At 50.7% G+C, this 57,671-nt stretch carries 53 protein-coding genes (2 of these 53 cut by a window edge); 18 read left to right on the plus strand and 35 right to left on the minus strand.

From position 1 onward, the window contains the following. A protein-coding gene (locus JTN23_RS12870; protein ID WP_247235244.1) for a lectin-like domain-containing protein crosses the window boundary here: on the plus strand, positions 1-1,347 show its 3' portion. It extends 258 nt beyond the left edge of the window; the window shows 1,347 of its 1,605 coding nt (coding positions 259-1,605); its start codon lies off the left edge, out of view; the stop codon is at positions 1,345-1,347. A gap of 8 nt (positions 1,348-1,355) precedes the next feature. On the opposite strand, the gene JTN23_RS12875 is transcribed toward JTN23_RS12870, so the two are convergent. Then, positions 1,356-2,438: an endonuclease/exonuclease/phosphatase family protein gene (locus JTN23_RS12875; RefSeq protein ID WP_247235245.1), complete on the minus strand. Its 1,083-nt coding sequence runs from the start codon at positions 2,436-2,438 to the stop codon at positions 1,356-1,358. Between the two features lie 166 nt (positions 2,439-2,604). Here JTN23_RS12875 and JTN23_RS12880 point away from each other — a divergent pair, with 166 nt between their 5' ends. Both JTN23_RS12880 and JTN23_RS12885 read left to right on the plus strand, forming a co-directional pair. Beyond that, entirely contained in the window at positions 2,605-3,834 is a 1,230-nt protein-coding gene (locus JTN23_RS12880; RefSeq protein ID WP_247235246.1) for a metallophosphoesterase family protein, read from the plus strand. Positions 3,835-4,397: 563 nt separating this feature from the next. Then, the gene (locus JTN23_RS12885) at positions 4,398-5,876 is read left to right on the plus strand and encodes a gluconokinase (protein WP_247235247.1); all 1,479 of its coding nucleotides are present in this window, start codon (positions 4,398-4,400) and stop codon (positions 5,874-5,876) included. A 77-nt stretch (positions 5,877-5,953) separates the two neighbouring features. Here the strand turns inward: JTN23_RS12885 and JTN23_RS12890 are convergent, their stop codons facing one another. Beyond that, the gene (locus JTN23_RS12890) at positions 5,954-6,370 is read right to left on the minus strand and encodes a c-type cytochrome (RefSeq protein ID WP_247235248.1); all 417 of its coding nucleotides are present in this window, start codon (positions 6,368-6,370) and stop codon (positions 5,954-5,956) included. Positions 6,371-6,488: 118 nt separating this feature from the next. Next, positions 6,489-8,780: a GH92 family glycosyl hydrolase gene (locus tag JTN23_RS12895; RefSeq protein WP_247235249.1), complete on the minus strand. Its 2,292-nt coding sequence runs from the start codon at positions 8,778-8,780 to the stop codon at positions 6,489-6,491. 234 nt (positions 8,781-9,014) lie between these two features. Between JTN23_RS12895 and JTN23_RS12900 the strand changes: the two genes are divergently transcribed. Next, entirely contained in the window at positions 9,015-9,482 is a 468-nt protein-coding gene (locus JTN23_RS12900) for a CHRD domain-containing protein (protein ID WP_247235250.1), read from the plus strand. Between the two features lie 85 nt (positions 9,483-9,567). Here the strand turns inward: JTN23_RS12900 and JTN23_RS12905 are convergent, their stop codons facing one another. Beyond that, a complete protein-coding gene (locus JTN23_RS12905; RefSeq protein ID WP_247235251.1) occupies positions 9,568-10,542 on the minus strand; it encodes a DUF4382 domain-containing protein in 975 nt (324 codons plus the stop codon). Between the two features lie 709 nt (positions 10,543-11,251). Here JTN23_RS12905 and JTN23_RS12910 point away from each other — a divergent pair. Next, positions 11,252-12,958 carry a GAF domain-containing hybrid sensor histidine kinase/response regulator gene (locus JTN23_RS12910; RefSeq protein ID WP_247235252.1) on the plus strand — a complete coding sequence of 569 codons (1,707 nt, stop codon included), beginning with the start codon at positions 11,252-11,254 and terminating at the stop codon, positions 12,956-12,958. Positions 12,959-13,020: 62 nt separating this feature from the next. On the opposite strand, the gene JTN23_RS12915 is transcribed toward JTN23_RS12910, so the two are convergent. The 3 genes from JTN23_RS12915 to JTN23_RS12925 all read right to left on the minus strand — a co-directional run bounded on the left by JTN23_RS12915 (position 13,021) and on the right by JTN23_RS12925 (position 14,808). Further along, positions 13,021-13,590, minus strand: a complete 570-nt coding sequence (locus tag JTN23_RS12915; RefSeq protein ID WP_262918520.1) for a type 1 glutamine amidotransferase domain-containing protein — start codon at positions 13,588-13,590, stop codon at positions 13,021-13,023. A 206-nt stretch (positions 13,591-13,796) separates the two neighbouring features. Continuing rightward, a complete protein-coding gene (locus tag JTN23_RS12920; protein ID WP_247235253.1) occupies positions 13,797-14,360 on the minus strand; it encodes a type 1 glutamine amidotransferase domain-containing protein in 564 nt (187 codons plus the stop codon). Positions 14,361-14,550: 190 nt separating this feature from the next. Beyond that, positions 14,551-14,808, minus strand: a complete 258-nt coding sequence (locus JTN23_RS12925) for a hypothetical protein (protein WP_247235254.1) — start codon at positions 14,806-14,808, stop codon at positions 14,551-14,553. A 202-nt stretch (positions 14,809-15,010) separates the two neighbouring features. Here JTN23_RS12925 and JTN23_RS12930 point away from each other — a divergent pair, with 202 nt between their 5' ends. Together JTN23_RS12930 and JTN23_RS12935 are read left to right on the plus strand one after the other, a co-directional pair. Next, positions 15,011-15,445: a CHRD domain-containing protein gene (locus JTN23_RS12930; protein ID WP_247235255.1), complete on the plus strand. Its 435-nt coding sequence runs from the start codon at positions 15,011-15,013 to the stop codon at positions 15,443-15,445. Positions 15,446-15,737: 292 nt separating this feature from the next. Next, the gene (locus tag JTN23_RS12935) at positions 15,738-16,436 is read left to right on the plus strand and encodes a hypothetical protein (RefSeq protein ID WP_247235256.1); all 699 of its coding nucleotides are present in this window, start codon (positions 15,738-15,740) and stop codon (positions 16,434-16,436) included. Between the two features lie 109 nt (positions 16,437-16,545). Here JTN23_RS12935 and clpB read toward each other — a convergent pair whose 3' ends face one another. Then, on the minus strand, positions 16,546-19,152 hold the full coding sequence (clpB, locus tag JTN23_RS12940) for an ATP-dependent chaperone ClpB (protein WP_247235257.1): 2,607 nt from the start codon (positions 19,150-19,152) through the stop codon (positions 16,546-16,548). 391 nt (positions 19,153-19,543) lie between these two features. Here clpB and JTN23_RS12945 point away from each other — a divergent pair, with 391 nt between their 5' ends. Beyond that, complete coding sequence (locus JTN23_RS12945) at positions 19,544-20,275, plus strand: esterase family protein (protein WP_247235258.1); 732 nt, start codon at positions 19,544-19,546, stop codon at positions 20,273-20,275. 268 nt (positions 20,276-20,543) lie between these two features. On the opposite strand, the gene pheS is transcribed toward JTN23_RS12945, so the two are convergent. Then, entirely contained in the window at positions 20,544-21,584 is a 1,041-nt protein-coding gene (pheS, locus tag JTN23_RS12950) for a phenylalanine--tRNA ligase subunit alpha (RefSeq protein ID WP_247235259.1), read from the minus strand. Positions 21,585-21,910: 326 nt separating this feature from the next. Between pheS and JTN23_RS12955 the strand changes: the two genes are divergently transcribed. Continuing rightward, positions 21,911-22,321, plus strand: coding sequence for a LytR/AlgR family response regulator transcription factor (locus JTN23_RS12955; RefSeq protein ID WP_247235260.1), 411 nt, complete (start codon positions 21,911-21,913; stop codon positions 22,319-22,321). Between the two features lie 220 nt (positions 22,322-22,541). On the opposite strand, the gene JTN23_RS12960 is transcribed toward JTN23_RS12955, so the two are convergent. After that, positions 22,542-23,264: a porin family protein gene (locus JTN23_RS12960; RefSeq protein ID WP_247235261.1), complete on the minus strand. Its 723-nt coding sequence runs from the start codon at positions 23,262-23,264 to the stop codon at positions 22,542-22,544. A 191-nt stretch (positions 23,265-23,455) separates the two neighbouring features. On the opposite strand from JTN23_RS12960, the gene radA reads away from it, so the two are divergent. Further along, positions 23,456-24,823, plus strand: a complete 1,368-nt coding sequence (gene radA, locus JTN23_RS12965) for a DNA repair protein RadA (RefSeq protein WP_247235262.1) — start codon at positions 23,456-23,458, stop codon at positions 24,821-24,823. A gap of 13 nt (positions 24,824-24,836) precedes the next feature. On the opposite strand, the gene JTN23_RS12970 is transcribed toward radA, so the two are convergent. Next, entirely contained in the window at positions 24,837-25,730 is an 894-nt protein-coding gene (locus tag JTN23_RS12970) for a sensor histidine kinase (protein ID WP_247235263.1), read from the minus strand. A 339-nt stretch (positions 25,731-26,069) separates the two neighbouring features. Between JTN23_RS12970 and JTN23_RS12975 the strand changes: the two genes are divergently transcribed. The 5 genes from JTN23_RS12975 to JTN23_RS12995 all read left to right on the plus strand — a co-directional run bounded on the left by JTN23_RS12975 (position 26,070) and on the right by JTN23_RS12995 (position 30,027). Beyond that, a complete protein-coding gene (locus tag JTN23_RS12975) occupies positions 26,070-26,624 on the plus strand; it encodes an RNA polymerase sigma factor (RefSeq protein ID WP_247235264.1) in 555 nt (184 codons plus the stop codon). Next, positions 26,602-27,327 (plus strand): hypothetical protein, encoded by a 726-nt coding sequence (locus JTN23_RS12980; protein WP_247235265.1) that lies wholly within the window; start codon positions 26,602-26,604, stop codon positions 27,325-27,327. The genes JTN23_RS12975 and JTN23_RS12980 overlap by 23 nt, the downstream gene beginning before the upstream one ends. 48 nt (positions 27,328-27,375) lie before the next feature. Then, positions 27,376-28,443 (plus strand): hypothetical protein, encoded by a 1,068-nt coding sequence (locus tag JTN23_RS12985; RefSeq protein WP_247235266.1) that lies wholly within the window; start codon positions 27,376-27,378, stop codon positions 28,441-28,443. Between the two features lie 80 nt (positions 28,444-28,523). Beyond that, the gene (locus JTN23_RS12990) at positions 28,524-29,054 is read left to right on the plus strand and encodes a hypothetical protein (protein WP_247235267.1); all 531 of its coding nucleotides are present in this window, start codon (positions 28,524-28,526) and stop codon (positions 29,052-29,054) included. 85 nt (positions 29,055-29,139) lie between these two features. After that, entirely contained in the window at positions 29,140-30,027 is an 888-nt protein-coding gene (locus tag JTN23_RS12995) for a Nif3-like dinuclear metal center hexameric protein (RefSeq protein WP_247235268.1), read from the plus strand. Positions 30,028-30,042: 15 nt separating this feature from the next. On the opposite strand, the gene JTN23_RS13000 is transcribed toward JTN23_RS12995, so the two are convergent. Then, the gene (locus tag JTN23_RS13000; protein WP_247235269.1) at positions 30,043-30,405 is read right to left on the minus strand and encodes a DUF4180 domain-containing protein; all 363 of its coding nucleotides are present in this window, start codon (positions 30,403-30,405) and stop codon (positions 30,043-30,045) included. A 324-nt stretch (positions 30,406-30,729) separates the two neighbouring features. Between JTN23_RS13000 and JTN23_RS13005 the strand changes: the two genes are divergently transcribed. Then, on the plus strand, positions 30,730-31,767 hold the full coding sequence (locus JTN23_RS13005) for a serine hydrolase domain-containing protein (protein ID WP_247235270.1): 1,038 nt from the start codon (positions 30,730-30,732) through the stop codon (positions 31,765-31,767). Positions 31,768-31,799: 32 nt separating this feature from the next. Here the strand turns inward: JTN23_RS13005 and JTN23_RS13010 are convergent, their stop codons facing one another. The 9 genes from JTN23_RS13010 to JTN23_RS13050 form a co-directional block, all read right to left on the minus strand. Beyond that, positions 31,800-32,372 carry a dihydrofolate reductase family protein gene (locus JTN23_RS13010; RefSeq protein ID WP_247235271.1) on the minus strand — a complete coding sequence of 191 codons (573 nt, stop codon included), beginning with the start codon at positions 32,370-32,372 and terminating at the stop codon, positions 31,800-31,802. 124 nt (positions 32,373-32,496) lie between these two features. Continuing rightward, complete coding sequence (locus JTN23_RS25920) at positions 32,497-33,189, minus strand: GNAT family N-acetyltransferase (protein WP_247235272.1); 693 nt, start codon at positions 33,187-33,189, stop codon at positions 32,497-32,499. 153 nt (positions 33,190-33,342) lie between these two features. Beyond that, entirely contained in the window at positions 33,343-34,437 is a 1,095-nt protein-coding gene (locus JTN23_RS13020; protein WP_247235273.1) for a hypothetical protein, read from the minus strand. A 6-nt stretch (positions 34,438-34,443) separates the two neighbouring features. Next, complete coding sequence (locus JTN23_RS13025; protein WP_247235274.1) at positions 34,444-36,648, minus strand: hypothetical protein; 2,205 nt, start codon at positions 36,646-36,648, stop codon at positions 34,444-34,446. Between the two features lie 429 nt (positions 36,649-37,077). Continuing rightward, on the minus strand, positions 37,078-38,283 hold the full coding sequence (gene tyrS, locus JTN23_RS13030) for a tyrosine--tRNA ligase (RefSeq protein ID WP_247235275.1): 1,206 nt from the start codon (positions 38,281-38,283) through the stop codon (positions 37,078-37,080). Between the two features lie 274 nt (positions 38,284-38,557). Beyond that, positions 38,558-39,076, minus strand: coding sequence for a VOC family protein (locus tag JTN23_RS13035; protein WP_310586719.1), 519 nt, complete (start codon positions 39,074-39,076; stop codon positions 38,558-38,560). A 76-nt stretch (positions 39,077-39,152) separates the two neighbouring features. Continuing rightward, a complete protein-coding gene (locus JTN23_RS13040; protein WP_247235276.1) occupies positions 39,153-39,530 on the minus strand; it encodes a nuclear transport factor 2 family protein in 378 nt (125 codons plus the stop codon). A gap of 366 nt (positions 39,531-39,896) precedes the next feature. Next, positions 39,897-41,069, minus strand: a complete 1,173-nt coding sequence (locus JTN23_RS13045) for an MFS transporter (RefSeq protein WP_247235277.1) — start codon at positions 41,067-41,069, stop codon at positions 39,897-39,899. 129 nt (positions 41,070-41,198) lie between these two features. Next, complete coding sequence (locus tag JTN23_RS13050; protein WP_247235278.1) at positions 41,199-41,789, minus strand: Crp/Fnr family transcriptional regulator; 591 nt, start codon at positions 41,787-41,789, stop codon at positions 41,199-41,201. 85 nt (positions 41,790-41,874) lie between these two features. On the opposite strand from JTN23_RS13050, the gene JTN23_RS13055 reads away from it, so the two are divergent. Continuing rightward, positions 41,875-42,114: a hypothetical protein gene (locus JTN23_RS13055; RefSeq protein WP_247235279.1), complete on the plus strand. Its 240-nt coding sequence runs from the start codon at positions 41,875-41,877 to the stop codon at positions 42,112-42,114. Here JTN23_RS13055 and JTN23_RS26015 read toward each other — a convergent pair. The 9 genes from JTN23_RS26015 to JTN23_RS13095 form a co-directional block, all read right to left on the minus strand. Continuing rightward, a complete protein-coding gene (locus tag JTN23_RS26015) occupies positions 42,041-42,295 on the minus strand; it encodes a transposase (RefSeq protein ID WP_409049450.1) in 255 nt (84 codons plus the stop codon). The genes JTN23_RS13055 and JTN23_RS26015 overlap by 74 nt on opposite strands. Positions 42,296-42,664: 369 nt before the next feature. Continuing rightward, positions 42,665-43,282, minus strand: a complete 618-nt coding sequence (locus JTN23_RS13060) for a cupin domain-containing protein (RefSeq protein ID WP_247235280.1) — start codon at positions 43,280-43,282, stop codon at positions 42,665-42,667. Between the two features lie 80 nt (positions 43,283-43,362). Further along, positions 43,363-44,202 (minus strand): helix-turn-helix domain-containing protein, encoded by an 840-nt coding sequence (locus tag JTN23_RS13065; RefSeq protein WP_247235281.1) that lies wholly within the window; start codon positions 44,200-44,202, stop codon positions 43,363-43,365. 483 nt (positions 44,203-44,685) lie between these two features. Further along, a complete protein-coding gene (locus tag JTN23_RS13070; protein WP_247235282.1) occupies positions 44,686-45,078 on the minus strand; it encodes a RidA family protein in 393 nt (130 codons plus the stop codon). An 89-nt stretch (positions 45,079-45,167) separates the two neighbouring features. Beyond that, complete coding sequence (locus tag JTN23_RS13075; protein WP_247235283.1) at positions 45,168-45,860, minus strand: helix-turn-helix transcriptional regulator; 693 nt, start codon at positions 45,858-45,860, stop codon at positions 45,168-45,170. Positions 45,861-46,037: 177 nt separating this feature from the next. Continuing rightward, on the minus strand, positions 46,038-47,039 hold the full coding sequence (locus JTN23_RS13080; protein WP_247235284.1) for a glycoside hydrolase family 43 protein: 1,002 nt from the start codon (positions 47,037-47,039) through the stop codon (positions 46,038-46,040). 125 nt (positions 47,040-47,164) lie between these two features. Then, positions 47,165-48,736 carry a sodium:solute symporter family transporter gene (locus JTN23_RS13085; protein WP_247235285.1) on the minus strand — a complete coding sequence of 524 codons (1,572 nt, stop codon included), beginning with the start codon at positions 48,734-48,736 and terminating at the stop codon, positions 47,165-47,167. A 39-nt stretch (positions 48,737-48,775) separates the two neighbouring features. After that, on the minus strand, positions 48,776-49,087 hold the full coding sequence (locus JTN23_RS13090) for a DUF485 domain-containing protein (RefSeq protein ID WP_247235286.1): 312 nt from the start codon (positions 49,085-49,087) through the stop codon (positions 48,776-48,778). Between the two features lie 218 nt (positions 49,088-49,305). Continuing rightward, positions 49,306-49,935, minus strand: a complete 630-nt coding sequence (locus JTN23_RS13095; RefSeq protein ID WP_247235287.1) for a nitroreductase family protein — start codon at positions 49,933-49,935, stop codon at positions 49,306-49,308. A gap of 106 nt (positions 49,936-50,041) precedes the next feature. On the opposite strand from JTN23_RS13095, the gene JTN23_RS13100 reads away from it, so the two are divergent. Next, on the plus strand, positions 50,042-50,392 hold the full coding sequence (locus JTN23_RS13100) for a winged helix-turn-helix transcriptional regulator (RefSeq protein ID WP_247235288.1): 351 nt from the start codon (positions 50,042-50,044) through the stop codon (positions 50,390-50,392). 47 nt (positions 50,393-50,439) lie between these two features. On the opposite strand, the gene JTN23_RS13105 is transcribed toward JTN23_RS13100, so the two are convergent. The 5 genes from JTN23_RS13105 to JTN23_RS13125 form a co-directional block, all read right to left on the minus strand. Next, entirely contained in the window at positions 50,440-51,195 is a 756-nt protein-coding gene (locus tag JTN23_RS13105; protein ID WP_247235289.1) for a class I SAM-dependent methyltransferase, read from the minus strand. Positions 51,196-51,269: 74 nt separating this feature from the next. Further along, on the minus strand, positions 51,270-51,767 hold the full coding sequence (locus JTN23_RS13110) for a GNAT family N-acetyltransferase (RefSeq protein ID WP_247235290.1): 498 nt from the start codon (positions 51,765-51,767) through the stop codon (positions 51,270-51,272). Positions 51,768-51,852: 85 nt separating this feature from the next. Beyond that, on the minus strand, positions 51,853-53,166 hold the full coding sequence (locus tag JTN23_RS13115) for an aminotransferase class V-fold PLP-dependent enzyme (protein WP_247235291.1): 1,314 nt from the start codon (positions 53,164-53,166) through the stop codon (positions 51,853-51,855). A 728-nt stretch (positions 53,167-53,894) separates the two neighbouring features. After that, positions 53,895-56,504 (minus strand): cation-translocating P-type ATPase, encoded by a 2,610-nt coding sequence (locus JTN23_RS13120; RefSeq protein WP_247235292.1) that lies wholly within the window; start codon positions 56,502-56,504, stop codon positions 53,895-53,897. A 120-nt stretch (positions 56,505-56,624) separates the two neighbouring features. Further along, positions 56,625-57,671: the 3' portion of a lactonase family protein gene (locus JTN23_RS13125; protein WP_247235293.1), read on the minus strand. The gene runs 3 nt beyond the window's last position; only the last 1,047 of its 1,050 coding nucleotides appear in the window; its start codon lies off the right edge, out of view; its stop codon occupies positions 56,625-56,627.

Here is a 57,671-nt window from a genome sequence, read left to right on the forward strand (position 1 = left end):
AGGGGGCACGGCCTTGGCTTCGAAGATTTCAAACCTTCCCTTGGGATCGAATTTGATACCCACGAAAACCGGAGAGAAAGTAACGATCCGGGCTATGATCATATAGCCGTACTACGCGACGGCAACATTAACCATAGTAGCCCTCATAACCTGGCGGGGCCCGTACGGGCTTCGCGAACCAGCCGCAACATCGAGGATGGAAAAGATCACCTGGTGAGGGTGGTATGGACGGCTTCACAACGGACGCTAGATGTGTACTTCGACTGCGAAAAGCGGCTGAGTGCCCAGGTGGATATGCAAAGCATATTTGGGAGGCAGAGTAGGGTATGGTGGGGGTTTACGGGAGGTACCGGGCAGCTGAGTAACAACCAGGTAGTATGTCTGAGCAGGGATATCGTGGTGAAAGACCAGTACAGGGGATGTAAGGGTGAGCCCGTCCAGCTCCTGGCGCGCAGCTCTTCCAATGGGGTGTACAAGTGGAGCCCGGCCGCACTACTGGATAACCCTACTTCCCAGAGCCCGGTGGCTCGCCCGACCAAAGATCAGGTATTTACGGTGGAGTACCTGGACCGCTGTAACCGACCCGTCCGGGAGACGGTGTTTGTAAAGGTGGCAGCTCCCTTCACGGTAGAGCTGGGTACTGATCGGGTACTATGTAACAGGGGAAGTACTACGCTGGCTCCCGTGGTGTCGGCTACCAGCCTGAGCCTTGACTACCGCTGGTCTACCGGTAGTACCCAGCCCAGCCTCACTACGGATACCAGCGGCCTGTATGTGCTGACGGTCAGTGCCGGTGCCTGTGAGGCGAAGGATTCGGTAGAAGTGGTGTTCCAGTCGGAAGCGGATGTAAGAGCACTCCCCATTATCCAAAACTACTGCTATACCGATCAGCCTTTATCACTGTCGGCTTCATCAGCGCGTGAAGTCAGCGAATACTACTGGTCCCACTCCGCCCAGACCGATCCCAGTGTCTGGGTAAATGATCCGGGTACGTATGAGCTCATTACTACTACTGAGTCGGGCTGTAAGTTCAGGGAGACCTTCATCGTAAAGGACGACTGCTACCTGTCGGTATGGGTGCCGAGTGCCTTTTCGCCCAATGCCGACGGGCAGAATGACGTACTCAGGATTGGCTCGAGCCGACCCCTGGAGCTGTGGTGGACCATTTACGACCGCTGGGGCAGCGTGATCTACCACAGCCAGGATATGGCAGCAGGTTGGGACGGGTACTACAAAGGCAGGCTTTGTCCTCCGGGGGCCTATGCCTGGAGGGCTCAGTACCGACTATTGGGCCATAGGCATGACCCCTACCATACCGAGCGGGGGATCGTGTGGATCATCAGGTAGCAGTCCGGCTACTCTTCCTTCCTCTGCTTTTCGTCACGGGTTTCTTCCCGGAGCTTTTCATCCGCTATCTCCAGGTCCTCCTCATCAGGCATGGGCTTCTCCTGCTGGTGAGTACCCTCGGGTTCGTATTCGAGCTGTACCCACATCGGGAAGTGATCCGATCCAAAGTAGGGCAGACGCTTGATATCGATGAGCCTGAAATCACGGGAACAAAAAATGTGATCGAGCGGAAAACGGATAAAAGGGTACCTGGCATGGAATGTATTAAAGAAGCCACGCCCGCGCCGAGGGTCCAGCAGTCCGCTGATCCGCTGGAATAGCCCCGTCGTATAGCTCCAGGCCACGTCGTTGAGGTCACCGGCCACGATTACCGGGTGGGGCGATGCCTTGGCCAGCTTGGCTACGATCAGTATTTCTTTGTCACGCTCCGTCGAACGCGGATTTTCCTGCGGTACGGGGGGCGTGGGGTGTACGCAGTAGAGCTGCAGGAGCTCGCCCGAGGGCAGTTTGACTTTAGTAAATATGGAAGGTACGTCGTCTTCGACCAGGTAGTTTATAGTGCTATCCTGCAGTTCGTAGCGTGAAAAAACCATTAGTCCGTACGTATTGTCAAGCGGTTCCTCGACCCGGTAAGGGTAGCTGTCGCGCAGGGTTGACATGGCTTCTGCCCAGGCCGTATCCGTTTCGGACAGCACCAGTACATCCGGGTTACAGGATTTAATGAGCTTATGCAACCGGTCGAATAGTTTATTGTACTGGTATACATTGGCGATCATGATCCCGATGGTCCGGTCCTTATTGAACGTACTGGCGTTGAGCAACTGGATGTTCGAGAAAGGCAGGAAGGGGAGGATCTGGTAGCTTAGGTGCCCCAGGTTGAGCAGGAGTGCCCCGCCAAACGCCCATTCATACCAATACGTAAAATCATCAATGATAATATAAATAACTATGACGAGTGCGACTATGATCCATTTCTGGATACGGGGGTACTCGAAAACTCTGAAAATCCAATAATCGGCTCGAATCAGAGGAAGCAGTGAAGCAATCAGCATAAATGTGCCAATAGCATACACGGTATACAAACCTATCATGGGAGTAATGAGCTTTTTTGAATGATGTTTAATAGGAAACCAGGTGCAACCATTACCAAAAGGACCGTGCCACAGAGCCAGGAGGCTGTTTTTGCTTTAGCTATACTTAAAACAAAATCGGGCGCGATTTGCTTATTAAATTTTAGTTTCTACCAAACCGTTAGCTATGCCCGAAACTTCCGAACAGAAAGCGGAGAAGTACCTGGACCTCGGACACTCAGAAGCCGAAAACCACGCCAGGGCTCAACAGAAGCAATATGAGGAACATGTCGAACGTACTACCGTAGTCACCAGAGTTCTCTCTGAATTCTTTAAGACAAATATTATTGGCTTTACCTACCACTACCTGCGTAGCCGGTTTGGCCCCCGGCATCCGTACCAGGCCTATCCCCGCTTCGGTGACTCTGGTGTGTATAGGTTGCAGTCTTCCATTCCATCGCGCGAGGCCATTACCCTGGCTCTGATGAGCGACTGGGGCAGTGATACGGACGAGTCTGATGCCGTGGCACATCTGGTGGCACGTTATGCCCCTGATTATACGATACATCTGGGAGATATATACTTTGTAGGTACCCCCAAGGAGGTAGAGGAAAACTTCACCGCTCCGCATGCCTCGTGGTACTACGGAGCGTCGGGGAGTCTGGCTCTGGCCGGTAACCACGAAATGTACTCCAACGGCGACGCCTACTTTCAGAATCTGCTCCCAGCTATGTACGTATATCAGGGAGAGGAGCGCAAAACCCAGCAGGCGGGTTTTTTCTGTCTGGAAAATGACCACTGGCGCATCATCGGGCTGGATACTGGCTATACCTCGGTAGGTCGTCCGTTTATGGAAGTGATTTCACCGCCCGATTGTCACCTCCGCAAGGAGCAGATCGAGTGGCTGCGGGATGTGGTACGCATCGGTGATCCGAATGATAAGCGCGGAATTGTACTAATGAGCCACCACCCCAATATTTCTTCTTTCCGGGATGATTATTTTAAGCCGGGTGAGCAGATCTGTGAGCTACTGGGTGAGGCAGACCGGCCCCTGGTGTGGTTCTGGGGACACGACCACCGGCTGGTGGTATATCACCTGGAGCAGAACCGGAAGGGGCCCAAGGCCTTCGGCCGGTGCATAGGGCATAGCGGAATGCCCGTAGAGATCAAATTGCCCCGAACCAAACAGGAGCAGGACCGGATCCTATACTACGACCGCCGGATCCGTAAGCGCATAGGCCGCCACAGTCTGGGGTACAATGGCTTTGTGATGCTACACCTTAAAGACAATAAGCTGGTGGCCGAGTACCGCGACCTGGATGACAACCGGGTAATGGAAGAGGAATGGCTGGTGGATATACAAAACGGCCAGCTCAGCTGGAACGTAACGCATGTCCTGCCTGAGCTGGCTATTTAAGGATAAAGTACTACTACTATTAGTGAAGCGTGTGGTCAGAGTCGTGCAGTTCGTGCTCTGATACTCTGCCACTGTAGTAAGAAGCAAAGGCAACAGTTACTCCAATAAAGCCTATTATGAATACCAGCAAATCACCGAATACAGCCAGGATGATCAATAGCAGAATATAGATGCCTATATTGGCCCAAACTGGGAGATTAGGGGATGCGGCTTTCGTATTTGTTACAGTCATAAGTCGATTAAAGTTAGAATAGCATTGAATATGGGGGCGAAAATAATAAATAAACCTATATGATACAGCTCCTTTGCCATTAAACTCGAACTGCTATTGCAGATCTGCCCCGACAGCGCCGCAAATGCTGTATAGAGACTATGCAGCAAAAGTCGTTCCACCAGCCAGTGACTACCCGCCGGACTCGACACAGCCAGGATAGCCTGATCTACAAAATGTACAACCAGAGGAGGCACGGCAGGAAAAGGGGATTTTGATGGTTCGGCCCAATGCTATTACTTCACGGGGCTAAATCCACCTTTCCTTCCATCATACCTAACATTAATACGCAATGCCGTTCATCATTGGAGCTGATATTGGAACCACAAACGTAAAATCTGTCGCTTTTGACCTTTATGGTAATATATTGGCTCAGCATAGCGTAGGGTACCCCATCTACTATCCGCAGGACGACTGGAGTGAGCAGGATCCGGAAGAGATGCTGAGGGCTACAATACAAAGCATTTCTACTGTATACGAAATGTGCAAAAAGCACGGAGAACTGAAAGGCATTACCTTCAGCTCGGCCATGCATAGCCTGATAGCCCTGGATGAGCAGGGGCAGCCCCTTACCAGATCTATTATCTGGGCGGATAATCGTAGTGCCGACCTGGCGGATGCGCTGCGTCACTCGTCGGATGGCCGCCTGCTGTACCACCGCAATGGTACTCCCATTCATGCCATGACGCCCGCCTGTAAGCTGCTGTGGCTGCGTCAGCACCAGCCCGACCTGTTTGCCCGGGCTGCCATGTACGTAGGCATCAAAGAGTACGTCCTGTATAAGCTTACCGGCAAGTACCTGTCCGACTACTCCCTGGCGTCGGCAACGGGCTTGTTCAACATACGGAATCTTCGCTGGGACAACTGGACGCTCAACTTCCTGGGACTGGACGAGGCACAGCTCCCGCAGGCGGTGTCCCCTTTTCATATTGAAGAGCTGCCGGCGGTGAATAGGCTCGGACTACCAGCCGGTACGCCCCTGATCATGGGGGCCAGTGACGGGTGCCTGGCCAACCTGGGTAGTGGCGCCATGACTCCCGACTCCATGGCGGTTACGATTGGTACCAGCGGGGCGGCTCGTGTGATATCCAGAAGCGCCTATACCGACGAGCAGATGCGGACCTTCTGCTACCTGCTGGACGGAAAAACCTACGTAGTGGGTGGAGCCACCAACAACGGAGGCGTTATTTTTCAGTGGTTAAAAGATAATCTGTTTGCCGAATGGGGCTACGACACACTCTTTGAATCGGCCACCCGGATAGCCCCCGGAGCGGATGGGCTCTTGTTTATGCCCTACCTGCTGGGAGAGCGGGCTCCGCTCTGGAACTCGGCCGTACGGGGTGGTTTTATGGGGTTGGATATCAAACATACCAAGAGCCATCTGGCCCGGGCGGTTATGGAAGGTATCCTCCTCAATCTGTACAGCATCGGCAAGGTACTGATGGAGGATCGCAGCATCACGTCCATTTACGCCAACGGCGGCTTTGCCCGTAGCCCCATATGGGTACAGATGCTGGCCGATGTATTTGGGATACCCGTCCGCCTAAATGACACGGTAGATACCGGCTCGGTAGGAGCGGCTATGGTAGGACTCAAAGCTCTGGGTATTATTAATGACTATGCTGAAGTACCTCTCTTTACGCCCGTCGGGCAGGTGGTAGAGCCTGATGCGGCCGCGCATGGGGCCTATGCCGGCGTATCTGACCATTTCAACCAGATAGCCCAACTCATGCTGGCGCAGGTACAGAAAGAAAAAGCCACCTCTGTTTAGCGAGGCATGGCTCAACCTATAAATTAAAAGCGCAGGGCTTCTACCCTGCGCTTTTAATTTGATAGTAGTACACTATTTTACTTATCTGCCTCCTGCTTTACCGCTTCTACCATTTTCACGGTAATCATCTTTTTATTGGAGGAGTTGCCCCAGGAGTTCATGATGTAGTTCATGACATCGGCTACTTGCTCCTTGCTTAGGCCCGGATCAGGCATCATGTTGTCGTACTCGACACCGTTGACCTCGATGGCTCCCTGTAGACCAAACTTAACGGCATGGATGGCTTTCTCGGGAGTTTTCATCAGGTAGTCCGACTTGGCCAGGGGGGGGAATACACCTTCGACTCCTTCACCCGTGGCCTGATGGCAGGCTACGCAGTTGCCGGCATATACCTCCTTGCCGCGGGCTATGCTCTTCTGGAGTTCATCGTCCTGTCCGGGTAGTACAGCCGAATAAAAAAGAGCTCCGGCAAGGGCTACAAAAGCTAGTTTCATATAATTCTTGAATGATGCTATTGGATTGATGCAAATACTATGACTGGTACTGACACGTTACTCACCTTCACAACGTAGTAAACAGGGTTGCTGTTCCACTCCTTGTTATTCCAGCCTATCATTTTACGGCTGTGTACGACCAGGGTACATCCTTCTTGCTGGTGCCCCAGTTCCTGCTGGGCTGGCTACCCATGTCAAAGGTAATGTTGCCGCCTTTCAGGATGTCAAAGTGGTCAAGGTAGGTAGGGGTGTAGGCTTTGCCGTTGAGGGTAGCTTTCTGGATGTACAGGTTTTGGTCGCTGGTAGCGGGGGCCTGTACCACAAACTTCTTCCCGTTTTCGAGCGTCATAGTAGCCTTTTTGAACAGCGGAGTACCTATGACATACTGGGTAGTACCGGGGGTGACAGGGTAGAAGCCCAGTGCCGAGAACACGTACCAGGCCGAGGTCTGGCCGTTGTCTTCGTCGCCGCAGTAGCCGTCGGGGGTAGGCTGGTACAGGCGCTGCATCACCTCACGGAGCCAGTACTGGGCCTTGGCGGGAGCACCGGCGTAGTTGTACAGGTAGATCATGTGCTGTACGGGCTGGTTGCCGTGGGCGTACTGTCCCATGTTCATGATCTGCATCTCCCGGATCTCGTGGATGGGGAAACCGTAGTAGCTGTCGTCAAAAATAGGAGGCATGGCAAATACTGTATCGAGCTTTTGTACGAAGGCTTCACGACCACCCACTAGCTCCACCAGCCCCTGTACATCCTGAAACACCGACCAGGTGTAGTGCCAGCTGTTGCCTTCGGTAAAGGCATCCCCCCACTTGAACGGGTTGAATGGTTTCTGAAACTGGCCATTCTGGTTCTTGCCGCGCATGAGCTTGGTTTCGGGATCAAAGAGGTTGCGGTAGTTCTGGGCGCGTTTGGTATATAGGTCTATCTCCGCCTGCGGGCGCTTCAGCTCCCTGGCCAGCTGGGCAATACAGAAGTCGGCGTAGGCGTACTCGAGGGTTCGGGCCGCGTTCTCCCGGATCTTGACGTCGTAGGGTACATAGCCCAGTTCGTTGTAGTACTCATGCCCAAGTCGCCCTACCGAACTCACCGGTCCGGCATTCTTTGTATTCTTGATGACAGCCTCATACAGCGTATTGATATCGTAGCCGCGGATTCCCTTTATGTACGAGTCAGCGATAAGGGAGGCCGAGTTGGAGCCGATCATCGACTCGCGGTGACCGGGGCTGGCCCACTCGGGCAGGAAGCCGCTTTCTTTGTAGGTGTTGACCAGGCCCTCCATGATCTGGGCGTTGAGGGTAGGGTACATGAGCGTAAAGAACGGGAACACCGCCCGGAAGGTATCCCAGAAGCCATTGTCCGTAAACATATAGCCCGGAAGTACCTCACCATTGTACGGGCTGTAGTGTACGATCTGATTTCGGGCATCCAGCTCATAGAACTTCCGCGGGAACAGCAGCACGCGGTACAGGCAGGAGTAGAAGGTCCGCGTCTGCTCAGGGCTACCACCTTCTACAGTGATGCGCGAAAGCTCTTTCTTCCAGATTGCATGTCCTTTCTTCTGGGTAGCTTCAAAGGTATCAGTACCCAGCTCGCGGCGGAGGTTCACCTCGGCCTGGTCGTAGCTGATAAACGAAGAGGCAACCTTGATACCAACCTGCTCGCCCCGGCGGGTCTTGAATCCTACTACGGCTCCTACGTGATCGGCTTTGTACTCCAGTGTATCCTTGGCCAGTTGCTTGCCGTGCCAGGTAGCTGATAGGTTAAAAGGCTTGTCGAATACCAGTACAAAGTAGTTTTTGAAGTTGGCCGGTACACCGCCGCTGTTCTTGGTGGTGTAGCCAATGATCTTGCGCTCTGCCGGAATCACCTTTACGTACGAGCCTTTGTCAAAAGCGTCCAGTACTACGTAGGCGCTGTCGGTTTGGGGGAAGGTAATCCGGAACTGGGCCGCCCGCTCAGTGGGGGTTATCTCAGTTGTAACGTCGTAGTCGGCCAGGTATACCTTGTAGTAGTGTGGCTTGACGGTTTCGGCTTTGTGCGAAAACCAGCTCGCGCGGCTGTTTTCGTCAAACTTGAGCTTACCGGTTACGGGCATGATCGAAAACTGGCCGTAGTCGTTGATCCAGGGGCTGGGCTGGTGCGTCTGCTTGAACCCTCTGATCTTATCGGCGTCGTAGGTATACCCCCAGCCGTCACCCATCTTGCCCGTCTGGGGCATCCAGAAGTTCATGCCCCAGGGCAGGGCTATGGCCGGATAGGTATTGCCAGTGGACAAGCTGAACTTCGACTGTGTACCCATCAGCGGATTGACCCACTCGGTAGGGTCAGCTACCTGCGTGACAGTCTGGGCAAAGGTGGCGGTAAGGGTAAAGGCAGAAAGAATAATACTGCAGAGAACTCTCTTCATGATACTATCTGATAAATACGAAAAAGGATTGACAAAGTTACACTTTTCATCCGAATGACCGGGCGGTAGCGTCGGAGCCAACGGTGGGGGTAGGTAATTTTGTCATATTCTTAGGTACTACCTATGCTCCTGGCAGTACTGGACTTTTCTGGCATAACTTTTTGTATATGAGCTGGTAGAAGCTGATTATTTCTATTTGTAGTTGTGTCTGTTTTTGTTTAACCGATTATATCTATGAAAAAGTATCTGTTTCTGATCGCCAGTCTGTTCGTTGCAACAGGATGTGAAAAGGAGAATGACGGACCTACTCCGCAGCAATTGTATCTGGCTTACCTGACGGGAGGCGATCTGACCTCCAAACCTAAAACCTCTACCGGCACTTCGACCTCCTCCAACAATGGTACTGCTACCAGCGGTACCGCCGAAGGAGTATACGATCCGGATTCCAACTATTTAAAGCTACGCCTGAAGGATGATATGCTCAAACCTGTCAATTGGCATCTTATCCTCAACGATCCCGACTATGTGGGTGAAGAAAACCTGGTAGTTGATCTGGGAAGGGACTTTACAAATCCGTTAGGGACCAAAGTCCGCCTGACCGAGGCACAGGAAAAAGCGCTGATGAAAGGCAAGTACTACGTGGAGGCGTATTCAGATGAATACCCGGGTGGTGTGATCAGGGGACAACTCGTGCCCAGATAAGACGAGGAATGAATAATAACAAAGGGAGCAGGTCATATACAACCTGCTCCCTTTGCTTAATATTTACCAATCAGGTACAGGGCCCTTAGAGGATGCCTCCCAGTATGCCTTTAATAGAAAGGGACAGATTGGTCTGTGAGTTAGCTTTTACCGAAATCGCATTCAGGTTGGTTTCGCTGTTCAGGTCCAGAAAGGTATTGAGGTTCAACTGGCCGGAACCTTCCTGACGGTACGTAACCACGTGCAGCTCATACTCACCTTCGGGAATGAAAGCGGCCGTAAAGCTACCGTCACTGTTTACTTTGGTGCTGGTCACGGAATTCTTAAACCTGACCTGGCTTTCACCCTGTCCGCTGGTTTCGGTGTTTTGCTTGAATGATCCTTTCGTATACACGTAAGCGACCGCCTTCCCGTTGGTGGATGCATTGTAGTTATTGAGCTTACCGGTGATCGAGCCGGTGCTTTCCTTCTTGACGAAGCGGATCGACGACTGCAGCTCGCCGTAAGTAACGAAGGCGTAGTCTTTAGAAGCGCCTCCCTGTTCTTTGATGGCTTTTCTCAGATCAAAATCCATCACTACCGTCTGGGTTTGTCCTTCGGCTATATCTACTTTAGGGCCTTTGATCTCGATATCGGTGCGGGCGTTGCCCGATACGACCAGTTTGTTCTTGGTACCATCCTGACGCTGGATGTAGCAGCCGGGGGCGTTGCCGTTGGCGTCGCGTTCGTAGTCCAGTACCAGCGTAAGCTTGTCGAAGGAGCCCATGGATACGTCACCTTCGGTTAGGGTTACTGTTTTTCCTCCCTGCAGTTCCAGCAGGTTCACCGTCTTGGGGCCCTGAAAGGCCTCCCACTTCTTACCGTCTACCCGCACTTCCGTTACAGTCACGAACACGCCCTGTACCGAAGCTTCATCAATGGGGGCATCGGTCATTTCTACTTTCAGACGACCACCGGTACCCGATGGGTCGATATTGGTGTCGTCCTCCATGTCACAGGCGTTGATCGCCAGTACACTGATCAATCCCAGAGCTGTCCATTTGAGTTTTTTAACTAGCATAATTAATTAGTGATTTGAGTTGAACATAAATCATGATGTAGGGGTACGTCATGGGTAAAGGTTTCGTCATGTGCTAGTAAATTGTATTTTATTAATAAGAACTCTGGTCTGTACTGGTGCTTTCAGGTAGAGAACGGGAGGTGATACAGAATATTTTTAGCAGGTGCCTTCATTGAGTGAACGGTAAAAATGTTTAGCATTTGTGTGTAAGTAGCTTATAATAAGATTTTTATGGGTTTGGTGTGGTTGCAAATATATATTTATAGCTGCTTGTTAACTCTGACGACTTAGTAAGCGGTAAAGGAGCAGTGGCTTTGGGAGTAGAAGGCAGAAATGGTGACATTTTAAGATGTAATACAGAGTGTCAACATCTTATGCTACGCTTTCCTATCTTGCGATGGAGCTATTGAAGCCTTAAAATAAATCATCCGAAGAAAAGTGGCTGAAGCCGCAAGCAGGTAACCAAGTTGGTATCATAATTGTACTAGATAGGGTAATTCTGCATATGCAATACGTAATAATACGTGTTTTTTGGGGCGGAATATTTTGGTTCTTCACACACTTTATCGTTATTGTACGCTATACTAAATTGAAATAGGGCTCTCTGTTATGACAGTAGGGCAAATCAGCAGTACGCATACATACTATAACATCAGAAAGAGAAAGTAACTTATTGTGTGGTAGACTTATACGAATAACCATAGCTTGCATGAAGTCAGCTTCGATACCTTTTAATGAACAGGATAGATTAGTAGCCTTACAGGAATATAATATCCTGGATACCCTCCCCGAGCAGGACTTTGACGATATTACCCTGATTGCTTCTGAGATATGTGGTACCCCTATATCTCTCATTTCACTAGTCGATCAGGAGCGCCAGTGGTTTAAGTCATCGCATGGGCTGGATGCTTCTGAAACCCACCGCGACTATGCCTTTTGTGCCCATGCCATTCTGAACCCACAGGAAATCATGGTAGTGTCTGATACCCTGTCGGACGACCGTTTCTTTGATAATCCGTTTACTACCGGCGACCCCTACGTGCGCTTTTACGCGGGGGCTCCGCTTACTACTTCGGAGGGCTATGCACTGGGTACGCTATGCGTTATAGATCAACAGCCCAGAGAGCTTAGCGGACAGCAAAAGAAGGCCCTGGCGGCACTGGCCAATCAGGTGATGCACCAGCTCGAGCTGCGCAAAAAGGCGGAGGAACTGGGGAGTATCAAGAAGCAGCTCGAAGCCGCCATTCAGGAAATGAAGGAGGCGAAGCAAAAGGCCGAAGAGGCCAACAAGGCTAAGAGTGATTTTCTGTCGGTGATGAGCCATGAGATCCGGAATCCGCTCCATTCAATCGTAGGATATACCAATCTGCTGATCGAAGAGACTCCCCGGGCTGACCAGCAGCCGCCCCTTAAGGCACTACGCTTCTCGGCTGAAACCCTGCTTTCGCTGGTCAACGATATACTGGACTTGGGCAAACTGGAAGCAAGTAGAGTGGAGCTGGAGTCGATCCCCTTTAACCTGGTAGAACTGATCAATAATGTGGTGCAGTCGAACCTGCATCGGGCCAGCAAGCGGGGCAACCATATCGAGATTATATCCGATCCTACGCTGCCTGCCTACCTGCTGGGTGATCCTACACGTCTGCTGCAGATAATCAACAACCTGGTATCCAACAGTATCAAGTTTACTGAGAAAGGTCTGATCCAGATTAAGCTCATTGCGGTTCCTGATACTATCAGCGACCAGGTCACCGTGCATTTCCAGATTTCGGATACCGGTATTGGTATGTCTTCGGAGGTACTGGCGGTTATCTTCAATGAGTATACGCAGGCTTCTGCCGAGATCACCCGTAACTACGGTGGTACCGGGCTGGGGCTGTCAATTACCAAGAAACTACTGAGCCTGTTTGGTAGCTCGATCCGGGTGGATAGCGAAGTCGGAAAAGGCTCGACCTTTACCTTTGAAATAGCCTTCAGAAAAGCCAAAGGCAGAGTAGCCGTTGAGGATGAACTACCGGACTTTGACTTTACTGACTACAAGGTAATGGTGGTGGATGACAGCGAGCTTAACCTTAAGCTGATCTCCCACTCCCTGAGTAAGAAAGGGGTTCGGCTTGAGCTGTTTTCTTCACCGCTGAAGGCTTTGGAAGCCGCCCGGGAATCCACCTATGACCTGATCCTGATGGATCTGCAGATGCCGGGGATGAGCGGATTTGTACTAAGTACCGAGATCAGAAAGCTGGATCAGGAGGTGCCGATCGTTGCCCTTTCCGCCGATCACAGTCCCGAAACCGCCCGGCTTACCCGGGAAGTAGGTATGAATGGGTACCTGCCCAAGCCATACGCCGTGAAGCAGTTGTACCAGGTAATGGCGCAGTACCTCAACCGGGAACAGGAAAAAGAAAGTAACGTATAACCAAAGCGGGAGCCCCTATACAAGGGCTCCCGCTTTGGTTACTCATAGTTAGACAGGTACCTCTAAGCGTGTTGCCTGCAATGAACTCCTTCGGCAATTTCCTTGATCATTTTTTGATTAAAGGCAGGTATGTCGTCGGGTATTCGGCTGCTTACCAGCCCATGATCCACCACCACTTCCTTGTCAAGCCAGCGAGCGCCGGCGTTTTGCAGGTCTTTGCGGAGCGACGGGTAGGAGGTAAGCGTGCGGCCGTGTACCACATCAGCTTCAATCAGCAGTTGTAGGCTGTGACAAATAGCAGCAACGGGTTTCTGTTGTATAAAAAAAGAACGCACAAACTCAACGGCCCGGGCGTTCATACGTAGTGTATCCGGATTCATCACTCCCCCCGGTAGTAGCAGAGCATCGTAGTAGCAGGCTCTTGCTTGTTCCAGAGGTACATTCACTTCAAACGTCTCTCCCCACTCAATCTGATTCCACCCCTTGACGGAATCTTTGTTAGGGGAAATAATATGCGTAGTGGCTCCACACATATCCAGTGATTTTCGGGGTTCGGTCATTTCTACCTGCTCAAACCCATCGGCAACCAGAATGGCAACACGTATGCCTTTTAAGTTGGCTGGTATTTTCATCAGTTTTTGATTTTAAGAGGTACTGGTAAAGTCTTATTTCATATAAAAAATGTACCAGCGAGTGGGTAACTACTGCTGTTGTTCCTAAAATATTTTTCGTAGCAAATAAGCTACAGGCAGATATAGGGGTGGTAAAAGAAAGAGGAAGAGGTATACCCACCCGGGGCTACCTCTTCCTCTTTACCTGCTACTAGGTATATACCAAATCAGGCGTGCTGTTGCACGTGAACGCCCTCCCGGAACTCCTCCACCATCTTACGGTTAAAGGCCGGAATATCATCAGGTTTCCGGCTCGTTACCAATCCGTGATCGGTTACTACCTCGGCATCTACCCATTCGGCACCGGCATTCTGCAGGTCAGTACGTACCGACGGGTAAGAGGTTAGTTTGCGGCCTCGTACTACATCTGCCTCGATCAGCAGCTGAGGTCCGTGACAGATAGCAGCTACGGGCTTGCCCGACTGGAAAAACTCCCGGACAAACTGTACCGCTTTCTGGTTGGTACGGAGCTGGTCCGGATTAAGTACTCCTCCGGGTAGCAGCAGAGCATCGTACTCGTCGGCACTTACCTCATCGATTGACTTGTCTACCTCGAAAGAGTCGCCCCAGTTGGTCATGTCCCACGCTTTGATGGTACCCTTCTCAGGACTTATAATGTGTGTTTCGGCTCCCTGTTCGTCAAGAGCTTTTCTGGGGTCTGTCAATTCTACTTGTTCAAATCCATCAGTAGCCAGTATCGCTACCCTTTTTCCTTTCAGCTTCATTTCCATGACTCTCTTTACTAGTTAATTCAACTAAATATGTACAGTAAAATGGGGTAAAAGATCATTCCATGGCTGTCCAGGACTGTATGAGGGTAATACCGTGGTTATAGTCCACATTATGTGAAGTTGTTTCACAAAAAAAGATCCACCTACCGGCAGATCTTACTTCTCTTCCTATTGGCATATATACCCTTTGCTAGGATAGGTACTTCCGTAGGGCATCTTCGATCATGGAGTAGGGAGCAATAAAGGGCTTCTTGGTGATGGTAACCCTGAGTACATTGTTCTGAATGGCGTAGTTGCCTTCTACGGTACCGATCTTAGCAGGTACCGCAAACTCACCCGTATTGGTGTCTCCTGCAAAAGTACCCTGCGCTCCCTGTATGGTGTTGCGGGCGCGGCTGATGATCGAGTTGGGATCATCGTTGAATGGTATTTCAAATGAATAAGCCATGAAGTTGCTGTTTTTTGGGTACCCTGAGGTACCGGTTAGTCTTTCCAGAACTACCCTAAAAATTGTGTGCCTGCTACTGATCCTACTAACTCGCGTATTCTCTGGTAATTATAAATTAAGAAGGCTGAGCAACCTCTGGTCAGATTGCTACGTAATGGTGGTGAACGCTACATTTTTACATTCACTCTAACCTCTGAATACGATGAAAAAGCTCTTGTTACTATGGATGGTGAGCCTGTTGCTGCTGGTTATGGGCTGTAAGGACAAAGAAGAAGAAGTGTCGCCGGAGGTACCGGTACTGGCCACCTTATCGGGGGCTTCGGAAGTACCGGCCAATCCCTCCACCGCTACCGGCAGGGCTGAGGGTACTTACAACAACGACACCAACGAGCTGAAGCTTACAATTACCTACCAGGGCATCACACCTACGGCCTGGCATATACACAAGGCCGCCGCCGGTACCAACGGGGGAGTACTCTTTGACTTTGGGAACACCTTTACGACCCCTTTTAACTACTCGACTGTACTGACCGAAGAACAGGAGGCCGACCTGAAAGCGGGAATGTACTACGTCAATATCCACTCAGCTACTTACCGGGGCGGCGAAATACGGGGGCAGTTGAGTGTGGAGGAGTAGGGGAGTATATTACTTTTATAGATGACGGTGGGAGAGGTACTGCCTTAGACATTATATCTCAAGCTAACAACAAGCTCACCCTGATTACAAATCGGGCGGTCCCCGCTGGGGTTTTATCTTGTTGCATTTCAAACGCAAGTATGATAGCAACCCGATTGCAAATCGGGTGGAGCCCCAGTGGAAGAGACCGTTGGATAAAATTCGACTCTCCAATAAGGAATCGCAAGAGTTCTCACCTAACTTGCCCACGTAAGTGTATTACCGTACGCCCTCCTCGTTATAATTACTACTAATGCTTTTTCGTATACTCATCTCATTATTTCTACTATCAGGAATTCAGATCGGCAAGGCTACTGCTCAGGCTGGCTTCAAAGAAGGTATACTCATTTACCGTGTAGATACAGTACGCAGCCTGGTAAGTCATCCGGCTGCTTTCAGAGGTGCCCAGTTTAAGCTTTATAAGAAAGGGGATCTGATGCGCATTGAAAGGACGAAAGTTAATCACTTCAGGCCTGCTACCAAAGAAGTAACTATCCAGATAAGAAACAAGAAAGGTATCTACACTACGGGAGAGACAAGATTTAAGCCGATGGCTATATTCATGTCGTATGATGAAGAAAGGATAAATAAATCCAAGGCTGTATCGCAAGGTATGGTAAAGACCTATACGAGCAGGAGGACAGGCCAAAGATCAACGATTCTGTCCATGCCAACGGAGAAGGTGATTATTACGGGTTCAGGCGAAAGTCAGCTCCTGGAGGCTCAGGTGACCAAGGCACTGGACGTTCCGGTGAAGCAGTTTTTTGAACATCTTCAGGGTGTTGAAGGTACACCTTTGCAGTTTACTGACTATGAATACGGATGGCTGGTCCGATATACTTTAGAATCCGTCAAAGCCCAGCCACTGCCCGATGAGCTTTTCCGAATCGACCCTAAGATGGAGGTTAAGACGATGGAACAAGTGCTAAAGGAGCTACGGGATTTTAAGTAGAGGTACTATTGGGTCAGCTTCTGGCAAGGATGAACTAGGTAAGTAGGCAGATACAAAAAAGAGGCGCAACCCGTAGGCTGCACCTCTCACGCATGTATAGCAGGTAACATTAGATTTCGACACCACCGCCGACATTCTCGAAGGCGATCTCACCGTCATTATTGACCTCCATCATAATCACCGCGTCTTTGGCGATCTGACCGCTCAGGATACCCTTGGACAGCTCGTTGAGGATACGGCGCTGCAGAACACGCTTAAGCGGACGGGCACCAAAGGCCGGATCGAAACCTTCTTCACCCAGCTTGGCCAGGGCTTCGTCGGTAGCGTCCAGCGTGATGCCCTGCTCCTGCAGGGTACGCTGAATCTGACGGAACTGGATATCCACGATCTTGCGGATGTTGCCCTGAGTCAGTGGCTCGAACAGTACAATCTCGTCGATCCGGTTCAGGAACTCCGGCCTTACCGAGGCTTTCAGCAGATCAAGTACGGCCTGCTTGGCCTCCTCCATAATGAGGGTGTGGTTCCACCCTTCGTCTTCCGCGTACTTCTCCTGAATGATATGGCTACCGATGTTGGACGTCATGATGATGATCGTGTTCTTGAAGTTAGCCACCCGACCTTTGTTATCGGTCAGTCGTCCTTCGTCCAGTACCTGCAGGAGGATGTTCCATACGTCCGGGTGTGCCTTTTCGATCTCGTCAAGCAGCACTACGCTGTAGGGCTTGCGGCGTACGGCTTCGGTCAGCTGACCGCCTTCGTCGTAGCCTACGTAGCCCGGAGGCGCTCCTACCAGACGGCTTACGGTATGGCGCTCCTGGTACTCACTCATGTCGATACGTACGATGGCGTTCTCGTCATTGAAGAGGTACTGCGCCAGGGTCTTGGCCAGCTCGGTCTTACCGACACCGGTAGGTCCCAGGAACAGGAAGCTACCTATCGGACGCTTGGGATCCTGCAGACCAGCCCGGCTACGACGTACCGCATCGGCTACTACCTGGATGGCCTCGTTCTGACCGGCTACGCGGCGATGCAGTTCGTCTTCCAGGTTGAGCAGCTTTTCGCGCTCGCTCTGCAGCATTTTGCTTACGGGTATACCCGTCCACTTGGCTACTATTTCGGCAATTTCTTCCGACGTAATTTCCTCCTGCATCAGCTTGCGCTCGCCTTCCGACTTCTGCAGGTCTTCCAGCTTTTTCTGCGCTTCAGGAATACGGCCGTAGCGGATCTCGGCTACCTTACCGTAGTCACCGGTACGCTCGGCCTGCTCGGCTTCGAAGCGTAGGTGGTCTACCTGCTCTTTCAGGGCACGGATTTCATTTACGATTCCCTTCTCACTTTCCCACTGGGCCCGGAGGGCATTGCGCTGCTCGTTCAGGTCGGCCAGCTCCTTGTTCAGGACGGCTTCCTTTTCGAGGTTATTTTCACGACGGATGGCCTCACGCTCAATTTCGAGCTGCATGATCCGGCGGTTCAGTTCGTCCAGTTCTTCGGGTACACTGTCCATTTCCAGGCGCAGCTTGGAAGCGGCTTCGTCCATCAGGTCAATGGCCTTGTCGGGCAGGAAACGGTCGGTAATATAGCGGTTCGACAGCTCCACAGCTGCGATGACGGCATCGTCCTGGATACGTACCCCATGGTGGAGTTCGTACTTTTCTTTAATACCCCGGAGGATACTGATGGCATCCGCTACATCCGGCTCATCCACCATCACAGACTGGAAGCGGCGCTCGAGGGCCTTGTCCTTTTCGATGTACTTCTGGTACTCTTTCAGGGTGGTAGCACCTATAGCGTGCAGCTCACCACGCGCCAGCGCGGGTTTCAGCAGGTTAGCGGCGTCCATGGCGCCTTCACCTCCGGCACCAGCCCCGATCAGGGTGTGGATCTCGTCGATGAAGAGGATGATCTCACCTTCGGAGTCGGTAACCTCTTTGATCACCGCCTTCAGGCGCTCCTCAAATTCACCCTTGTACTTGGCGCCGGCAATGAGCAGACCCATGTCCAGCGACACGATGATCTTGGTTTTCAGGTTTTCGGGAACGTCGCCCTGCACGATACGCTGGGCCAGACCTTCCACGATGGCCGTCTTACCTACACCCGGCTCACCCAGCAGGATGGGGTTATTCTTGGTACGGCGGCTCAATATCTGTAGTACCCGGCGGATCTCTTCATCCCGACCGATTACAGGGTCGATCTTACCCGCTCGGGCAAGCTCGTTCAGGTTTTTGCTGTAACGTTCCAGCGAACGGTACTTGGCTTCTGCGTTCTGATCTTTCACGGGATTATTTTTACCTCTTAGTTCCTTAATAGCTTCTTTCAGTTCTTTCTCTCTAAATCCGGCGTCCTTCATCATCTGGGCCACGGAGTCTTTCCCGCCGACTAAACCCAGTAGTATCAGCTCAATGCTCACAAACTCGTCATTGAACTCTTTCAGGTAGCTCTGTGCCTTGGTCAGCGCAGTCGACAGGTCATTACCCAGAAAAACCTGAGAACTTGATACCTTGGGGTACCCGCTTATAATGGCGTCCAGAGCCTGCTGGAGGCGCTGATGGTTCACGTTGAGCTTCTTCATCAGGAAGCCCGACGTACTGATATCTTCTTCTAGTATCGCTTTCAGAACGTGACCCGTTTCGATGGCCTGCTGCTGATTGCCCTGTGCAATCTGAGCCGCGTGCTGGATCACCTCCTGTGCTTTGATGGTATACTGATTAAAATTCATGGCTTTTAATTTCTTGGTTGATTCTTCTCGCAAACGCTTACGTACTATATACTATCAAACCCTGTACCTGAGCCTTAAACCTGAAATAATGGCACAGGAATAGGTAATTGTGAAAGATTTAATGACAAATAGGCATACCAAGGCGACATAATGGAATAGAGAAAAAGGGACAATAGGGAGCAGCCTCCCCAGGAAGTATATAACTATACCGGGCGGAGTAGATCTGGCTCAGAGTAACGTATTGTTACCGTTTAGTAATAAATGGTTTACATTGCTCTGTAAGGGCAATTTCTTTATACCGAAGTCTGAACAAAGCAGGGCATAGATAGTATTATACTAGTACCCATGTTCAGTAGTAAACACCATTATCTGTAGAAAGGAACTATACCCTATGCAACGCGAAGTAACTGGCTGGTACAGCCCGGCGCTTGATAAATATATGGATGTGGCCGTGTATGGCCACTATGGGTTTGCGTTGTTAATGATCCCAACGGCTGACTCTGACTTTCTGGAATACGAACACCACGGCCTTATAGAGAGCATACGGCCATTTATCGATGCTGGTCTGTTAAAGGTGTTTTGTATCGGAAGCATTAACGCCGAGAGCTGGATGAATCCCCACATGGAGAACCGGGATAAAGCCCAGCGGCATCAGCAGTACAATGATTACATATTCAGGGAGGTAGTGCCTTTTCTTAAAGAGAAGACCAGTGAGGAAACTCCTATCATAGCCGCTGGAGCCGCGTTTGGAGCCCTGCATGCGGCTAATCTGTTTTTCAAGCACCCTGATCTTATCAATGGTATCATCGCTATGAGTGGGCGCTATGATCTGAGCGTGTACTCCGAGGGCTACTACGACGACAATGTGTACTTTAACTCACCGGTACACTACCTGCCCAACCTCAATGCCGAGTGGCACCTGTGCAAGTACCGACAGAGCCGTCATATTCATTTCCTGTCCGGGTCGGGGGACTATGAAGATCCCAATTCCTCGCGTCATATCTCTACTATACTGAGCTCTAAAGGCGTGGCTCATGAACTGGATATATGGGGGCCGGAGTACCATCACGAATGGTCTACCTGGCATCAGATGATGCGTGTATACCTGGAGACGCGTTTCTAAGGCGATAGGCTCTATGCAATAGGCTATAAGTAGTAGTTGTCATATAAAAGAAAGGGGCTGTTACCGATTGGCAACGCCCCTTTCTTTATCAATTTCTTTTACTGCTAATTGGGAGGAGAACCCTTTGGCTATCCGATTGTACTGTGTGTCACCCCTACGGGGCTGGGAGGTCAGGTGAATTTTTGGGGCTACTAAGATTTCGCCCCTCCGGGGCTTATTCGGCTCCCACTATGGTTATTCACCATTCACTCATTCACTCTTTGAACAACTACGCTCCTTCGAACTGGCGCAGGAAGCGGACGTCGTTTTCGGTGAACAGGCGCAGGTCCTTGATGCCGTACCGGAGCATGGTGATGCGCTCGATACCCATACCAAAGGCAAAGCCCGTGTATTCTTCGGGATCGATACCACAGCTGGCCAGTACGTTAGGATCTACCATACCGGAGCCGGCTATCTCTACCCAGCCGCTATGCTTACACACGTTGCAGCCTTCGCCCTTACAGATAAAGCAGGTCACGTCGATCTCGGCGCTGGGCTCAGTGAAAGGGAAGTAGGAGGGGCGCAGACGGATCTTGGAGTCCTGTCCGAACATCTCCTTGGCAAAGTGGTACAGGGTATCTTTAAGGTCTTTAAAGCTTACGTTTTTATCTACGTACAGGCCTTCTACCTGGTGGAACACGCAGTGCGCCCGGGCCGAAATGGCCTCATTGCGGAATACCCGGCCCGGCATGATCGAGCGCAGGGGCGGTTTCTTGTGCTCCATCAGTCGGATCTGTACGTTGGACGTATGCGTTCGCAGCAGTACGTCGTCCTTTACCTCACCGGCGCTCTTCTCTATAAAGAAGGTATCCTGCATTTCGCGGGCAGGGTGGTTGTCGGGGAAGTTGAGGGCGCTGAAGTTGTACCAGTCGGTTTCGATCTCGGGACCATCCGATACGTTGAAGCCCATGCGCTCGAAGATCTCGATGATCCGTCGGCGCACGATAGTCAGCGGGTGGATACTGCCGTACTGATTGGGTACTACCGGCAGGGTCAGGTCTATCTGTGCGGCGGTGCCGTTGTCTGACTGCTCTTCCAGCTGGGTAGTAAAGGCCTGGAAGCGATCCTGTGCCGCATTCTTTAACGTATTAAGCTCCTGGCCGACCGCCCGGCGGTCCTCCTGCGGAATATTCTTTAGCTGATCAAACAACTCAGTCACAACTCCCTTGCGGCTGATATAGCGCATGCGGAAGGCTTCCAGTTGTTCTTTATTACTTACCGTGGTAGTCTCGATCTCGGTGAGTAATTCTTTTACCCGTTCGGTAATCATATCGTATCTGCTTTATTGAGGCTTTTCGGCTGCAAAGATATATAAAGTTTGGAGGGTGTACCAGAGCCGGCCCATCAACTCGGAATATGACGTACTCTGATCCCGCTTTTTTACTTAGTAGCTATATTTTAGTAAACATATTTGCAATACGTAGTAACACCTGTTTTAGTAAGTGGCGCTACGTCTTTTGCTTCTCCTGCTGCTTGCTAATAGGCTGATGTTCAGTAGTTTAAAAAGTGATACGTAGTTGTACGTATTTCCGGGGACTATCTAAAGAGGTACTTTTGAATCAATAATTACATGCTCACTTATATCCTCAGGAACTCATGGAAACCATTGCTAACTACTCGATAAAAAAAGCGCCAGCCGCAACTGCCAGCTATACACACACCTTGCAGGGCACTGATATTGCTATTCATAGTATGGGGCAAATCCAATGGCTCTCACCTGACGAAATTACGTGTCTGGAAGGAGAAGGAAACTATACGTATATCTACACCTGCCGGGGCAAACGGTACCTCGTATCCCGGACTCTTAAAAGCCTGACCGAACATCTCAACGATACATTCCTGCGTGTACATAAGTCGTATATCGTTAATACCGAATACGTAGTAGACCGGGTAGACGACGATCGCGTAATCCGAATGGTATGTGGCAAAGAAGTGGTCGTAGCCCGTCGCAAAATCAAAGAAATTGCAGAACTACTTAACGCCTATCGCGGCCGCATCAGTGCCTGATACACGCGTTGTGTAGATTATAAGCTTCATTTTTAGTGGGTTAAATCGAGAACAGCAGCCATCGCTAGAACGGTGGCTGCTTGTTTTTTTAACCCAATCCATCCGGCAGTACTTACGATTGCTAAGGGTGCGGGACTGGTTGTAAAGAAGCCTGATTATAACAACGCCGCCACTCCGGTACCGGAGTGGCGGCGTTGTTTATTACTATACAGTAGCTAGCTTATAACAGCTTCATCGCCAGAGTGACCTGCCATGAGTTGAGGCGCTGACGTACAGTAGAAGAACTGCCACCTACCTGGTTCTGATTTACCCGGAAAGCGGCGATATCGTTGAATGAGCCTTCACGGCGAACATCCAGGCTAAAGCCCAGGATGTCGAGTCCGGCACCAAACTGGTACCCATATACGGCCTGCGACATAGCATCGTTGAAGCTACCTGAGGTATAGTGTTCAAAGGCATCGCGCAGGCGCTGGTTATCACCGATGCGGAACGAAGCCATCGGGCCGGCATTGATCCGGAGTGGTCCGCCCTTCAAACCAATCAGTATGGGTACATCTATATTACTGAAGGTGACGTTGACATTGCTGGTCTGAGGGGTTGGACCGCTGTTATCTACAATGTTGAAACTACCTCCCTTGGTCGAAACCAGTACTTCAGGCTGCACAAAGAGGTTTCGGCCGAAGCGGGCGTACACACCGCCTACAAATCCGGTACGGGTTTCGTAGCTTTCGCGCAGGTTGTCACGTACGACCTGTCCGTTGTAGCCCAGGTAGGGATTCCCGTTGTTGTCGTACCGGGTAGTCAGTACTTCGCCCATGGTGAGCTTGGAAAGATTAACACCGCCTTTAATACCAAAAGCAAATCCTTTGGCCTGTCCGAATGAGAGTTGAGGAGCGACGAGGCATAGCATGAGGGCCAGCAGCCCGAGATGAGTGTTTTTCATGGTTTTTTAAGATCTAATAGATGCGTTTGTTGAATAACGAAATGATCACTACTGCTTACATACCTGCGGCACCTTTTTTAGATGCACGATGTTAATAAAGTTTGTACTTTCAGGTGCTGATCCGTCCATATCTCATGAAGGTCAGGTATCGTACAGGTACCCCTAAGACAATTAAAAAAGTAAATACCCCTATGGCTAAAGCCAAAAGTGCCTATTTCTGTCAAAATTGTGGTCATAACTCTCCCAAGTGGTTGGGAAAATGCCCCTCCTGCGGCGAATGGAATACCTTCGTGGAGGAGATAGTCGAAAAAGAAGATAAAAAAACGCAGGTAGCCTGGAAGTCTATCAGCATCGCCAGCCGTCCCAAAGCCATCAGAGAGATCCGCTACGAAGAGGAGCCCCGTATCCTTACGACCGACCAGGAGCTCAACCGCGTACTGGGTGGTGGTATCGTACAGGGAGCCCTGGTGCTGATCGGCGGGGAGCCGGGCATTGGTAAGTCTACCCTGATGCTGCAGATCGCCCTCACCCTTTACAATAAGCGCGTCCTGTACGTATCGGGGGAAGAGTCGGAGCAGCAGATCAAGATGCGCGCCGAACGCCTGGATACCAAAAGCGACAACTGTTTTATCCTGACCGAAACCTCTACCACCAATATATTCCGGCAGATAGAGGAGTTTCAGCCCGATGTACTCATCATTGACTCCATCCAGACCATGCAGTCACCGCTGATCGAGTCCAGTGCCGGTAGTGTGTCGCAGGTGCGGGAGTGTACCTCCGAAATCATGAAGTATGCTAAGGAAATGGGTACGCCCGTGTTCCTGATCGGACATATTACCAAAGAAGGCTCGCTGGCGGGCCCCAAGGTACTGGAGCACATGGTAGATACGGTACTGCAGTTTGAAGGCGATCGCCACACGACCTACCGCATCCTGCGTACGGTCAAGAACCGCTTCGGAAGTACTTCCGAACTAGGTATCTATGAGATGCTCGGAACCGGCCTGCGGCAGGTGACTAATCCGTCGGAGATCCTGATCTCACAGCGCGACGAGCCACTGAGCGGTATTACCATCGGCTCCATGATGGAAGGCAACCGTCCGCTGAAGATTGAAATACAGTCGCTGGTGAGCGTGGCCAACTACGGTACTCCGCAGCGGAGTAGTACCGGCTTTGATGCCAAGCGCCTGCAGATGCTGCTGGCTGTACTGGAGAAGCGCGGCGGATTCCGGTTGGGTATTCAGGATGTGTTCCTCAACGTGGCCGGTGGCCTTAAAGTAGAAGATCCGGCCATTGACCTGGCGGTAGCTACGTCCATTGTTTCTTCTTACGAAGACATCGCCGTTCCGGCATCCGTATGTTTTGCGGCTGAGGTAGGACTGGGCGGTGAAGTACGAGCCGTCAACCGCATCGACAGCCGTATATCAGAAGCCGAGAAACTGGGCTTCAAGAAGATCTATATCTCCAAGTACAACACCAAAGGGCTGTCCTTATCGGATTACAAAATAGAGGTAGTACCCGTAGCCCGCCTGGATGACTTGTTCTCGGAGCTTATGGGCTAGGATAAGCCGGGGCTCAGGTAGTAGCAGCAGTAGCAGGCTTATGCTGGTACTGGGGAATGGCCACTCTGAATTCACTGCCTTTCCCCACCTCACTATCCAGCTCAAGCTGCCACTGGTGAGCATTGACGATCTGCTGTACGTAACTCAGGCCCAATCCAAAGCCTTTGACACTACTGGTACGGCCTATCCGGTAAAACTTCTGGAATATTTTGCCTTTTTCTTCGGGGGGTATTCCTACTCCGTTGTCGCGTACGGCTATAACATAGTTGCCATCCTGGTCGTAGGTATACACTTTTATATCCGGATTTTCGGGGGAGTACTTAATGGCATTCTCCATCAGGTTGTGCAGCACATTGATCAGGTGATGGCGGTCTACTTTGGCCAGGGCCTGCTGGGCATGGCACTCTGCTTTTACCAGACCATTGTACCTTTCCACCACACTATCCACCAGGTCATTGAGCGGCGTGGTTTCCAGGTTTAGTTTTAGTGAATTAGCATCCGCCTGCGCTATGTTCAGTACGTTTTCGATGTGCCACTGCATACGCTGGCTTTCCTCCTTAATGATGCGTACGTACTTTTTAAGCTTGTCGGGATTCTGCATCACTGGCGGAGATACCAGCATATCGGCCGCCAGCCTGATATTGGCTACGGGCGTCTGGAGCTCATGGGTCATCTGGTACATAAAGTCCATCTGATGCTGAGAGTACGAATTAGATCTGAGAGTATACAGGCCCAGTGCTGCCATGCCAAGGATCGAGATGAGCAGCAAGCCTACCAGTAATACTTGATAGTCAGATAGGTTAGACTGAGAGTCAGGAGAAGAAATACCGCTTAAAAAAGCCACCACACAAAGGATAGCCACTACTCCCAGGCTAATAAATCCCCATGCCTCCTTCCTTAATTTCATTAGCTACGTATGTCCGCGGTTTATAAATCGTTCGGCTAATATACGTAATTGATTATTTTTAACTCTATAAAGCACAGCAGTAAATTGGACTATTTAGTTAAAGGTAAAAAAATGGATAAATCAGGCACATCCGAGATAAAACGTACCACAAGCGTACCCCATACCTTATGAAAAAAGCATCTTTTTTACTGCTGGCTGTGCTGCTTCTAGGAGACTGAGCGTACGATTTATGGCCATTTGCAATGGTTATGCTATAAGGGTAACATTCAATTTTTTATCTTCTCAGGCAACCCTTTGATCGATGAGTTCATTATTACCACGATTCATCCACAAGACGTTTTGATCACACTTTCCACCATTCATGAAGCCCAGAAGAAGAGTGCCCCGGCACAGCGGTTGCTTTTTAATACGTATGGAAAGGTACTTTTCAGGTTGGCGAAGCGGTATCTGACTGATCCAGCTAAGGCGGAAGACGCCGTAGCAGAATCATTTTATATCCTACTTCAGACGATTGATACCTGCTGTTTCGTGGCCATCCCTCCCTTTGAAATGTGGATGAAGAGAATAGTGGTCAATGAATGTCTGAAGATGATCCGAAAAGACAAGCGGTTTGATATACTTTCTTACCCAGTGCTTGAAGGTTGTATTGTAGATGATGAACTGATCGAGCATCTGACCGCCGAAGAAATATTCAGGCTTATTGAAGAATTGCCGCTGGGCTACCGTACTGTATTTAACCTGTATGAAATAGAAGGGTACTCTCATGTAGAAATAGCCGAAATGCTTGGTATTAGCTCCGGTACTTCCAAATCACAGCTGAGTAAAGCGAAGGGGATGCTCCAGAAGAAGATCATTGATTTAAATCCGGCTTATGCAAAACGAAAGGTTATATAACAAGATCAGGCATATAGCTCATACGGAAACACCGAGTACTGAGGAATGGAATCCTGACAGGGTATGGGCTAAGGTAGAGAAAAGAAGGAAGAAAGGTGCGGTGTGGCTCTGGCTGCCCGTTGCTGCCGCGTCTGTATTAGTAGTACTTGGGCTATTTATTGGACTGTCAGATGATCGAAATGAGAGCCTCGTTATAGTTTCAAAAGCAGATAAAGTAATTCCAATTCAACCTCTACCTTCCGTAGCGCTACCCATTCAGAAAGGCGTGGAAGTAGTTCAAAAAAGGGATCAGGAGCAGCTTGAACCGAAAGAGAACCTTATTGCCAATCCCTTTTCCGAAGGTACTGAGCCCCTAAGTACGGACACCGCTATGGAGAGTCTACCGGCTGAGGAAGTAGGTACGGCAGAAGTTACCTTGGCAATTACAGATACAGTGAAGCTGGAACAACCTGATGCGACTAGCCTGGAACAAACAACCGAAAGAGTACTGGTGGCCTACATTTCTATTCCTGAACAAAGAAGTGAAGAGCTATCGGCGCTGCGCCAGATGTATGATCAGGTGAAGCAAGACCGGGAAGCTCGTAAAATGCGTACGAGGCTAAGCGTGACTGGCCGGAAACCTAGTTTATGGTCTTTTGTCCATCATAGTTTTGTTGAATATCCTTCGTATGTCAAACCCGTATATGCACCAACTAATAAATAATACATTCTCCTATCAGAGAGCCTCTAACAGTTACTAACCTTTTTAACCATGCACGTACTTCTCCTATCCATTGGGGCGCTCCTGACGTCCCTCTCTGGCCCTGCTTTGCCCGACACCATCATCCTGAATGCCGGAAAGAACAGCAAAGTCATCTTCTACGGCAAGTCCGCACAGGATCTCAAGGACCTGGAAAAGCTTGATCTCAACAAGATACTTAAGGAACTCAATGAAAAGCAAAGCCGTACGGATTCAGTACCGAGGCAGCAGGTGGTCATGGATGGGGACAACTTTATGACTCCTCAGCTCCCCAAAGATCTGGTATGGGTACAGAAGTACCTTGCAAATACCTTTCTGAACCTCCACATAGGTACCGGAGTACACATCAACCGATACGTATTTTATCAGCCACCCTCTGCTTTGTTAGATCACCCTACGGCGCAGTTATCCACCGAAATCGTCCTGCGCAATCCGTTCACAAGCAGTCTGTCAGTAGTTCATGATGCCAGATTTGTTGACCGGCCCAAGTTTGCCGTTGCCTTGCGCTATGGTGTTGGGGTTGGATTTGCTATGCAAAGGTATTTGCATTGGAACCTTCTGCAATCAGCCCCATCCGACTATCCAAACGAAGTTGTTAATCGGGCTTGGGATCTTTTAAGGAAAGAAAAAGTCACGCCCTTACAGTCTGATTTTAACTCATTTCAGACGTTTTTCCAGCTTTCGCCTAAGATTTCTGTGAAGAACAAAAAAGGCCTATCCACATTTTACCTTAGCCTGGGTGCGAGATTAAATTATAATAGAAATTATGAAAGCATTAACCCCGCGGGATATGCTAGTACTCTATCTGTAAATTCATCAAAAGGAGGGCATCACAGGAGCAAGGGGCCAATCATTACAGGTGGCGGTTATGGGGTGTATAGTGCAGATAAAGCTTATAGCATCAGTTATATAGCGGAGTTAGGCTACAAGGCGATAGGGGTTTTCTTTGCTTATAACTCTGACTATCTTCCCCTCCATACCCGGACATTAGGTAGCAATGTCAGAACAGATTCAGGCTTTACAGCAGGACAGCAAGGTAAGCTTGGCTATGCTTCCTTTGGCATCAGACTAGGCCGCTAGTACAAGGTACATTGCATTGTATCATCTATTTACCATCGCATACATACCAAGAAGTCACATTCTTCAAATTATTCCTTTCTATGAAAAATTACTTGCTATTAGTAGCCCTCCTGCTTCCTATATACAACTGGGCTCAATCACCTGCAGAGGCGCAGTGGGCAGAAAAGGGGCAGAGGCAGATTGGAATACGTACAGGAGCAGGTGTGAATACCCGTACCGGCTTCCTCAGAGCTACACCCTACGGCAATTATTTTCTAACGGAGCGCTGGGCACTCAGAGCGGAAGGTCGCTATGAACTCTACGGCCCTAACGGGAGCTGGTATATGGGAGCAGGCTTGGCTACCCGATACCACTTTCTAAAAATTTACGGGTTTTCCATGTATGCCCAGGCTGGCTACTTTTATGGATTTGAGAAAGAAAGAAAACGTGAGTTTCTTTTTAGTTGGTCCAAAATGATTACTGAGAGGTACAACTACGGGATGCTAAATCTGGGGGTAGGAGCGCAGTATCGATTAGGCTCCCGCTGGTTTATCAATGGACAGGTGGAAAAAAACATCTCCCGATTCGACAATAGCAACGTCACCTTAGGTGTAGGCTTCCGGATCAGGTAGGCTTTCTCAGTGGGTATGTAACAGGTATAAGTAGTCGTAGCCATTAGTTCTCTTTATACCTCTGAATTAAGACAACGACTACCCCATGACCCCCAACTTTACCCGCCGTACCTTTATCAAGTCCTCCATTGGTTTGGCCGCCGCTACTACGTTGACCTTACCTGAAACCAGCGAAGTACTTAATGTGGGGCAGGTGATTGACCGCATCAAGGCCAACGTAGGAATACCCTGGCGGGAGCAGACGGTGGATAACCTCATCGTGGGCACGCGGGAACAGGAGGTAAAGGGCATCGCTACCGTGATGATGGCGACGCTGGAAGTACTGCAGAAGGCCGCGGCAAAGGGGCTGAACATGGTCGTTACGCACGAGCCAACCTACTACTCGCACCAGGACCGGATCGAGCCGGTACAGCAGGACCCGCTGTTCCAGCACAAGCGCGATTTTCTGGAAAAGAATGGGATGGCCGTTTTCCACTTCCACGACCACTGGCACGGACGCAAGCCCGACGGTATTGCCACGGGAATGATCCGGGAGCTGGGCTGGGAGAAGTACAACGACCCGGAGCAGCTCCGACTCTTTCACTTTGAGAATATGACCCTGGCTCAGCTGGCCCGGAGCGTGGAGAAAAAGCTGGGTATCCGAACCATGCGGGTACTCGGCGACCCTGACCTGCCGGTGAAGCGGCTCATGGCCAGCTGGGGCAACGTGAGCCTGTTTCCGGGAGTGCCGTTCCTGGCGCAGGCCGATGCCCTAATCATCGGCGAGACCAACGAGTGGGAACTGGTCGAGTACGTACAGGATGCCATCGCGTCGGGTCAGAAGAAGGGGCTGATCATCATGGGGCACGTGGTATCCGAGCAGGCGGGTATGAAGTACGCCGCCGACTGGCTGAAGGGCTTCATCAAGGAAGTACCTGTCCAGTACATCGCCATCAGGGAGCCCTTCTGGCGCCCCGGTCAGCCGGTGAAGTAAGTACTTTGGTTTTACTTACTGGTTCGACAATCTGTCCAGCGCTTCTGAGGTGGACGCCACAAAATTGATTTGCCTCTGCTTATTACTTTCAAATATAAAGTCCCTGATGCTTTTGCTTTGGTACGCCGTAAAATCACCCACGATGGCTAAGCGGACCCGGTAGTTGGAGAACTTCTGGAGTACTTCGCCGGCTATACCGTTTTTCAGGTCAAAGAAGTCGGGTGTAATGTTCTTTTCGTGCACAATGATACTATCAAAGCCCTGGTAGTACAGGTTCCCCAGCAGGTCCAGTCCATCGGCTGCTTTGGCAATCACTATGTCTTCTGAAATGACCTCCGCTATGTCGGTCTGGTTCACGTGGTGCTTTTCTACTTTCATCTTCTGATATATTATAATGTCTTTCAGGTAATTTTCTGGCACGAAGATAGCTGATCACTTACAAGCCGGACTACTGGCAAAGGATGAGTGGTAAGCTGCTTTTTCGAATGGTTGATCAGGTGCAACAGCCTCCTGTGGCTTACTGGCTTTACTATCTTCATCCTCCCTTTTGGCGTTTTCATACACTAAATAGGCGAACTGAGTACAAATGGATTAGCCGGTCAGATAGTGCTGGGCTACCTTTGTCGTATAAGAATTCGCAGCAGACTATTAGCCATGACAAGTTATCTGCGAATAAGCCATGAAAGATTAACTACAAAGAAAATGAATACCATCAGTCAGTCAAAACTGGACAAGATCGTAGCCGAAACCGTAACTAAAAAGAACATCTTCGGTGCCGCCTTCCGGGTGGCCACGCCTGACCAGTCGGTGGCGCTGACCAGTGCCGCCGGAAATATCGGACCCGATAGTCCCTTTTACATCGCCAGTATCAACAAGCTGTTTGTGGCGGCCCTGACGCTGCGCCTGGTGAGGAACAAGCGGTTGAACCTGTCGGATCCTATTTCAAAGTACCTGCCTGGCTACCTGATGCACGGACTGCACGTGTACCAGGGACAGGACTACTCGGAGGAGATCACGATTCAGCACCTCATCACGCAGACCTCCGGCCTGCCCTGCTACCTGATCGACAAGCGCCCCGACGGGCCCAAGGTGATGGAAGAGCTACTGAGCGGGAAAGATCAGGCGTGGACGACGGACCAGGTAGTAGCCCAGGTAAAGCGCATGAAGCCCCACTTCCGGCCCGGGCAGAAGGGGAAGGCCAGCTACGGCAATACCAACTTCCGGCTGCTGGGACGGGTACTGGAACTAGTGACGGGAGAGCCTCTAAATAAGTTGCTGACCCAGCTCTTCGAGGAGCTGGACCTGGAAAGTACTTTTGTGATCCGGCCGGATACCAACCGGGAGTTTGTGTCGGTGTACGCTAAAGCCAGGCCGGTACATCTGCCCAGGTACTTTGCAGCCTCCCGGTATGATATCGTATCCACTACCTACGATCTGATGGTATTCCTGAAGGCTTTCTTTGGCGGCTACTTTTATCCCCAAGAGCAGCTACAGGAGCTACAACAGTGGAATGCGGTCTTCTTTCCGTTCCGGTACGGAGTGGGCATGCAGCAGTTCCACATGCCCTGGATTCTTTCGCCTTTCAGGCCCATTCCGAATATGATCGGCCACTGCGGCTCGGTAGGTACCGCGGCTTTCTACGTACCCGACAAGAACGTATTCATTACCGGTACCATCAACCAGACCAGCAATCCCCAGCTCCTGTTTCAGACCATGATCCGGATCCTGAACCTGCTGTAAGGTACATCTGGGTACGGCTTGGATGTCCTCCTCTAGTCGCGCCTGGGCTCGTAGTGGAGGACTATTATGCCGCACGCAAAGGGTGTAGCCTTTACCAGCGTCAGGTGCTGATGGCGGTCAAGCTCCCCAAAGATGCTCATTCCGCTACCGATAGCGACCGGGTTGATGAACAGATGAAACTCGTCGATCAGGCCCTGCTGGATAAGTGACGATACAAACGTAGCACCGCCGTAGGCGATAATGTCGCCGCCGTTCCCGCTTTTGAGTTGAGTGATTTCGTCAGCTAGTTCACCTTTGGCCAGTACGGTATTGTCCCACTCGGATTTGTCGAGCGTGCGAGAAAAAACAACTTTGGGCGTGTCCGTAAACTTCCTGCCGGCTGCGTTCTCCGGACTATCAGGATCGGCCGCTACCGAAGCCCAGTGAGGGATGAAGCCTTCGGCCAGTCTACGGCCCAGGACAATGGTATCGACCGGCTCCGTGAGCTCGGTTACGTATTGATTGAGGGCATCGTCCCAGTCGAAGGTCATCCAATCCATTTCGCCGTTGGGACCGGCTATGTACCCATCGAGGGTCATTTGTACCTGAAGTTTTAGCTTTCTCATTCGTTTTTATCTGTTTTGATAGTACAAATATCCGGCTTAACCCCGACTCGCAAGCGGTGTGAAAACGGCATACGAGGGGGCCGACTGCGACAAAGTACTTATAAGCTGGTTAAGATGACCAGGCTCAGCCCGGCTGACTCTCCTTTTCGAGTACATAGATCAGCAATTCTTTTCTGATTCGGAAGCCCAGCTTCTCGTATAGTTTGATGGCGTTGGTGTTGTCAGGGGCCGCATGTAGGAAAGGAATGCGGCCGGCTGCCATGATACTTCTGATCTGGCTGCGGATCAGTGTTGCCGCGTAGCCCTTGCCGGTATGGTCGGGGTGGGTACATACCGCGCTTACTTCGGTGTAGGGGTCAGGCTGCAGGCGCTGCCCGGCCATGGCTATCAGTTGGTTTCCGTCAAAGATTCCCTCGTAGTTGCCCAAGTCAATGGTGCGGGACAGGAAGGGGCCGGGCTTGGTGAGGTCAGTCAGCTCCAGCATGGCCGGTATGTGCTTGTCCTGTAAGGGTACTAATTGGTGAGCCTCTACCGGGGGTACATCCTGCGACTGATACACCATCTGGATAAGATCTTTCTTTACCTCTACGCGCCAGCCATTAGGAATGGATATTTCGCCCGGGGTGAAAAGTACAACAAGGCTCCCCTCCGGCACCAGGGCGTGCAGCTCATTCAGATCATTTTCACTGTTGGTCTTCAGGCCGGCAAAAAAGCCTATATCTCTTCGCATGTACCTGGCCTGCTCATGGCCAATGCTGAATGGCTTGCTGCCGGTACTGAGGGCGTTCCAGATAGGGTTATCAAGTATATGATCCACGGGTTAGTAGTAGGTAGTTGGCTTTGGGCAGCAAAGGTACTCATTGGGTACTATATGATGAGTTATGCTGGGCTATTAAGCCTATAAAAGCACTAGCCCGACCAGTGGCCGGGCTAGTGCTTTTAATGTGGGTACCTAAGTTTACATACCGATTTAGAGTAGCTGAGCGCCCTGGATGGTCGTAAAGCCGTTGGTCTGCAGGCCGGTATTGGGGTCCGAGTTACACCCTCTGGCAAAGTCATTGATGGCTTTCAGGAAGGGCTTGTCGTTGCCGAACCAGTCAAACCAGAAGCCCTGATTTTCCAGAAATCGCTTCAGGATAAAGCGCAGGATGTAGCGCAGGGGCTGGTCACAGTAGCGGGGATTAAACTTCGACACCACGCTACCCTTCATGAATCGGGGCGAGTAGTTTTCCTTGTTGTCCATGTACGCATACACGATATTGCCCATGGTCTCGACGGGCGTCACTACTACGGCTACATTGTCAGACATACCCTCACTGGCAAAAAAGTCGAGCAGTTGGGAGTACCCAGTCTTGAGGCGGTCCAGTAAAAGAGAGGCTGTCGCCGGGTCACTCATCCACTTCTCACACTTCACCGGTACCAGCAGCACCATTTTCTTTTCATTCAGGTCTTTGTACGCCTCTTTGAATATATTCAGCATACCTGCAGAGCCGTTTTTGCCGTTCTCGGGTATGTTGCGGTCGTTGTGATACAGCCAGGGGAATGATCTTCCGCCTTCTACCATCAGGGCGGGAGTATCAATGGCGATCATCGTCACCGAACACTCACGAATACGACGAATCACCTCCTTGGGGTTTTCCATCAGTTGCTCCCCCGGATAGTCGCGGAGTACCAGTTGCACTTTCGGCTTTTTGTTTTTCTGACCCAGGTTAAAGCGGTACTCTATATCATTAAATCCAAATTTGCTGATCGATCCCCGGTTATTTTTGAATTTTTGGCCGAGATCAAATCTTTCCTTTGGCTTTGTGATGCTGTTGCTTTCTACAATACTGGTAGCCTCCACCACATCGGCGTTATTGAGAGGCATCTGGGTGATGGTGTCAAAGGCAGTACGTAGCTGCGCGGCATGCCTTCCTAAGTTAGAGTCCGTTTCGCTTACGGGTGTTATCTCCAGATCGCTGTCTCTTCCAATAACCTGAGAAAACTGGCAGTAAATCGAAGAGAGCAGACTGGTTTTGCCGGCTCGGGCCGGACCTAATACAGTAATGTTAAATTCTCTGATCATGATGGGTTAGTTCTCAGTTAAGGCAATAGATTTATTCAGTGTCACTACGCGCTCAGTGATTTCGAGCCACTGCCAGCGTAATCCATTATTGACCGACATCTCCTGGAAGTTCTCCGGCCATACTTTGGCCCGGTTTTCCATGTAGAATGCCTGCCATTCATCCATTGCATTTTCAGTCCGAAGTACCTTGTCCACAAATTGCTCCGCCGTAGCGAATATGGCCTGGTTGATTTCGATGGGCCAGTTTTCCAGCTCACCCTTCAGGCTTTCGAGCACCATTTTGTGCATGGCTACGAGTATATCCCGTACCTCTTTGGCGGTAGGCTTCGCGCTCAGCTCGGCCCGACCGGTATCGGGGGTAAGGCAGTCAAGATGCCTCCGGAGGCGGTAGTAGAAGAAGCCCTGGTACGAAATACGGAAGTCGGCCAGCATCTCGAACGCCGGATGCAATACCGGGTACTGCTCTCTGAGCAGGGTAGTTACGTCCGTAAGGAAGGCGGTACCGGTATTGGCGCTCAGGTTTTTGAGGCGTCCCTGGTTTTCATTTTTCAGTACGTCGGCTATCTGTACCTTGATCAGCTCTACCGACCGGCTCAACCCTTCCTCCAGGTTTTCAAAATGGCGCGTCAGCTGGGTACGGCTGTGGTTAAAGTAAAACTCACAGGCCGACTTATACCCCCCCAGCAGGTTACGGGTATCTTCTATCTGCTCAATGGTCGGAATACCCGAGTCCGCGTAGGAGTTTTCCTGCGCTCTGAGTACATACTCCGAGAAGAGCTCATTAGGGGTTTCGCGCTGATCGCGCAGCTCCTTCATCTGCTGCTCAAAGCCTGAGTACAATCTCCGTACGGAGTCTCTGAACAGCTTGTTGAATACGTTGAAGTTGAAAGGAGTAGATTCTGTAACGATGCCCAACGCGTCCTTGGCCTTGCTCATTTCGGCCCGGACCTGGTTGTGCAGTACCAGTAGCTTATCGTAAAGGGAGTTGACGTAGATCTGGTCTATTTTTTCAATAGTCTGCGTCAGGTAGTCAAGTACCCGCTGAAGTACGATCTCATTGACCTGTACGGCATTGGAACAATCGGCTACCACCGCATCCGCAAACTTCATCTGTTCGGAGCGGTCTTCCAGCAATCGCTCACAGTTGCGCATATTGTCCTCATTGGGAGAGGATGAGCGAACGTGATTCATGACCAGGAAGGTCCACAGGTCCAGTGGCAGCTCGGGCAGTACATTGCGGGTTGTATCGTACAGGTCTATTTCCTGCGGCTTCCATACTTCACCCAGGCCGGATGGCTTCTTGATAAAGAGGATTATATCGACGTCATGGCTCAGGGTATTGATCAGCCAGTCTTCGGCCACCAGACCCGTATCGCCCAGACCGGGCATATCCACGAAGGCAATCTGTCCTACGTTTTCGTGGGGGAAGCTGCATATAATCCGGGCTTCTCTTACCGCCAGGAAGTTATAAAATACCCGCTGGCCCGTAATATCGTCCTGAGCTACGTACTCCCGAACGTTATTGATGGGCACGAAGTGGGGCGACGACAGCGAGAGCAGTGGCTTGTATTCGGCCAGATGATTTTTGTAAAGATCCAGCTGGGCGTATTTTATTCTTGCGCTGAGGCTTTGCTGTTTATCCGCCGGGAGAAGGGGCAGGGGAGTAGCCTCAAACTCTTCCAGGGTAGCGGGCTTGTAGGACGAGTCCAGAAGCTCGGTATAGTAGGGAGCCAATACCTGATTGACAAACTCATCTTTAGTATAGAAGTGTATTTCGCCGTGCGGCTCCACGGAGGGGTTGTGGATAATAACACTACGGGTTCCGGTACAGTGTCCGAACGGACCAGCAGGGATCGCGTTATCATCCAGTCCTGAAAGGCTCCTGAGTAGCTGACTTTTTCCCTGACGGGCCAGACCTACCACTCCGATGTTGAGGGTCTTTCTGATAAAGCGGGAGTAATAACGGGAAAGATTCAGCTCCTGCTCCGCAATACTTCTTTTGATAGAGTCAAGATCAAGGCTTAGCAGGCGGTAGCGAATGGATTCATTATCTGTAGAGTTGTAAATTTCTTCACGCCTCTGCTCCATTACATCAATGGCCGATCGTAGAGAAATCAGCTGCTGCCGGATAGTACTTAGTTTTTTTGCGGTGAACTGCCTTTTCGCAACAATAGCATTGACTTGTTGCTCACGAACCAACGTAGGAATCATCAAGTATATAGAGTTAGGTTTATATGGTGCAAAATAGTGGGCTGGGCCATGTGTATAGTTCTTTAAATTAGTAGCCAATACTCCATATACTAACGATATGCACTACAATTCTCCAAAGAATCATGTTACCTGCTGTCACTCTGCTACCAACAACCATGCCATTTTTTTAAAACCTATTGGCTCTTTTAACGCTCTGTGTAGCTGAATGGGTTGATTGACAGTATTATACTATTGTCAAAAAAAGTAATACTATCATACGTGGAAGTAACTTCTTATAGTAAAGTGGTAGTGCTATCATGTAATCAGACCCCTTATTTGCCTGGTTATTTCGAAGCGCAGCAGGTACTGGAGTTAGAATGACAAAATAGAGGGGTATGACCAAAGAGGTACCCCCGTCCGTCTCTGGTCATACGCTTCATGTACCGTCCGTTAAATCAGTTCAATGTAGGTTCTTTTACCGATCCTGATTTTGGTGTTGGGTTTCAGTTCTATGAGCTGATTGGGATCACTGGCCCTGACCGTATCTACCTGTATGGCTCCTCCCGCAATCATTCTTCGGATGGAGGATCTGGTTTCTTCACTTTTCAGGCGATGGCATAGTTCGATCAGAGGTATACGTTCCGAGGCAGATCCAATGGAGCCGATGGCGACTGGTTCGAAGCTTTTGTCATCGAATCCCTTGTTCTGGAACTGGTTGATGAAGTACTGCTCCGCGGCTTCGGCACTTTCTTTATCGTGGTACTGCCGGATGATATTCCGGGCGATGGCCTTCTTGATGTTCATGGGGTTTTCGCCGGCCGCCAGTTGATCGCGGAGTACCTGCTTCTCCTGCGGGCCGAAGTCGGTAGCCAGGTCCAGGTACTCTGCTATGAGCTCGTCGGGCATGGACATCGTCTTGCCGAACATGTCGTTGGGGGCGTCGGTGAGGCCGATGATGTTGTTAAGCGACTTGCTCATTTTTTCTTTCCCATCCAGCCCTCTGAGCAGGGGCATGCACATCACGATCTGAGGGTCCAGGCCGTGGCTTTCCTGTAGCTGCCTTCCCATGGTACAGTTAAAGAGCTGATCCGTTCCCCCCATTTCGATGTCGCACTGAATATGCACCGAATCAAAGCCCTGCAGGATGGGGTACATCAGCTCGTGCATGGCAATGGGGGTATTCTCGGTAAAGCGCTTGTTGAAGTCATTGCGGTGCAGCAGCTGCGCTACCGTCACCCTGGACAAGAGCTGAATGATCTCCGAAAATCCCAGACCATCCAGCCAGTCGGAGTTGAACCGGATCTGGCACCGGTCCACATCTATGATCCTGGAAAGCTGCCTGATGTACGTATCGGCATTAAACAGGACCTCTTCCTGGCTAAGTGGCTTGCGGCTCTTATTCTTGCCGGTAGGGTCGCCGATGCGGGCCGTGAAGCTGCCCACAATGATCACGATCTGGTGCCCCAGGTCCTGAAACTGTTTCAGTTTCTTAAGCACCACGGCGTGCCCCAGGTGCAGATCCGGGGCGGTAGGGTCAAAGCCCAGCTTGATCACCAGTTTTCGGTTTTCGATTTCGGCCTGTCTGATTTTCTGTTCCAGACCGTTCTGCGGGAGAATAATCTCCACGTTTGCTTGTAGTTGTTCTAAGTGGTTCATGATGGTTAGAAAATAAAAAAGCCCCGAACAATGGGATTGTTCGGGGCCTGTGTTAGGTATGTAAGTCTTATTTATTGCAGCAGCTATTCCTTAAAGCACAAGACATACCTCTCCCGAACCATTACCGCGTAGTAATAATTATTGAAGAAGGGGAGGCGTAGTATGTTGTTTAAGTGTTTCATTTCGATGCAAATATAGCTGGGCTTTCGCAGGTACCCAGCCATTGGGCCCACTTTATTTTCTGCACCTGCTTTACAGGGAGCTGGCCCCAATCTTAAACGTGCTGGTCAATCAGGATCTGATTTCCATCCGGGTCCACTACGATCAGGCTACCGGGGCCGGTGGTTTTTTCATCGGCTTCGGATAGGGGTTTGATCCCCTTGCTTTTCAGGTGGCGCTGTATGGCCCGTACATCGTTATACTTCTCTACCTTGGCGGCGTTCTCGTCCCAGCCGGGGTTAAATGTCAGGATGGTTTTGTCGAACATGCCATGGAACAGGCCGATCAGGGCGTTGCCGTTCTTCATGATGTAGTAATTCTGCTCCGGTGCACCCGCAAAAGCCGTAAAGCCGAGGTTCTCGTAAAACTGCTTCGAAGCGTTCAGGTCCTTTACATTCAGGCTCACCGAAAACGCACCCAAAGGCATACCATTCGCCATCTGGTTGGTTGGGGCTTCGGTACCTGGCTGTTGCGTCTCCTGCGTGGGCGAGGCCGCCAGTTTGAGGTTTGCTAATCCAATACCGGCAAGAGTCACACCGATTCTCGTCAGCCAGTTTCGTCTGTTTTGTCCCATATAGTAGCTGTGTTAAGTGCTTTACAACAAGTGGAAGGTAGTAAAATTTACAGTAAAACTCCTCATTGTAACAGCTTTAACTTACATCTGTCAGCTGAACTACTTTATTACCGGAAAACGTAAATACAGACGTCCCCTTCAACGATATAGTGTCTCCCTTTTTCAGCCCATTCGGGAAGTCCATGTTTACTATACCGTAGTAGTCAATCGCTACTTCGGTCTGGTCATCCTGGTGCCGAAAGGCTAATATAGTCTGGGTTCGGGTAGAGAAGTAGGTGGTCGCCTGTACGGCCTGCTCCCTGAAAGCGGGGAGCCCCGTTAGCAACAGGGTAGTTTCCCCGTCTGAAATATTCCTGAATATTACCGCCTCGTCAAAGTCGGCCACCATCCGGTCTACGTCATACTGGTTGTAGCCTTCGACGTAGTTCCTGATTATCTCTTCCCGGCTTTTCATGGCTTTACTGGTTAGCTATCTACTCTACTGGTCTGATGTACCTGACAAAGGGTTGATTGGCTAGGGTTTGGTTGCTCTTTGCCTGTATTGCCTCCTGAAAAATACAAAGATGTAGAAGAGTAGCAGGGCGATAAAAACTACCAGACTACTATTCAGGAAAAGCCAGATCCACGTCATAGGTATAGCGGTAATGTTGTAATTAGATAAGGTTTGTAAAGAATCCAGCCCCGTAGGGGCGGTACCCACCACGGGCTTTCCAGGTATTTTACATACCCAAGTACTTACTACCCAGGGCGAACTAGCCCGGGCCTGTAGAGTGGTCGGGGCTGCTGCCCGGAATTGGCTTAAATATAGAGGTAAAATACGCTAAACAGCTACCTGCGGCGAGTAATATCTTTTGGTCAGCACCACATTAACCGCCGCAAGTACCCCCAGTATACCCATAAAGGTAGTGGCTAGTTGCCATCCGCCCCACTCGTAGCATAGGATGGCGGCGTAGGCTCCCAGGGCACCACCGATAAAGTAAGACGTCATGTACACGGTGTTGATCCGGCTGTTGGCGGTATGATCCAGGGTATAGATAACGGCAATGTTGGTCACCTGCGTAGCCTGTACGCCAATATCCAGCAGGATGACCGCCACCCAGATCGCGGCCACGGACTGATCAAACTGCATCAATAGTAAGATGCTGAACAGGGTGATGCCGGTGGAGAATAGCAGCGACCGGAACGAGGAGCCCTTGTCGGCCAGCTTGCCGAACAGGGGAGCGATGAGGGCGCTGGCCGCGGCCAGTAATCCGAACAGACCAATCTGTGAGGCGGAGTAGCGGAAGTCCGGTCCGCTCAGGTGAAAGGTAAGTACCACCCAAAACGCACTGAAGGTACCAAAGGCCAGCATGCCGGTAAGGGCCGTCCGGCGCAGCAGGGGAAAGCGTCCCAGTTGGGTAATCGTAGACTTCAGCAGGTCCGGGTAGTTGCCGCTGAAGCGGTTGGGTACAGTACTAAAGTCCGTTTGCATCAGTATAGCCGTACCCAGTACGAGCCCGGCCGATATGCCGTACACATACTGCCAGCCCAGCCAGCCCGCTACCAGGCCGCTGAATACCCGCGCCAGCAGGATACCCGCCAGGATGCCCGTAAATATCAGGCTCACTACCTTCCCCTTGTTGTCGGTTACCAGACTGGCCGCCATAGGCAGGATGACCTGCGCTACCACCGAAAACACCCCAATCAGGAAACTACTCGCGTACAGCAACCAGAGGTGGGTAGCCAGCGCCATGATCAGGAGCGAAATAGTCAGTCCGGCCTGCAGGTAGAGGATTAACTTCTTTCGTTCGATCATATCGCCAATGGGCGTCAGGAAGAAGAGGCCAGCCCCGTAGCCAATCTGTGATAGTACCGATATCAGCCCCGACTGCTCAGGAGCGATGTGAAAAGTGGTGGCAATGGCGGTAAGGATAGGCTGGCTGTAGTATACATTGGCCACGGCCACACCCGCCGTTACGGCCATGATAGCGATCTGCTTTTTGGTCAGGTACATAGTACTGAAAGTTTTGCTGTTCTATCGTCAAAAGCGACAGGGCAAAGTTCGGTACAGTACCCCCCTCATACCAATGAACTGGTTTAGGAAAAAGGGGCGAAGCCGTTCGGGTAAAATGGTTGAACCAGTTCAACTTTTCTGGGTAACTCTCCTTTTCCTGAGCTTCGACAGGTACTCGCTGGTCATGCCCAGAAAGGAAGCCAGCGCGTACTGCGGTACCCGGTTGGCCACGTCAGGGTACTTTTCCAGAAAGAGCAGGTAGCGTTCTTCGGCCGATTGGGTGAGGTTGGTAATGACCCGGCGGGCCATATAGGCGGCGGTACGTTCGGCCAGGATCCGGAAGAAGGTCTCGTAGGCATGGCTGCTGCTTTTCAGCTTCTGCTCTACGTCGTAGTCAATCTGCAGTACGACGCTGTCTTCCAGGGCTACTACAAATTGGGTAGCCGGCTGCTGATAGATATAGCTGTTGTAATCCGTGATCCACCAGTCATCAATCGCGAACTGGATGGTGTGTTCCTGACCTTCCTCGTTTACCACGTACGCCCGGAAGCTGCCTTTGACCACGTAGTACCGCTGGCCGGGCGTAAACCGGGGCTGGATGATAAACTGCCTCTTCTTGATCCGTTCCAGCCTGAAAGACTGACAAAACTCCGTGAGCTGCTCCTCCGTCAGGGCAACCCTACGGAGTACATGCTGCTCTAATTGGTCATACTCGGCCATGGGGTGATTTATTTCGGGCTAAGATAATTAAAGTCACGCTACGGGTGCCTCCTCCATATTGATAGCTTTCCATAAAGAGGAGGGGATGATACTTCGCAGTCGCTCGGCTCCGTCGAGTGACGACTATCCATTAGCCCTCCGGGCGCAGTTCTATGCAGAAAGCCCCCGCTGGCGTCCGAAGTTCGGTAGCGTGGTTGTTTTTTTGCCAGAAGGCATATTTCTCGTTATGCTGGATGTTGGCCGCATGGTACTTAAAACCATCTCCATCCAGTTTTTCTGTGACTCCTGCGCCTTTTCAAAAGAAGCAGATTCAGTAACCTATTAGCGGTAAAACTTTTGAAATCGCGAATGGTATGAGACAGTTCACCGTTTGCCCGGCTGACGATCAGGTGCAAATGGTTAGTCATGATGACATAAGCATAAATCTCCAGGCCTTTCTGCTGCTGGCAGAATTTCAAACTGTCAACTATCTCGTTGGTGTACAGAGATCGGCTGAAAACATCCAGCCAACGACGGTAAAAGTGAGGAAAAACAAGCCATCTCCGTGCGTTTTTCTGAGTTCAGACATGGGTTTATTTAGCAAGTATAAGAATCAGGCTTGTCTGAGAACCTACCTGACCGCCCGGAGGGCTACGGGATAGCCGTCACTCGACAGAGCCGAGCGACTGCGGTGAGCAAAGTGGAGTGTTTCTCTCTGCCAATATAGAAAACTTATTTGGAGATTGATTAAGAGCAGTGGCCAGGGGGATAACACCCGCAAAGGCGAAAAGCTGAAAAGTAGAGTTGTGGAAAGGAGCTTTGCAAACTAGCTGCCCTATTGAAGCGGCTACTCTGCAAAGCCCCTATAATCTGACCTATATAGTAAAAAGTGCGCATTACCCCCGAAGCCCATATTTATCTATGATGGCCTGGCGTTGCTCATGAAACCACACGACACCATACTTCCTGTCAAGCGCAGCCATTTTGTTAGCCACTTCCGGGGTTGCTGGTGTCAGGTTATTCTGTACCATATGCGGTAGTATTTCATGAAATAGCTCTTCCAGATAATCCTCAAAACTCTGATTAAAGAAACAATCTACAAACCGCAGGGGCGTGTCACCCGCATTCCAGAAAGAATGCACAATACCACGCGGACGGAAATTCCAGCCCCCGGCTTTCACTTCGAATATTTCCTCGCCTATCATAACCGTAGCGGTGCCTTCCAGCACATACATCAGTTCATCCAGGTCCTTATGTAGGTGCGGAGATGGCCCCATTTGTTTAGGTGCTACTGCTACTTCTACATTAGAAAATTGGTTGCTGGTTTGTTTTGACTGAATGATAGTCCGAACATCCGTATTGCCTGGTCCGGGGGTAAGTGGTTCTCTGGGCGGTATATAAAAAGGCATAAGTTGGTTTTTAGGGTTAGCAGATGGAGTAAATGAAAATGCGGGTGAACTAAGCATAGTTAATCCACCTAGTACGCCGACCGGAAGAAAATCTTTGCGTTTCATAGTGCAGTACGTTTGAGTTAAAAATCTTATCAAACCTACCTACTTACGGGAATAGCGTGGTGGTAAAAAAGTGACATTCTTTACCCTTCATGTAAGGCGAATGTCCTTTCCGGCGAGGCTTTTTCTACTTCGTAAAAGGCCGGAGGGGTAAGGTTGGTGAATTCTTTGAAGTCTTTCACCAGATGCTGATAATCATAGTACCCGCAGGCCAGGGCTATGTGTAGCCAGTCCAATTCCGGGTGGTTGTTTTTTAGGCGATACGCCCGGTCAAACCGGAGGATTTTCTGAAACATCTTGGGACTCACGCCAACCTGCTCCTCAAATCTCCTGATAAACTGTCGGACGCTCAAACAGGATTGATCGGCCAGCCAGTCTATGGATACCCTGTTTTCGTGCCTGATCAGGTATATACACGCCTTATCAATGGGTTCCGCTGGTTTACACCTCTTCTTAATCAGGTCAAGGAGGAAAACTTCAATCGTACTAAGCATACTTCTCAGCTCATTCATCCTGAATAGCTTTTCCTGCAGCACGGAAAGCTCGCTGCCCAGACAATCCCGGGCATCTATGAACGTATCGGTTAACCCTTTGACCTCCGCTATCCTTAAACGTGATAACGTAGTAGGCTGAAGAACTACCTTGATGGCCAGGAAATCATACCCGCCGTACCGTTTGAGAGGTATGGTATAAATGCCATTAACTACACAGTGAGGATAGGCGATAGCGTGATCGGACTTGATAGGACTGAACCGCTGGGCATCCCGGGTATAAAAAGTTAGGGTGTGCTCTGGCCTGGGAGTATGGAATTTTACGGGCGGAACAACATCTGTATCAAATACAAATCGGATGACCTGGTACTTCTGCACATACTCCTGCAGGGCCACGCCAGGATAAATGTCTGTAAGAAGTACCTGTTCCATAGGTCAGTCATTTAGCTATTAGGAAGTAGGCATACAAAAGCGTGTTTCTGACAGGGGCTTTTGGGTACGGGGGCCGTATCAATCTTGAGCACTTTCCATAAAGAGGAGGGGATGGTATTTTTTACTGATAGCAAATTCTTCATGGCTTCTTCCGCTTCTTCTGTCAACCTATTATCCTTAAAATAGGAGTACTCATAGTAGTAGCCCCAAAACTTCATGGTACTGTCCGTATCAGTCTGCAGCAGCCTGATTAGGGGAAGGGGAATATTCCGGCACAAATCCTCTATATTTTAGTTTGCTGAAAAATGGTATACTTTTTCTTTGTCTATTTTACTTCCTTATTGTATATCCAACAAAAGTACAAGGCAACATCGGCTGATTCATTCCAGGTAATTAATTTATTTTCTGTTTTTTATAAAAAAACAAGCCAAACAACTTTTTCAAGTTGTTTGGCTTGTTAGTTAAAATATTTCTATTTATTTTTTATTTTACAACAGTGGCTTCTAATTCTACTGTCAATGCGGCAAAAAGTCCTTTTACTTCGAGCAGGGTAGTGGCTTGTTGAATACCGTGTTTTATAATGAAAGGAACGTAAACGTCCATACAAGTCGTGAAAAATTCATTTGTGTTTGTTGAATAAACATTCAGTCTAACAATGTTTTTGCACTCATAGCCAGATTCACTTATGAGTTGCTCCAGATTTGCGATGGTTTGGATGAGTTGGCTTCGCATATCAGCACTACTAGGTACACCGTTAGCGTCAATAGCTACTTGTCCTGAACAATAAAGTGTTCCTTCTACATTTTTTACTTCAACGGCTTGTACAGAATTTGTGTTTTTGCCCCAGGCCCAAGGGTCGAATGATGTCTTTTGCATTTTTACTTATTTTTAAATTGTTCGTCTTTATTGACATTGCAAAAGTAAAATGGGCAAGTGACAGCCTTATGTCAGGGGTCAGGATCGGGTTAGTGAAATTTATCAAAATATTCCTGTAAGGTCATTTTGTGCTGTTCAAACTTTTCTGTAATTACTTGCATTCTGGTAATCCTGTCCAAACGGAAATATCTAAATTCTTTTCGTAAACGACACCACGCAATTAGCAACCAGTTCTCTGTTGTGCTGATTAAAGCGAATGGCTCAACTATCCGACTTGTTGTTTTGCCTTGCTCGTTTGTGTAATCAATTTTTACAAGGTAAAAGTTTGTAAGTGCTTGTTGTAATTGAGAAATATTGCTGCTGTTTCGCTCTCTGTTTAAATTTTGCTCAAATCGGGTTCTGTCGGCAAGTAAGTTGGCTTTGTCCTTTTCAGATGGTCGTAAAACGGCTTTTATTTTATCAATGGCTTCAATGTAATCTTTTATAAATGAAGTGTCTTTATTCTTTAGAACCAATTGCTCCGCGAGTATCAAAGCGTTTGCTTGACTTTCTGAAAACATTACAGGTGGAATTTTGTAGCCTTCCATAAGAGAATACCCTTTTCCATCTTCTGTTATGATTGGAACTCCGGCTTGTTCTAATGCTCTGATGTCTCTGTAAATTGTTCTGATACTAACATTGAATTTTTCTGCAAGATTTGTTGCAGTCAAAAGTCGTTTCGTCTGCAACTGTGTAAGAATTGCAGTCAGCCGTGAAAGTCGTTTTGTATCATTATCGTTCATTTTTTGTCTGACGGTTCATGTTTGCAGGGTCTCGTGGCATTACGCCTAACGTCGGAGGCATTTGTGCAGGGGTGGTATTCAGGGAACATCCGCCCGATCAAATGCTTCTCCTATTTTTCCATCCAGCACTTGAACTTACGCCATACGAATGAAAAATTAAATACAGCCTCAAAATTTTCAGGGCCTATACAACTTCCCCACCACCAACTTATCGCCCGATAGGTCTACTTCGAACAGATGCGGGATGCGGCGGTAGCGGCCGTTGATGCTCTTATGGCTGTGGATGGACATTAGCAGCTTGCCCTCTAGGGTATGGAACAGCATGCCGTGGCCGAAGTTGAGCGGAGTGATGGGCTCTTTCTCGTGTATCCAGGGGCCGTCGAGGGTACCGCTTTGGGAGTAGGCTACGCCCTGCGTGTACACATCGTGGATCCAGCTGGTCCAGATCATGCCCAGCCGCCCGGTACCGGTTTTGAATAGATACGGGCCGTCCGTAACCTTATTTGGTTTGTCGTTGCCGTTGGCGTCTTTCTCGCGGCTCCACGGGGAGTCACTGGCCCGGAACATCAGCTTAGGAGTACCTAGGGTGCCGCTCAGGTCGGGTTTGAGTTCGATCTTTTCCATGGTACCGTTGAGGTTCTGCAGCCACTCGTAGCAGTACACCATGTAGGGCTTTCCGTCGGTATCTACCCAGAGGGTACCATCCAGCGTAGGCATGTTGGCGGGCAGGTAGGTAGGGTCCTGCATGGGTACGTAGGGGCCATCGGGCTGGTCGCTTACCAGTACATGGCAGGCCCGGCGCTCGATTACCTGGCCCTGTACGGTATCAATCTTGACGTCCCGGTTGGTGAAGGTCGCGAAGTAGTAGTACTTGCCCTTATAGGGGTGTATCTCGGCCGCCCAGATCATGGGCTTGGGGCCCATCCAGGAGTTGGGGTCGGTTTGGGTGATGGGGTAGGGGCCATCCCAGGCTTTCAGGTCTTTGCTCTTCCACAGCATGCCGCCCGTGCCGGTCATGTAGTAGAGGCTGGTCTTCTTATCCGCCAGGATGAAGGGGTCACTCAGTACAATGGAGTCCAGCGGTACTCCTTTGCGTAGGGCAGGTGCCCGACCTTCCTGGGCCTTGAGTACCCCTGAGAGAAACAAACACGCCAGTAGTGCCAATCCAAAACGTTTCATGTCTTTTTGATGGGAAAGTGTGTGTATAAAAGGCACATAGACAGCCATTCTACGTATAGCAGTGTGTCTTTAGTAGCAGGAGGCTACGGCCTGCTCACAGGAAAGCAGGCCGTAGTCGGGCTGGATTATTCCGCGCCTACGCCCAGGTAGGTACGGAGTTTCTCCGATTCAAACTTGGCGGCGGCGGCAGGCTCAGGCTGGAGCAGCGACACCACGATACCCATCAGAAACGCCCCGGACATGGAGACCAGCGCCGGATTTTTAAGCGGGAAAATGGCCTCCTCATACCCCATGATATCTACCATGATGGTAGGGCTCAGGACAATCAGGACCAGCGACAGGATAGCACCTGTAGCGATGCTCCATACCGCGCCCCGGGTGGTGAATTTCTTCCAGATGATGGACATGAGCAGAGCGGGGAAGTTGGCGCTGGCGGCAATGGAAAAGGCCAGTCCTACCATGAAGGCCACGTTTTGCCCTTTGAATACTAGCCCCAGTACGATAGACAGGATACCCAGGGCAATGGTGGCACGCTTGGCTACTTTGATTTCTCCCTGCTCGTCGGAGATGCCATTCTTGAATACGTGTACGTACAGGTCATGCGAGATGCTGGATGCTCCCGACAGCGTAAGTCCGGCCACTACCGCCAGAATGGTAGCAAAAGCCACCGCCGCGATAAAGCCCAGGAAGGCGGTGCCGCCGGTCTGCTCGGCCAGGAGCAGGGCCGCCATGTTGCCGCCTTTGTCGATGCTCTCGATGGGGGCTTTGCCCACCAGGGCCATGGCCGAAAACCCGATCAGAAAGGTGAGCAGATAGAAGTACCCGATGAAGCCCGTGGCCACAAAAACGGATTTGCGCGCGGCTTTGGCGTCGGGTACGGTATAGAACCGCATGAGGATGTGGGGGAGTCCGGCCGTACCCAGCATCAGGGCCAGTCCCAGCGAAAGGGCATCGAACGGATTGGTGATATAGCCACCGGGTGCGAGCATCTCCTCCCCGTACTGCGTCGTAACGGAATCAAACAGCGCGGCCGGACTAAACCCGAACCGGGCCAGCGAAAGCAGCACCAGTACCGAGGCGCCGCCCAGCAGCAGCACCGCCTTGATGATCTGCACCCAGGTAGTGGCCAGCATACCGCCAAACAGTACATAGGCCGTCATGACGATACCCACTACCAGCACGGCCAGCTCGTACTGCAACCCGAACAGGGTCCTGATCAGGCCACCGGCTCCCACCATCTGGGCGATCAGGTAAAAGGCGATGGTCAGGAGCGAACCTACCGACGACACAATGCGAATGGGGCGCTGGCGCAGACGATACGCCACCACATCGGCGAAGGTGTATTTGCCCAGGTTGCGCAGGGGCTCCGCGATCAGGAACATGATCAGCGGCCAGCCCACCAGAAACCCGATGGAGTAGATAAGCCCATCGTAGCCTTTGGTGGCTACCATGCCGGCGATACCCAGAAAAGAGGCGGCACTCATATAGTCGCCGGCCAGGGCCAGGCCGTTCTGAAAGCCCGAGATATTACGGCCGGCGGCGTAGAACTCCGACCCGGTCTTGGTCTTCTTGGCGGCCCAGTACGTGATGTACATGGTAACGGCCACAAACAGGAAGAACATGGCAATAGAAATGGGGTTGGCGGTGCCCAGGGTAGAGGCTGGGGCCGCTTGCAGCAAAATGGTAGCAAAATACATGTACGGTACGAGCGATTGAGTACTTAAGGGAGAAACGGATTACTTGACTTTGGCTTTGAGGTTGGCTACCTCCTGGTCGTAGTGGTTATTGGCCCAGTACACATATATACCGGTCAGAAGCCAGGCGAACAGGATAATGCCCAGTCCGACCGGAATGGCCAGCGTGAGGTTTTTTCCCACCATCTGCGCCAGGTATGCCTTGTTGAACGCCACCACCAGCAGAAATCCGAAGTACACCGTGAGCATGGCCAGCGTGAGTACCAGCGAAACCGACCATCGGCGGCGCACCAGTTGACGGAAGGCAGGGCTGTTAATGACTTCGTGAGGGGAATGAGTATCCGGGATTTGCATAGAGATTACCAGTCAGGTTAAGTGATAAGTTATCCTACAAAGACCCCGGTCGGCCGATTCTACCGCGTTGGTGAAGTTCGCGTAGAGGTATCTAGGGTAGTTAGCCGGGGGAGTACCAGGGGAGTAGGTACTTAGCGGGCAGAAAACACAAAAGCCGAAGTGTACATACACCTCAGCTTTGCATTTGCCAGTATCTCCTTACAGGTAGCTGTTGCCGACTAGACGATCTCCGTTACAAACTCTTCTTTGGGCAGGCGAACTTTCTTCATCCGGGCAAAGGGATCTTTTTCTTCGTCGCGGTAGCCCAGCGCGAGCAGTACCACGCTTTTCAGCCCCTTTTCTTTGAGCCCCAGCAGGGTATCAAACCTTTCGGAGTCAAAGCCTTCCATAGGCGTAGCGTCTACCTGCTGATCGGCTGCCGCGATGATCCCGGTCCCCAGGGCTATGTAGGCCTGTCGGGCCGACCAGATAAAGTTTTCTTCGTCGGTCCGGCTCAAAAAATACTTTTCGAGTGAGTTCTTAAAATCAACCAGACTTTCTTCGGTGGTATTTCTCTCCCTGGCTATCAGCTGGATGTACTTTTGGATGTCTTCTTTGCGGATGGCGGTATACGCGGCGAATACCAGCAGATGGGAGGCTTCCGTGATCTGCGCGTTGAACGAGCCAACACCCAGTTCTTTTTTTAGCTCGGAGTTTTCGATCACGAACAGCCGGTACGGCTGCATGCCCGCGGATGAAGCCGAAAGATTGATCGCATCTACGATGGTCTGCAGCTTATCCGCTGCCAGTTTTTTGTTGCTGAATTTTTTGGTGGCATAGCGCCAGTTCAGGCTTTCCAGTAAGTCCATGTCTGTTACTTTTTTTGTTTTATGGCCTCAAAGTTCAGGAAAGATTGTTTACTTTTGATACCTAGTGACAAAAAGTAACAGTGACAAAAAGGTAACCAGGTAACCTATGGAGGAAGTAAAGCACGGTACGCACGAATGCAAGAAGACCATTCTGGCTATTCACGACGCAATGGATGTACTTAATGGCAAATGGACCATCTCCATTGTGGCCTCTCTTTGTTTCGGGAAGAAAAGGTACTCGGAGATCTTACGGGAAGTACAGGGCATATCCGGTAAGATGCTGAGCCGGGAGCTGAAGGATATGGAAATGCATGATCTGGTAAAGCGTACTGTACTGGATACACAGCCTATCACGGTCGAGTATGAACTGACCGAGTACGGGCACAAACTCAGATCCGTAATTGATCACCTGGCTGTCTGGGGGCTTGAACACCGTACTAAGATCATGGGGAATTAGGGAATCATTGGAAGCTACTAGTGTAATCATGCTATGATTAGCAGTAGCTACTTTCGTCCAATGATAAATTTAATTTCAGCTTCACAATAGTGTTCCTTACTGCCCAGGCAGTTTAGGAATTGACTTTTCGCACTCTGGAACCGGTCTTTGCCAAAGAAGTCCTGCAATGCCACCATTCTATTCAGCCTGTTCTCCCACGCGGTCAGAATTTGCTTATCAGCAGGACCGTTGAATACTAATTCTTCATCTTCTTTATTTTCATCCAACTCGATTGTCACTCCTTCCTGTAATAAGATTTGCCTGACTTTTCCACCCATTTCAAAGTCATATACATTATTTGCTAGTTGCCTTTTGTAGAAAGCTTTAAAAGTATCCTCTATTGTTGCTTCCAAAGGTTTATGAGCAAATAAATCACTCATTTCAACAATAGCTATCCAGCCATTAGGTTTTAAAAGGTTTAACCAGTTCTTTAAGACAGGGGAGAAATCAGGCAGGTACGCAGCCGCAAAACTAGTCCATATGCCATCAACAGGCGGGAGGTTTAACTTCGTGAGGTCTTTAATGTCTGCTGTTATAAATTGAATGGTATCGCCTTGATAGGATCGTTGAGCTTCATTTAAAAGTTCAGCATTCAGATCTATACCTATCACTTTCCCTGCTCTTTGAGCGAGTAAGTGTGTTACATACCCAGGCCCACATCCCAGGTCCAGTACTACCTCGTCCTTTTTTATCGGAAGCTTATCTAAGTAAGACTCCCAATGTCGCCAGGTGTTTTGGCTTTTATACTCTTCTATAAGCGCCATACGCATTATTAGCATTTCTATCGAGACATTTAAGGGGTGTTAGTGATACCCCCAAGAATGGCAGAAGCACTCTGTTAAGCAATTGCAAGTGTATACAACCAATACTTCTTCCCTTGTCGTGGTTCGATCTCCCGTAAGATGGTAAAGCCTAACTTCTCGTAGATATGCCGTGCTTTGTGCATCATTTCAGAAGTATGAAGGGCAACCGTATGCTCCTTGTTGCGTTTTGCTATTTCGATGCACATCTCGGTTAATTGTCTGCCAATCCCTAGCCCACTAAAGTCTGGATGAACGGTCACGTACCGTAAGTAAGACCAATCAGCTTGGAATATATCAGTCGGATTACCCCTGGGAACGAGAAAGGCCATTCCAATAATTGCTCCTGCAGCATTTTCGGAAACAATACAGTGTGACTGCGTAAGTAGCTCTGCATACGTTTCGGTACGATTAAGATTGTTGAATAGCTTCTGCCAATTATCGGGTGTCAAATTAGCTTGATACTGCTTCCATGACGCTAAGCCTAGTAGGCGTAGTTGTTCTACATCGCCATAACTTCCTCGTCTAAAGTTCATCTACAGATAGTCTTCTACTTGATGAAAAGTTTAATAGGATATTTTGTATTGATTCAAGTAAATTGTTCTGCTAATTAATAAACCGCTAACTCTTCCCCTTCTTCCGCGCTTCGCTGGCGATGCTGCTGATGGTGTTGACCAGCAGGTCGAGGTCTTTGGTACTGGTGTAGATGTGGGGCGTAACGCGGACGCCGCTGATGTTTTCCCAGACGGTAGCGCTGGTGTGGATGCGGGATTTGTTGAAGAGGGCGTTGCCCACATCGCCGGGCGTCATGCCTTCGACGGAGAAGAGGGCCAGGGCGCCGCTGTACTTCGGACTTTTGGGCGTGTGTACCAGTGCACCCGGTATCTGCCGTACCTTATCGGTCCAGTAGCGCTGCAGGTAGTGCAGGCGCGCAAACTTGCGGTCGGTGCCGATGCCGTTGTGGAAGTCTACGGCTGTACCTATAGCCATCTCGGAGGCAAAGGAGCGGGTACCCAGGCTCTCAAACTTCCGGATGTCGGGGCCGTCGGGTTCCGGGCTGGATAGCAGCGCCCACACGTCCTTGATCTTGTCCTTCTTGATGTACATCATTCCGCTGCCGAAGGGCGCACACAGCCACTTGTGCAGGCTCGTGGCGAAGTAGTCGCAGCCCAGGTCGGGTACCTTGAAATCAATGTGCGCGAAGGTATGCGCCCCGTCCACAATGGTCTCTATGCCCCGCTTACGCGCCTCGTCGGCAATCTTGCGCACGGACGTTACCTGCCCAATCCAGTTGATGAGGTGGGTGATGTGTACTACTTTGGTACGGGAGGTGAAGGCGCTGGTGTACTTCTGTACAAAGTACTCATCGTCCTCGCGGGGCAGCTCCAGATTGATCCACACCAGCTTGATGCCGTCCCGTTTTTCGCGCTGCTTCCAGGCATTGATCATGTTGGGGTAGTCCTGCTTGCTGAGTACTACCTCGTCGCCCGCCTTGAGGTTGAGGCCAAAGATGATGGTGTTGAGGCCCTCGGTAGCATTGCGGTTGATGGCCAGTTCCTCGGCGTCACAGCCCGCCAGTTCGGCCAGTTTGGAGCGCAGGGCTTCTCTACCCTGATCCAGTATACGCCACATGTAGTAGCTGGGGGCTTCGTTGGAGTACTCATAAAACCGGATATGCGCCTGCTGTACTGCCCGGGGCTGGGGACTCACCCCGCCGTTGTTGAAGTTCAGTACGTTGGGGGAGACGGTATACTCATTCTTGATCCAGGCCCAGAAGTCCTCGTTCCGCGCCGCTTCGGTGGGGCTCAATCCGGTCAGGTGTCTGGTATGGGAGGCGAGTTCGCCGGCGTAGGCTTGTTCAAGAAAAGCGGGTAAGGCCGCAGCACCGGCAGCAGCGCTGCCCACTTGCCGGAAAAAGGAGCGTCGGGAGGTCATGTTTGGGTAAATTAGGGGAAAAGGATTTATGGAAGGCGGCCACCATGGAATGGCCACTATTACAATTTTACGCAAATTCTCGGTTTACTAGAAGCTTATTCTGAATTTAAAGTACAAGGCAGGTACTTATGCTGATTTTTTCTCTATTGGCAAGGGTAGTGTGTGTATGTATACTACGCTGAGAAGATTAAGGGAGGTGTAATATTTAAAGAGTTTTACTTCCGGCTCTCATGGGTAATGCAGTCGTTTGCCCTCCTCCGCCGGGCGGGCGGCGCTCTCCCCACGCCTCTGTACTCTGCGGGCCTGCGCAAGGCTAGCGCACAAATGCCCACAGCGCAAGGTCGGCTTAGGGGAGAGCTGGGAAACTTGACAGACTGCCTACTTGTAACAGCAGTATATATGTTTGTTTTGAAAATGAAATCCTATTGCTACTAAACAAGAACAATGCTAACTCTATCAGCCCTCTCATAAGCCGCCTATATTTATGGCCGTTGTGCGGCTGGCAAGCGCAGGGCCATAAATATGCCAGCGGTGTTGAGAGGGCGGGGCCCGCCCGGCCGCGAGGGCAAAAGACAGCATTACCCAATAAAATTGGAACTAGCAGCAAATAAGTTAAAGAAGCAGGGTCACTCCTCTGTTATAAAGGAGAAGTACCTGCCTCCCAATACTATACTTCAAATTGGTCACTGGTCACTGCTTACATTGGTCACTGCCTAACTGGTCACTGGTCACTGGTCACTGTTAAGCCTCCGGCGCTTCACCCACTTCTCTACTTCAACAGTAAAGAAGATTATACTGGAAATGGCCAAGCAAGTGCCAAGCTCACCCCAGGTAAGGGATTGCGTATGGAACATATCCTGCAGGAAAGGAACGTAGATGACCGCCAGTTGCAGGAGCAGGGTAAACAGGACGGCAGCCGTAAGCTGCCTGTTGCTCATGAGCCCCTGTTTGAAAAGCGAAACCGTATCGCTGCGGATGGCGAGGGCATGGCCCATCTGACTCAGGGATAGTACCGTGAACACCATCGTCTGCCACTTCGGATTATCTATATTCATGCTCCATACCTGCGTGCCGAGGCAAAGCGCCCCCATCAGCAGGCCGACCCAGCCAATGTGTACACTAAGGCTCCGGTTGAAGATACCCTCGCTGCTCTTTTGCGGCGGCCGTTTCATGGTGTTCTTCTCGACGGGTTCGGACGCCAGGGCCAGTCCGGGTAGTCCGTCCGTGACCAGGTTGATCCAGAGGATATGGATGGGGAGCAGGGGAATGGGCAGACCCAGCACGGGCGCCATAAAAATGGTCCAGATCTCCCCCGCGTTACTGGTGAGGGTGTACTTGATGAATTTGCGGATGTTGTCGAAGATGCGGCGGCCTTCGCGCACGGCCTTCAGGATGGTAGCGAAGTTGTCGTCCAGCAGGATCATGTGCGAGGCCTCCTTGGTCACGTCCGTACCGGTAATACCCATAGCTACCCCAATGTTGGCTTTCTTGAGGGCCGGCGCATCGTTGACCCCGTCACCGGTCATGGATACGAAGTGACCCTTTTTCTGAAGACCCGTGACAATATTCAATTTTTGTTCGGGCGATACCCTGGCGTATACCTTGATGGATTCTACCTTGTTCTCAAACTCCTCCTGGGATAGCTTACCCAGTTCCCTTCCGGTCACCACCAAGTCTTTTTCATTCCGAAGTATACCTACCTGTGAGGCAATGGCTTTGGCCGTGGCGGGGTGGTCGCCCGTGATCATAACCGGAGTAATACCCGCGTCGAAGCATTCGGCAATAGCTTCCTTCACCTCTTCGCGCGGCGGGTCTATCATGGCGACCAGCCCTACAAAGTGCAGGTCCGACTCGATGAGCTCTTCTTTGACCATATGAGGTACCTCATCCAGAAGCTTGTAGCCGTACGAGATCACCCGCATACCCTCGCACGCCAGCTCTTCGGCCTGCTTCAGGATCGGTCCCGGATCATCCACCGACACATCGTCCATGGCTTCGGAGGCTCCTTTGGTCACGACCAGGTACTTAGGTCCAAACTGGTGGATGGTGGTCATCCGCTTGCGGTCGGAGTTGAAAGGAATTTCGTTGACCCGAGGGTACCGCTGGATCCATTCCTGCTGATAGGCAGGCTGCTTTTTGACGTACTCGACCACCGCTACCTCCGTTGGGTCGCCCAGGTACTCGCCCTGCTCATCCTGCTTGACGTCGTGGTTGAGACTGATGCAGAGCAGGAGCAGATCCTCCCGGCTGAACTCTTCCAGGTCAGGGGCCTGGACCGTATCCGGCTGCCAGGTCTCCATGACGGTCATCTGGTTCTGGGTAATGGTACCTGTTTTGTCGGAGCAGATGTAGCTGACGGAGCCCAGTGTCTCAACGGCCGGCAGCTGACGGATCAGGGCGTTTTGCTTCACCATCCGCTTGGCTCCCAGCGCCAGGGCAATGGTCACCACGGCCGGGAGTGCTTCGGGAATAGCCGCAACGGCCAGTGAGATAGAGGTCAGCAGCATCCGGAGCGGATCTTCGCCGCGTAGCAGACCCATACCGTACAGCAGGGCGCATATCACCAGTACGATCACCGAAAGCTGCTTGCCAAACTTAGCCAGCCTTTTCTGCAGGGGCGTCTGGCTGTCACTTCCCTGGAGTAGCTGGGCTATGCGTCCCATTTCGGTCTGCATACCGGTGGCTACCACCACGCCTTCGGCTCTACCGTCTTTGACAATGGTACCCCTATAGGCCATGTTGACGCGGTCGCCCAGGGGAAGGTCTACTTCGGTAAGCGGAGCGCTGTTCTTTTCAACGGCTTCCGATTCACCCGTGAGTGAAGCTTCTTCCACCTTCATAGAGGATACCTCGTAGAGGCGCATATCGGCTGGTACCAGATTACCGGCTTCCAGCAGGACCACATCACCGGGTACCAGGGCTAAGGCCTCTACGCGTGCTTCGGTACCTCCACGCCGTACGAGGGCCTGGGGAGCCGACATGTTGCGGAGGGCTTCGATGGCCTTCTCGGCCCGGTACTCCTGCACAAAGCCAATGATGGCGTTCAGCACTACAATGACCAGGATTACAATAGCATCGCTGGCTTCTCCGATCAGTACCGATACCACGGCTGCAGCCAGCAGAATGAGGATCATGACGTCCATGAACTGGTTGATGACCAGCTTCCAGACGGACTTGCCGGAGGTACCCTGCAGTTCGTTGGGGCCGTACTGTTCAAGCCGGGTTTGCGCCTCGGCGTTGGATAGGCCTTCTCTATGCGTACTTAGTTCTTTGAATACATCATTGATCTCTGACAGGTACCACTTCATAGTGCTGCTGATGTTGGGTTGATTAGACAAAGGTTCTGGTAAAGTACTCTTTAACTCTTAATAACCTGCCCCTCAAATAACAAAAGCCTCATGCGTTAAACGCAGAGGCTTTGGCTAATGTTTATGTCTGACTATGAGCCGGGTGAGCGGCTATTTCATGAACTCAATACAGGTAGGTGTGTTGACAGACAAGGTTTTCTCGCGGAACGTCATCTTACCGGTTTTGTCATCCAGGCTATACACCGCCAGATCGTTGGTATTCATATTGGCCACGAGCATGTACTTACCCGTTGGGTCGATGTTGAAGTCACGCGGCGTATCGATGGATTGGGTCACTTTACCTACTTCTTCCAGTCCACCCCTGTCGGTGATCCGGTAGCCCGTGATGCCGTTGTACCCCCGGTTGGATACGTACACAAACTGGCCGTTGGGGTGCAGGCGAATGGCCGCTCCCTTATTGGCTTCTTTGAAGTCGGCCGGTAGGGAATTGACCGTCTTGATTTCCTTAAGAGCACCTTTGTCATCAATGGCAAAGGAGGTAACGATGGGCTCCATTTCGTGCAGTACAATCAGGTACTTACCCGAAGGATGCGCTACAATATGGCGCGGACCAGCACCGGGCTTGGACTCGAAGTACTTCTGAGCGGGGTTAGGAGTCAGCTTGCCGGAACCGCCGTCCACCACGTAGTTCATGATCCGATCGGTACCCAGGTCAGCTACGTACAGGTACTTGCCGTTGGGGCTGGGGATGGCGCAGTGGGCGTGGGGCTTCTCCTGGCGGGATTTGTCGGGGCCGCTGCCGGTATACTGCTCGGTATACGAAGCAGCGGCCAGGGTACCATCCTTTTTGACGGGATAGGCCGCCATACTACCGCCGGTGTAGTTAGCCAGGAAAGCCATCTGTCCCGATGGAAGTACCGACACGTGGCAGGGGTTCTGTCCCTCCGACGACTGGCTGTTGAGTACCTTGAGCTGTCCATCAACCCCCACCGATAGAGCATTGATCATGTTGTCCTGCGTAACGGCAAAAAGCGTTTTCTGGTCGGGCGAGAGCTTGATGTAGCCCGGTCCTTTTAGCTCAGTGAAGGTATTTCGGGTCGTGATCTTTCCGGTCTTTAGGTCCAGCTCACACAGAATAATGGGCGATGGGCCGTCTTTGGCCATGGTACCGATATAGAATAATGCAGTGTCGTTTTT

Source organism: Telluribacter roseus (genome assembly GCF_017355915.2).
In the GTDB taxonomy this organism is placed as follows: Bacteria; Bacteroidota; Bacteroidia; order Cytophagales; family Spirosomataceae; genus Telluribacter.

What these genes read in the sequence shown, in the direction of transcription:
- JTN23_RS12930 (WP_247235255.1), top strand. Translation starts at nt 15,011, where the DNA reads ATGAAAAAGCTCTTGTTACTATGGATGGTGAGCCTGTTGCTGCTGGTT.
- JTN23_RS13110 (WP_247235290.1), bottom strand. Translation starts at nt 51,767, where the DNA reads ATGAACTTTAGACGAGGAAGTTATGGCGATGTAGAACAACTACGCCTA.
- JTN23_RS12885 (WP_247235247.1), top strand. Translation starts at nt 4,398, where the DNA reads ATGCCGTTCATCATTGGAGCTGATATTGGAACCACAAACGTAAAATCT.
- JTN23_RS13115 (WP_247235291.1), bottom strand. Translation starts at nt 53,166, where the DNA reads ATGACCTCCCGACGCTCCTTTTTCCGGCAAGTGGGCAGCGCTGCTGCC.
- JTN23_RS12900 (WP_247235250.1), top strand. Translation starts at nt 9,015, where the DNA reads ATGAAAAAGTATCTGTTTCTGATCGCCAGTCTGTTCGTTGCAACAGGA.
- JTN23_RS13055 (WP_247235279.1), top strand. Translation starts at nt 41,875, where the DNA reads ATGATACTTCGCAGTCGCTCGGCTCCGTCGAGTGACGACTATCCATTA.
- JTN23_RS12995 (WP_247235268.1), top strand. Translation starts at nt 29,140, where the DNA reads ATGACCCCCAACTTTACCCGCCGTACCTTTATCAAGTCCTCCATTGGT.
- JTN23_RS13070 (WP_247235282.1), bottom strand. Translation starts at nt 45,078, where the DNA reads ATGCAAAAGACATCATTCGACCCTTGGGCCTGGGGCAAAAACACAAAT.
- JTN23_RS12960 (WP_247235261.1), bottom strand. Translation starts at nt 23,264, where the DNA reads ATGAAAAACACTCATCTCGGGCTGCTGGCCCTCATGCTATGCCTCGTC.
- JTN23_RS13075 (WP_247235283.1), bottom strand. Translation starts at nt 45,860, where the DNA reads ATGAACGATAATGATACAAAACGACTTTCACGGCTGACTGCAATTCTT.
- JTN23_RS13105 (WP_247235289.1), bottom strand. Translation starts at nt 51,195, where the DNA reads ATGGCGCTTATAGAAGAGTATAAAAGCCAAAACACCTGGCGACATTGG.
- JTN23_RS13095 (WP_247235287.1), bottom strand. Translation starts at nt 49,935, where the DNA reads ATGGACTTACTGGAAAGCCTGAACTGGCGCTATGCCACCAAAAAATTC.
- clpB (WP_247235257.1), bottom strand. Translation starts at nt 19,152, where the DNA reads ATGAATTTTAATCAGTATACCATCAAAGCACAGGAGGTGATCCAGCAC.
- JTN23_RS13010 (WP_247235271.1), bottom strand. Translation starts at nt 32,372, where the DNA reads ATGAGAAAGCTAAAACTTCAGGTACAAATGACCCTCGATGGGTACATA.
- JTN23_RS13090 (WP_247235286.1), bottom strand. Translation starts at nt 49,087, where the DNA reads ATGCAAATCCCGGATACTCATTCCCCTCACGAAGTCATTAACAGCCCT.
- JTN23_RS13045 (WP_247235277.1), bottom strand. Translation starts at nt 41,069, where the DNA reads ATGTACCTGACCAAAAAGCAGATCGCTATCATGGCCGTAACGGCGGGT.
- JTN23_RS13020 (WP_247235273.1), bottom strand. Translation starts at nt 34,437, where the DNA reads ATGATCAGAGAATTTAACATTACTGTATTAGGTCCGGCCCGAGCCGGC.
- JTN23_RS12910 (WP_247235252.1), top strand. Translation starts at nt 11,252, where the DNA reads ATGAAGTCAGCTTCGATACCTTTTAATGAACAGGATAGATTAGTAGCC.
- JTN23_RS13040 (WP_247235276.1), bottom strand. Translation starts at nt 39,530, where the DNA reads ATGAAAAGCCGGGAAGAGATAATCAGGAACTACGTCGAAGGCTACAAC.
- JTN23_RS12985 (WP_247235266.1), top strand. Translation starts at nt 27,376, where the DNA reads ATGCACGTACTTCTCCTATCCATTGGGGCGCTCCTGACGTCCCTCTCT.
- JTN23_RS12890 (WP_247235248.1), bottom strand. Translation starts at nt 6,370, where the DNA reads ATGAAACTAGCTTTTGTAGCCCTTGCCGGAGCTCTTTTTTATTCGGCT.
- JTN23_RS13100 (WP_247235288.1), top strand. Translation starts at nt 50,042, where the DNA reads ATGGAGGAAGTAAAGCACGGTACGCACGAATGCAAGAAGACCATTCTG.
- JTN23_RS12915 (WP_262918520.1), bottom strand. Translation starts at nt 13,590, where the DNA reads ATGAAAATACCAGCCAACTTAAAAGGCATACGTGTTGCCATTCTGGTT.
- JTN23_RS13025 (WP_247235274.1), bottom strand. Translation starts at nt 36,648, where the DNA reads ATGATTCCTACGTTGGTTCGTGAGCAACAAGTCAATGCTATTGTTGCG.
- JTN23_RS12880 (WP_247235246.1), top strand. Translation starts at nt 2,605, where the DNA reads ATGCCCGAAACTTCCGAACAGAAAGCGGAGAAGTACCTGGACCTCGGA.
- JTN23_RS13050 (WP_247235278.1), bottom strand. Translation starts at nt 41,789, where the DNA reads ATGGCCGAGTATGACCAATTAGAGCAGCATGTACTCCGTAGGGTTGCC.
- JTN23_RS12935 (WP_247235256.1), top strand. Translation starts at nt 15,738, where the DNA reads ATGCTTTTTCGTATACTCATCTCATTATTTCTACTATCAGGAATTCAG.
- JTN23_RS12905 (WP_247235251.1), bottom strand. Translation starts at nt 10,542, where the DNA reads ATGCTAGTTAAAAAACTCAAATGGACAGCTCTGGGATTGATCAGTGTA.
- JTN23_RS12895 (WP_247235249.1), bottom strand. Translation starts at nt 8,780, where the DNA reads ATGAAGAGAGTTCTCTGCAGTATTATTCTTTCTGCCTTTACCCTTACC.
- JTN23_RS13065 (WP_247235281.1), bottom strand. Translation starts at nt 44,202, where the DNA reads ATGGAACAGGTACTTCTTACAGACATTTATCCTGGCGTGGCCCTGCAG.
- JTN23_RS12990 (WP_247235267.1), top strand. Translation starts at nt 28,524, where the DNA reads ATGAAAAATTACTTGCTATTAGTAGCCCTCCTGCTTCCTATATACAAC.
- JTN23_RS13000 (WP_247235269.1), bottom strand. Translation starts at nt 30,405, where the DNA reads ATGAAAGTAGAAAAGCACCACGTGAACCAGACCGACATAGCGGAGGTC.
- JTN23_RS12970 (WP_247235263.1), bottom strand. Translation starts at nt 25,730, where the DNA reads ATGAAATTAAGGAAGGAGGCATGGGGATTTATTAGCCTGGGAGTAGTG.
- JTN23_RS12920 (WP_247235253.1), bottom strand. Translation starts at nt 14,360, where the DNA reads ATGGAAATGAAGCTGAAAGGAAAAAGGGTAGCGATACTGGCTACTGAT.
- JTN23_RS12955 (WP_247235260.1), top strand. Translation starts at nt 21,911, where the DNA reads ATGGAAACCATTGCTAACTACTCGATAAAAAAAGCGCCAGCCGCAACT.
- JTN23_RS13080 (WP_247235284.1), bottom strand. Translation starts at nt 47,039, where the DNA reads ATGAAACGTTTTGGATTGGCACTACTGGCGTGTTTGTTTCTCTCAGGG.
- JTN23_RS13005 (WP_247235270.1), top strand. Translation starts at nt 30,730, where the DNA reads ATGAATACCATCAGTCAGTCAAAACTGGACAAGATCGTAGCCGAAACC.
- radA (WP_247235262.1), top strand. Translation starts at nt 23,456, where the DNA reads ATGGCTAAAGCCAAAAGTGCCTATTTCTGTCAAAATTGTGGTCATAAC.
- JTN23_RS13060 (WP_247235280.1), bottom strand. Translation starts at nt 43,282, where the DNA reads ATGAAACGCAAAGATTTTCTTCCGGTCGGCGTACTAGGTGGATTAACT.
- JTN23_RS12980 (WP_247235265.1), top strand. Translation starts at nt 26,602, where the DNA reads ATGCAAAACGAAAGGTTATATAACAAGATCAGGCATATAGCTCATACG.
- JTN23_RS12875 (WP_247235245.1), bottom strand. Translation starts at nt 2,438, where the DNA reads ATGATAGGTTTGTATACCGTGTATGCTATTGGCACATTTATGCTGATT.
- JTN23_RS13035 (WP_310586719.1), bottom strand. Translation starts at nt 39,076, where the DNA reads ATGGGACAAAACAGACGAAACTGGCTGACGAGAATCGGTGTGACTCTT.
- pheS (WP_247235259.1), bottom strand. Translation starts at nt 21,584, where the DNA reads ATGATTACCGAACGGGTAAAAGAATTACTCACCGAGATCGAGACTACC.
- JTN23_RS12925 (WP_247235254.1), bottom strand. Translation starts at nt 14,808, where the DNA reads ATGGCTTATTCATTTGAAATACCATTCAACGATGATCCCAACTCGATC.
- tyrS (WP_247235275.1), bottom strand. Translation starts at nt 38,283, where the DNA reads ATGAACCACTTAGAACAACTACAAGCAAACGTGGAGATTATTCTCCCG.
- JTN23_RS13085 (WP_247235285.1), bottom strand. Translation starts at nt 48,736, where the DNA reads ATGTATTTTGCTACCATTTTGCTGCAAGCGGCCCCAGCCTCTACCCTG.
- JTN23_RS12945 (WP_247235258.1), top strand. Translation starts at nt 19,544, where the DNA reads ATGCAACGCGAAGTAACTGGCTGGTACAGCCCGGCGCTTGATAAATAT.